A 54,604-nucleotide genomic window follows, 5' to 3' on the forward strand; every position below is an offset into this window, starting at 1 on the left:
TCGAGCTCGCGGCCGCCGAGGTCGTGCGCGAGGAGCTCGGCGACGACGCCGCGATCTCGCTCAGCCACGAGATCGGTCGCATCGGTCTGCTCGAGCGCGAGAACGCGACCGTCATCAACGCGGCGCTCCGCGAGCTCGCAGTCGAGATCGTCGACGGGCTCAGCGCAGCCGTGCGAGCGCAGGGCATCGCCGCGCCGATCTTCCTGAGTCAGAACGACGGCACGCTCATGGACGAGGAGTTCGTGCGCCGCTATCCCGTCGCGACGTTCGCCTCGGGTCCGACCAACTCGATGCGAGGCGCCGCGGCGACGAGCGGCCTCACCGATTGCGCGGTCATCGACGTGGGCGGCACGACCGCCGACATCGGCCTGCTCGTCAAGGGCTTCCCGCGCGAGACGTCGACCGAGGTCACCGTCGCCGGCGTGCGCACGAACTTCCGGATGCCGGACGTGCTGTCGCTCGGCATCGGCGGCGGGAGCCACGTGCACGAGGAGTCCCGCGAGGTCGGCCCCACCTCCGTCGGGTACCGCCTGACGAGTGAGGCGCTCGTGTTCGGCGGATCCACGCTCACGGCGACCGACATCGCCGTCGCCGCGGGCCGCGTCGAGATCGGTGATGTCGACCGCGTGCGCCACATCGAGCGCTCCTTCGCGCTCGCGGTCATCGACCGCATCGCGGAGCGCGTCGCCGAGGCGGTCGACCGGATGCGCACGTCGTCCGAGCCGATCCCCGTGGTCGCCGTCGGCGGCGGCTCGATCCTGCTACCGGACGTGCTGCCGATCTTCGGAGCGGTGCAGCGCCCCGACAACTACGCGGTCGCGAACGCGATCGGCGCGTCGATCGCGCAGGTGGGCGGTGAGATCGACAAGGTGGTCGCCGTCGACCCCGGTCGGCGCGATGCGATCCTCGACGACGTGCGGCAGGAGGCCGTCGACAAGGCGATCGCCGCGGGCGCGACGCCGCAGAGCGTGCAGATCGTCGACTTCGACGAGGTGCCGCTGCCCTACCTCCCCGGCAACGCCACCCGCGTGCGCGCCAAGGCGGTCGGCGACCTGGACATGGGCCGATGAGCTGGCACATCACCGCCGACTCCATCCCGGGACTCGCGCTCGGTGCCGCGGTCCTCGGCACGGGCGGTGGAGGCGACCCCTACGTCGGCGCCCTGCTCGCGCGGCAGGCGATCGGCGACGGCAGCGTCGAGGTCGTGCCGCTCGCGTCGCTGCCCGACGACGCCGTCGTCGTGAACGCGGCGATGATGGGCGCCCCGACCGTCATGGTCGAGAAGCTGCCGAACGTCGACGAGGTCGTCGCTGCGATCGAGGCGCTCGCGGCGCAGCTCGACCGACGGCCGACGCACATCGCCTGCGCCGAGGTCGGCGGTGTCAACTCGACCATCCCCGTCGCCGCCGCGGCGATGCTCGGCCTCCCGCTGCTCGACGGCGACGGCATGGGCCGCGCGTTCCCCGAGCTGCAGATGGTGCTGCCGACCCTCTACGGCATCACCGCCTCGCCGCTCGGGATCGCCGACGACAAGGGCAACACGGGCGTGCTCTCGACGGTCGACAACCTGTGGACCGAGCGCATCGCACGCGTCGCGGCGGTCGAGATGGGCTGCTCGGTGATGATCTCGGGCTTCGCGATGAGTGGGGCCCAAGCGCGCGAGTCGCTCGTGGCGGGCTCGCTCTCGCTGTGCGTCGAGCTCGGCGACGCGATCGAGCGCGCCCGCAGCGCGAACGTCGACCCGGTCGCGGCCGTCGTCGACCGGCTCGGCGGCCGCGAGCTCTTCGCGGGCAAGGTCGTCGACGTCGCGCGCGCCACCACGACCGGCTTCGCGCGCGGCAGCGCGCGCATCACGGGCGACGCGGGCGCGCTCACGCTCTCCTTCCAGAACGAGCACCTCGTCGCCACGCTCGATGACGAGGTGCTCGTCACGACGCCAGACCTCATCGTCGTGCTCGAGCACGACTCCGGGTCCCCGATCACGACCGAGGGGCTGCGCTACGGCCAGCGCGTGCGCGTCGTGGCCGCGCCGGCCGACGAGCGCTGGCACTCCGAGGGCGGCATCGCGCTCGCCGGTCCCGCGTACTTCGGCTACGACTGCCCGCCGACTCGGTTCGACGGCTCGATCCAGGAGGTGGCCGCATGAGCTTCGAGCTCCGCGCGACCGATCTCGGCGACCTCGCCCGAGGCGCGACCCTGCTCGGCACGGGCGGCGGGGGTGACCCGTACATCGGCCGCCGGCTCGTCGAGCAGGTGCTCGGCGACCGCGCGATCACGGTGCTGGATCCCGAGGACCTCGCCGACGACTGCTTCGTCATCCCGACGGCGCAGATGGGCGCGCCGACCGTCATGGTGGAGAAGATCCCGGCCGGCACCGAGCCGACCCTCGCGCTGCGCATCCTGGAGGAGCACCTCGGCAGGACGGCGGATGCGACGATGCCGATCGAGTGCGGCGGGATCAACTCGATGATCCCGCTCGTCGTGGCCGCCGAGACCGGTCTGCCGGTCGTCGACGCCGACGGCATGGGGCGGGCCTTCCCGGAGCTGTCGATGGAGACGTTCGCCGTCTACGGTGTGCACGGGTCCCCTCTCGCCCTCGCGGGCGAGCGAGGCGAGCGGGTCATCATCGACACCGGCGACGACGATCAGCAGATGGAGTGGCTCGCGCGCGCGATCACGATCCGCCTCGGCGGGGTCGGCCACATCGCCGAATACGCGATGTCGGGGGCCGATGTGCGCCGCACCGCGATTCCGCGCACGCTCTCGATGGCACTCGCCCTCGGGCGCGCGATCCGCGAGGCGCGCGAGGAGCACCGCTCGCCGTTCGATGCGATCGCCGCGTGCCTCGCGACCACGCTCTACAGCCATGTCCGGGAGCTCTTCCACGGCAAGGTCGCCGATGTCGAACGTCGAACGACCGACGGCTTCGCGAAGGGCCGCGCGCGCATCGACCCGATCGACGGCGGTGGCGAGGCACTCGAGGTGCAGTTCCAGAACGAGAACCTCATCGCCAAGCGCGGCGGTGAGACGGTCGCGATCGTGCCCGACCTCATCTGCGTGCTGGATGCGGACAGCGCCGAGCCCATCACGACGGAGGGACTCCGCTACGGCCAGCGCGTGCGCGTGATCGGCATCTCGACGCCCGACATGATGCGCACGCCGGGGGCGCTCGCCGCGTTCGGTCCCGCGGCCTTCGGGCTCGACGAGCCGTTCGTGCCCGTGGAGGTGCAGCCCGCCACCGCGAGGGCGTGACTGCTGCGCCGTAGGCTGGACGCATGGGGTGGACGCTGGAGCGCGACGACCTCGCGGCGCTCGGCATCGGCGCATCGCTCCTGGGCGGCGGGGGCGGCGGCACCCCGCGGCTGATGGCGCTCAGCGCCGGCAGCGCGGTGAGCTGGCCGCTCTCGGTGCACGACGTGCACGACCTCGACCCCTCGACGCCGTGCGTCGCCGTCGGCGTCGGGGGCTCGACCATGGTCTTCGGCGAGCGGCTGCCCGGCAGCGACCTGTTCGCCGATGCGATCGAGACGATCGACCGGTGGACGGGCACCCGAGCGGCGGCGGTGTGCGTCACGGAGGCGGGCGGCATGAATGCGCTCGCGCCGCTGCAGGTCGCGGGCGACCTCGCGCTCGTCGACGCCGACCTCATGGGGCGGGCGCTCCCTGACCTCGACCAGTTCTCGATCCTCGTCGACGACCTCCCCGGCATCGCGATCGCGATCTCGGCCTGGCGGCGCGGCTCGCTGCTCCTGACCGACGCGCGCCCCGCCGACGTCGAGCACGTGCTGCGCGCCGCATTCCAAGCGGCAGGCGGATGGGCCGGGATCGTCATCGGCGGATTCACCGTCGGGGACCTCGAGGAGCACGCGATCCATGGCACGCTCGCTCGCGCCCGGGCGCTCGGCGAGGCGTGGGGATCGCACGACGCGATCGCTGCGCGCGTCGCCGCGATCGGCGCTCGTGCCCTCGCTCTCGGGCGAGTCGCGCACGTCGGGCCAGACCCGGCGGACGTCCGCGTGCGCGTCATCGACATCGCGGCCGACGACGGCGCCGCGGTGCGGCTCGTCGCCCGTTCAGAGGTCGTGGCGTGCCTCGTCGACGGCGCCGTGGTCGCGCGCTCGCCAGACATCGTCGACGTCGTCGATCCGCAGTCCGGCGCGATCCTGCAGGTCGAGGAGATCGCCGCGGGCCGCAGCGTCGCGGTGCTCGGCCTCGAAGCGCCCGCCTGGTGGTCGACTCGGCCGGAACGGCTCGAGCGGGTGCTGCCCTCGCACTACGGCCTCGACGGGCTCGACGAGGTCGCGGCATGAGTGCCCTGCACCTCGACGCGCTCCTCGAGCAGCCCGGTCACGGCGGCATCGAGGTCCTCGTCCGTGCGGCCGACGCCTGGGACCGCGTCGAGGTGGAGCCGGACGAGTCGACGCTCGAGCGAGCATCCGCGACGACCTTCGCGATCATCGTGACGGCGAGCGCGACGCGCGCGTGGCAGCTCGACGCGCTCGTGCGGCGCGTGCGCGACCTCGGCATCACCGGTCTCGCGCTGCCGGGCGGCACCGCCGTCTCGGCCGGCACCGCCAGCCTCGCCGCTCGCGTCGGGCTCACGCTCGTCCGCGCAGCGCGGCCCACCTCGCTCGCGAGGACGTGCTGGGAGCTCACGACGAGCGCCGACGCCCTGGCGCTCTCGCTCGTGCGACGCGTGGCCCAGACGATCCAGTACGCAGCGCGCGACTTGCCCGACCAGCTCCGGCACCTCGCCGCGGGCATCGGCCACGGCGTCGCGCTCGTCGCTCCGCACGGCATCGTGCAGCAAGCGGGTCCGGAGCTCGATCCGAGCGTCCTGGCGCACATCGACTTCGACCGCTGGGTCGATCGGCTCGAGCATCCCGCGGGCACCGTGGCATCGGTCCGTGTCGACAGCAAGGGCTCCGACCGGCTGCGCCTGGCCTTCCACGGTCGCGCGCTGAGCCTGCGGCAGCTCGCGGCGCTCGCCTCTGCCGCCGAGATCGCGATGCCCGCAGTCGCGGCCCGCATCCTCATCGACGAGGTCGAGGAGCGCGACGACGCCTCGCGCTCGTCGTCGCTCCTGAGCGAGCTCCTGGATCCGTCTGCGAGCCACGACCCCGAGCTCGACCGCCGCGTCGCCGAGCGCGGGTGGACGACCGAGGGCTGGCACGTCGGCTTCGCCGTGCAGGGACGTGGTCGTGTCGAGCCGCTCGAGGTGCTGCGCCTCCTCCGCCCGAGCCTCGCGGCGCTGCGGGTGCGCGCGCACTCGACGATCCGCGGTGCTGGGGCCGTCGGGTGGCTGAGCTTCTCGAGCGCGCCTTCGCGCGCTGAGCTCAGCGCCGCCATCGCCGCGCTGCGCGAGCGGCACGGCGCGTGGCTGCTGCAGCTGCCGGTCGCGACGGGCGTCGGCACGCTGCAGCGCGGCGTCGCCGGCTTCGCGCAGACCATCCACGAGGCGATGGACGCCGCGCGACTTGCGGCCGACCGCTCCGCCGCCGACTGGTTCCTGCACGTCGATCGGCTCGGGATCGACCAGCTGCTCCTGGCGTGGACGGGCAGCGACGCCTTCCTCCCGGCGGCGCGAGGACTGCTCGAGCCGCTGCGCGTCGACGACCGCCGCACGCTCGCCGCCTATCTCGACCACGAGTCGTCGCTCGCGGCGACCGCGAGCGCCCTCGGCATCCACCGCAACACCGTCGCCCAGCGGATCGCGCGCGTCGGGCAGGAGCTCGGGATGGATCTCGCCGACCCGGAGGTGCGCCTTGCCCTGCAGCTCGCGGTGCGCGCGGCGCCGGCGCGCTGACTCGGCTGCGTGGCGGAGGCCGGTCGCGATACCCCGTGGGGGTATACTGGCGACAGTCGAAAGGGGACGCCGTGCTGGGAGGACTCACTCGCATCGCCGCGCCGGCTGCGGCCGTCGCCGCGCTCGGGATCGAGGGCGACGACCCGCGGGTCGTCGAGGTGGCTGAGGGGATCCGGGCGGCGCAGGCTCCCGAGATCGAGCAGCTCGACGCGATGCTCGACGCATGGGGTCAGGATCGCGGGAGCGCGGACGTCGGTCGCGGTTCGCATGGCGGCACGGGCGAGGGGATGATGTCGCCCGCGGACCTCGAGGCGCTCGAGTGCGCCGAGGGCGCCGAGCTCGTCCGCCTCGCGGAGGCCATCGTGCGCGACCAGCGGGCGGAGATCGACGCCATGCGCGCGCCGCTGGACCGGCTCTGACGTGCGCTCGCGACGATCGCTCCCCGCGCTCACCGCGCTGGCCGCCGTCGGCATCGCCGTGCTCGCCGGTTGCGCAGCGGTGCCCGCTCCGCAGGGCGCGCCGGCGAGCTCGGCGACCGACGACGTCCTGGCCGACCATGGCTTGGCCGGTCTCACCGCGGTCGAGGTCATCGACGTGCTCGACCGCGTGGCGGTCTCGGAGCGCTCGACGAGCCTCATCGCGTCGGTGCGGCCGGATGCGCTCGTGCTGGAGGACGAGCGTGGTGAGACGTCGCTGCCGCTGCCCGACGACCTCGCCTACGTCTCGATCGCGCCCTACGTCGAGCAGACCCACGAGTGTCACTTCCACAGCCTCACGACGTGCCAGGGTGAGCTCTCGCGCGAGCCGGTGCGCGTGACGATCACGGACGCATCCGGCGCGGTGATCGTGGACGAGAGCACCGAGACGTTCGACAACGGCTTCGTGGGCTACTGGTTGCCCCGCGACGTCCGCGGCTCGATCGAGATCGAGCACGCGGGCATGACGGGTGTCGCGACGCTCTCGACGTCCGCGGACGCGCCGACCTGCATCACGAGGCTCGCGCTGCGCTGAGGCGCGCCGCTCTGCGCGTCGGCGCTCAGCCGCTCTTGCGGCGGTGGACGCGCTTCTGCACCGCGGGGCCCGAGTGGGCGCCCTGCACCCCGCCCTGCGGCGCCATGCCCTGGCCGTGGTGGCCGAGCTTCTTCTTGTCGAGCGCCTCGCGGAACTTGCGGCGCTGCGCCTCCTCGGCGCTCTCGACGCCCTCGGGGGTGTCCTGCGGCGTCTCTGCCTCTGCCGGTTCGTTCTCGCTCATGACCCCACCTTGCCGCCTGCCGGTGACGATGTCGAGTCCGGCCGCCCGGTCGGGCCTCCGCGCAGCAGGCTCGGCACGCGCGAGGGGCGGGATGCGTCGGGGGCGAGGGCGCCGATCGTACGCACGAGCGTCGTGAGCCACGCGAACGCGATGCCGACCGCGACCGCCTCGAGGCCGGCGGCGGAGTAGACGGCGAGCGGGCGCCACAGCAGGAGGGCGACGACGATCGCGGCGGCCGCCCCGACGGTCGTGAGCACGAGCGCTCGCGGCGGCCGGGGCATGACGAGCATGGCAGCGATCGCCGAGGCGACGAAGAGGCCGAGGGTGCCGAACGCGGCGATGTTGTGCAGCAGCGGCGCTACGGGGACGGGGAAGAGACCGACGCCCGCGAGCGCGATCCCGGTGAGCGCGAACAGCGCCACGACGAGCGCGATGCCGCGCAGGGCCGGATCGCCGAGCCAGCGGTGCAGGTCGCGGCCGAGGTACGAGCCGATCGTCGCCACGAGCAGTCCAGCGACGACGACCGTGCCGTTGAAGGCCCAGGAGCCGGCACCGCTGCCGGCACCGAGGTCGGAGAAGTGCCGCTCCCACCAGCGGGGGTCGGCGGCGGTGAGCATCGCGAAGACCGTGCCGATCGTGAGGAAGCCGAACAGCAGCGTCGCGAGGTCGCGCGTCGTGAGCTCGACCCCCGCCCGGAAGGCAAGCCAGCCGCCCGCGGCGCTCGCGATCCCCGTGAGGAGCGCGCCGCCGATCGCAGGCGCCTCGAGACCCTGGAGCCCGCGGGCGAGGATCTCGGCGCCCGTGAGCGTGCCGAGGTAGGCGACGGCCGCGAGGCCGACGGCGAGCGCGACCGTCGAGACGCGCGAGACCGCGCGCTGCCACGGCGGCATCGGGCCCGCCTCGTCGCGGCGGTGCAGGAGGGTGCTGAGCGCGAAGGCTCCTGCAGTGACGAGCGCGACGATGCCCGCGGCGGGCAGGGCGACGGAGCCCTCGCCCGCGATGGGCTTCGGCTCGCCCCACAGGGCCACGAGCGCGAAGAGCGCGCCGGCGGCGAACGAGCCCCATGCCGCGGCGATCGCGCGCGCCTCGCGACGCAGCTCGACGCTCGTGACGGCCTCCACGCATCCGATCGAACCATGCCGCGCCCACCCGGAGCCGAGCGCGCGTCCTCACTGCGCCGCGAACGACGAACGGCCCGCCTGGCGAGCTGCCGGCGGGCCGTTCGGAGAGGTGCGTCAGCGTCGCGTGTCGCCCTCGCGGTCGATGTCGACCTCCTCGCGCGCGACGTCGGCCTGCACGGTCTCGCTGTCGACGACCGTGCGGCGGTCGACGCCGATGCGCTCCGCGTCGACGACCCGCTTGTCGACGACCGGCCGCTCCTCGGTGAGCGTGACCTCGATCTCGTCGTCGCCGAGGTCGCCGCGGGTGCCGGTGCTCGTGCCGTCGAGCGGCTCGCGGACGATCTCGACCTCTTCGCGCTCGACCGGGACGGTGACCGTCTCGTGGTCGGTCACGACGTGCTTGCGGATGCGCAGGCGGCCGGACTCGACGCGCTCGGTGCCGACGTGCAGCTCCTCCTCGCGACGGACGATCGACTCGTGGTCGCTGTCGACCGCGTCGGTGCCCGTGCCCATCGAGCCGGTGCCCGCCGAGCCCGTGCCCACGGAGTCGGTGCCCGTGGTGCCGGTGCCGCCCTGGTAGTCGTAGTAGCGGAAGAGCTCTGCCTCCTCCGCCTCGCTCACGTGCGCGTCTGCGTCGATGTTGGGAGCGTCCTTGATCTTGTCCTTCGTGTGCGGCACGTGGATCTCGCCGTCTCGGACGGTCGCGTCGCGGAGCGGCACGAAGCTCTCGCGCGTGCCGAACCAGCCGGTGCTCACCGTCGCGAACGCAGGCTGGCCCGTCGCGTCGTCGAGGTAGACGCTCGACACGGTGCCGACCTTGTCGCCCGTCGAGTCGTAGACGGTGCCGCCCTGCACCTGGTCGATGGAGAGATTGCCGTTGCTCATGGTCGTGCCTCATTCCTGTTCGGGGTCTGTGGTCTGCTTCCACCATGGGGGTCGCGCCTGGAGGTGCGGTCACCGGCGGCTGTGCGTCCGCGATGTACCCCACCGGAATGTGCCTGCTAAGCGCGCGGGGCCACCGCGCTCGTTGTTTCGAATCGAATCCGATTGATTATCGAGAGATGCGCTGTCATGCTCGACGCATGCTCCGCTCCCGATGGATCGTCCTCCTCCTCCGCGTGGCGCTCGCGGCCGCCGCCGCCTGGCTGCTCGTGATCATGCTGCTGTCGCTGCCCGGCGAACTGGCCGACGAGGCGCCGTGGTTCCGCGTGGGCGCGCAGGCCGTGCTCTCGCTCGTGATCATCGCGGTGCTCGCGGTGATCGTCTGCATCTGGCGGCTGCTCACGCTCGTGCAGCGCGACCGCATCTTCAGCCCCGAGGCGCGCCGCTGGGTCGACGCGATCGTGTGGGCGCTCGCGATCGGCTGGGCGCTCTTCGCCGCCGGCGCGCTCACGGTCGCGGCCGTGGTCTTCTTCACCCCCGAGCTCCGCGACCCGGGCATCCCGATGGCGCTCTTCGGGCCGGTCGTGCTCTCGCTCCTGCCGCTGCTGCTCATGCTCGTCATGCGCGGCCTGCTGCAGCAGGCGAGCGGCTACCGCGCCGAGCTCGACGAGGTGATCTGATGCCGATCGTCGTGCGGATCGACGTCGAGCTCGCCAAGCGCAAGCTGAGCGTGGGCGAGTTCGCCGAGCGCGTCGGGCTGAGCCCCGCGAACGTCGCGGTGCTGAAGAACGGCCGTGCGAAGGCGGTGCGGTTCTCGACGCTCGACGCGATGTGCCGCGTGCTCGGCTGCCAGCCGGGCGACCTGCTCGAGTGGGTCGACGACGACGGGGCGGATGCGTCGACCTGAGCCGCGCGGGCGGCTCACGATCGCTCGGTCGAACCGGGCGGCTGCCGTCGCACGGCAACCCGCTCGCGCGCGCGACGGCGGCTCAGCAGCGGCTCGAGCTCGGCGAGCTCAGCCGCTGTCGCCACGCAGAAGGAGCCGGTGGGCGCTGTCTCGACGGCGCGGCGCTCCTGCCCTCGCGTCGCCGCGAGCGACACCGCGATCGAGATGCCGATGATGAGCGCGACGACGGTGAGGGAGACGAGCGTGGGGATGTGCAGCACGTCGAGCAGCGCCATCTTCCCGCCCACCCAGATCAGCACGAGCGAGAGTCCGACCTTGAGGTAGACGAAGCGGTGGATGAGATCGGCGAGCAGGAAGTACATCGCTCGCAGCCCGAGGATCGCGAACGCGTTCGCGGTGAAGACGAGGAACGGCTCGGAGGTGACCGCGAAGATCGCCGGGATCGAGTCGACCGCGAAGACGATGTCCGTCATCTCGACCAGCACGAGCACCGCGAGCAGCGGCGTCGCCACCACGACTCCCGCCTTCCGCGCGAGGAAGCGCTGCCCGTGGTACGCATCCGTCATCGGCACGACGCGCCGGAAGAGCCTGAGCACTCGCGAGCGCTCGGGGTGCACGTGCTCGTTGCGAGTGCGCAGCATCTGGATGCCCGTGACGATGAGGAATGCGGCGAAGACGTAGAGGATCCAGGCGAAGCTCTCGATGAGAGTAGCCCCGACCGCGATGAAGATGCCGCGGAAGACGAGCGCGCCGAGCACACCGAGGAACAGCACTCGGTGCTGGAGCTCTCGCGGCACCGAGAACGCGGCGAAGATGATCGCCCAGACGAAGACGTTGTCGACCGCGAGCGACTTCTCGATCAGGTAGCCGGCGAAGTACTGCTGGCCGAGCTCGGCGCCCCACAGGTTCCAGACGACGATCCCGAAGCTGATGCCCGAGAGCGCCCAGACGATCGACCAGGCGAGCGCCTCGCGCACGCTGATGACGTGTGCCCGCCGATGTGCGAAGAGATCGATCGCGAGCATGACGACGATCGCCGCGAGCACGGCGAGCCAGGCATAGAAAGGTACATCCATCGTGTCCTCCAGTTGACGGTGCAACTGGAGGTCTCGTCCGAGGCCCGAAGGCCTCCGAGCGCCGGAGCCCGATGGCGAGCACGAAGTGACGACGCGTGGCCGGGGGACTACTCCTCTCCGCAAGTCTCGGACATGCGCAGACGCTGCGGCGGGAACCGATCGAGGCGCTCTCCTTGCCAGGCCACAGCGGATGCCGCGGTTCGCCGCACGGATGGCCCTCAGCCGAGCATCGCTAGCCTCGAGCATGCGCAATCCCATCCCGGAGCTGCTCGACGAGATGCTGCGCGAGTGCGCCGACGACGACGGCGGGGAGCTGCACGACGAGATCCCCGAGCTCGCGGAGGCGGACCCCGACCGCTTCGCGATCGCGCTCTGCACGGCCGACGGCACCGTCTACGCGACGGGCGACGCCGAGCACCGCTTCACGATCCAGTCGATCTCGAAGCCGCTGGTCTACGCGCTCGCGCTCGCCGACCGCGGGCTCGAGAAGGTGCTCGAGCACGTCGGCGTCGAGCCCTCGGGCGACGCCTTCCATGAGATCTCGCTCGAGCCCAGCGGCCGGCCGCGCAACCCCATGATCAACGTCGGCGCCGTCACGACGCACTCCCTCGTCGGCGACCCCGCGTGGAGCCTGGCCGAGCGCGACGAGCGCGTCCGGGTGGGGCTCTCGGCCTTCGCCGGCCGCGAGCTCGAGATCGACGAGGCGGTGTTCGAGTCGGAGCGCTCGGTCGCGAGCCACACGCTCGCGCTCGCCTACCTGTCGCACTCGCAGGGCAAGCTCGACGGCGAGCCGCACGACGCCGTCGACGGCTACATCCGCCAGTGCTCTATGCTCGTCGACGTGCGCGACCTCGCGGTGATGGCGATGACGCTCGCGAACGGCGGCAGGAATCCGATCACCGGCGAGCAGGTCGTGCCCGTCTGGGCGTGCACCCAAGCACTGAGCGTCATGGCGACGTGCGGCATGTACGACGCCGCGGGGGACTGGATGAGCCGGGTCGGCATCCCGGCGAAGAGCGGCGTCGCGGGCGGCGTGCTCGGGACGCTCCCCGGCCAGATCGGCGCCGGCGCGTTCTCGCCGCGGCTCGACGACGTCGGCACGAGCGTGCGTGGCGCGCGAGCCTTCGCGCGCATGTCGACCGAGCTCGGCCTCCACCTCATGCACGCGCCCGAGCTCGCCACGCACGTGCTCTACGGCGTCGTCGAGCCCGACACCGACGGCGACGGCCTGCGCGAGGTGCAGCTGCAGGGCACGATGCAGTTCGCCGCGGCCGAGGCGGCCCTGCGCGAGCTTGAGGCGCTGCCCGAGGAGGACGCTCCGCTCGTGCTCGACCTCTCCCGCGTCGTCTCGGCGAGCGCGATCGGCCGGCGGCTGCTCAGCGAGGCGGTCGAGCGGATGCGCGCCGACGGCCGGGAGGTGCGGGTCACCGACCCCGACGGGGTGCTCGGCGCATGACGAGCAGCTGCTCCGCTCCTGAGCGCAGCGGAGCGCGACCGGTGGACGGCTAGCCTCGTCGCATGCACACGCCTGTGACGGACTTCCTCGAGCAGGTGCGACTCTCGTGCGCGGACAGCGACGAGGGCGAGCTCGCGCACTACATCCCCCAGCTCGCCGAGGCAGATCCCGCCCCGTTCGGCGCCGCGCTCTGCATGCTCGACGGCACGGTCTACGGGGTCGGCGACGCGGAGCATCGCTTCACGATCCAGTCGATCTCGAAGCCCTTCGTGTATGCGCTCGCGCTCGCCGACCGCGGTCTCGACGAGGTGCTCGAGCACGTCGGGGTGGAGCCGTCCGGGGATGCGTTCAGCGAGATCTCGCTCGAACCGAACGGCCGCCCTCGCAACCCGATGATCAACATCGGCGCGATCACGACACACGCGCTCGCGGGCGCGCGGGACGCGGGCGGGGATGAGAGCACCGCGCGTGTGATCGAGGGACTCTCGGCCTTCGCCGGTCGGGCGCTCGAGGTCGACGAGGTCGTCTACGAGTCCGAGCGATCGACCGCCGACCGCAACATGGCGCTCGCCTACCTCGTGCGCGCGCAGGGCAAGCTGCAGGACGAGCCGCGGCTCGCGGTCGACGGCTACAGCCGCCAGTGCTCGGTGCTCGTCGATGTGCGCGATCTCGCGGTCATGGCCATGACGCTTGCCGCCGGGGGCCGCAATCCGCTCACGGGCGAGCGGGTGGTGCCCAGGTGGGTGTGCAGGCAAGTGCTGAGCGTGATGGCGACCTGCGGCATGTACGACGCGGCGGGGGATTGGATGAGCACGGTCGGCATCCCGGCGAAGAGCGGTGTCTCGGGCGGCATCATCGGAGCACTGCCGGGGCAGGTCGGCATCGGCACGTTCTCGCCGAGGCTCGACCGCTCGGGCAACAGCGTACGAGGCGTGCGGATGTGCGAACAGCTCTCGGCCGAGATGGGACTGCATCTCATGGAGACGCCCGAGGTCGCCTCGCACGTGGTGCACGGCGTCATCCAGCCGGAAGCAGGGCACGGCTCCCACGAGGTGCAGCTGCAGGGTGTCATGCACTTCGCGGCGGCCGAGGCCGCGCTGCGAGCACTTGCGCGATTGCCCGACGATGGCGCGCCGGTGGTGCTGGAGCTGTCGCGAGTGCCGTCGGCGAACGACATCGGAAGACGGATGCTGCGCGAGGGCATGCGACGCATGGGCGCAGACGGGCGCGCCGTGAGCGTCGTGGATCCGGACGGCGTGCTGGAAGGCTGACCGCCGCCGTGACCCCAGATCGCGGCGATGCGGCCGGTCACCCCGTACGGTGACCGGCCGCATCCCTTCGCGTCAGCGCAGGGTCAGAAGTCCCAGTCCTCGTCCTCGGTCGCCTCGGCCTTGCCGATGACGTAGGAGGAGCCGGAGCCCGAGAAGAAGTCGTGGTTCTCATCGGCGTTCGGCGACAGCGACGACAGGATCGCCGGGTTGACGTCGGTGACGGTCGATGGGAACAGCGGCTCGAAGCCCAGGTTCATCAGCGCCTTGTTGGCGTTGTAGTGGAGGAACTTCTTGACGTCCTCGGTGAGGCCCACGGGGTCGTAGAGCTCGGCCGAGTACTTCGACTCGTTCTCGTAGAGCTCGTAGAGCAGCGAGTACGTGTAGTCCTTGATCTCGGCCTGCTTCTCAGGGCTGAGCTTCTCGTAGCCCTTCTGGAACTTGTAGCCGATGTAGTAGCCGTGCACGGCCTCGTCGCGGATGATGAGGCGGATCATGTCGGCCGTGTTCGTGAGCTTCGCGCGGCTCGACCAGTACATCGGCAGGTAGAAGCCCGAGTAGAACATGAACGACTCGAGCAGCGTCGAGGCGACCTTGCGCTTGAGCGGGTCGTCGCCCTCGTAGTAGCCGATGATGATCTCGGCCTTGCGCTGCAGGTACGGGTTCTCCGTCGACCAGCGGAAGGCGTCGTCGATCTCCTTCGTCGACGCGAGCGTCGAGAAGATCGACGAGTACGACTTCGCGTGCACGCTCTCCATGAAGGCGATGTTCGTGAGCACCGCCTCCTCGTGCGGCGTCACCGCATCCGGGATGAGCGAGACGGCGCCGACGGTGCCCTGGATGGTGTCGAGCAGCGTGAGGCCGGTGAAGACGCGCATCGTGAGCAGCTTCTCGTCCTCGGTGAGGGTCGCCCACGACTGGATGTCGTTCGACAGCGGCACCTTCTCGGGCAGCCAGAAGTTGTTCACGAGGCGGTTCCAGACCTCGAGGTCCTTGTCGTCCTCGATGCGGTTCCAGTTGATCGCCTGCACCAGGTGGTTGTGGCGGTGCTGGCGCTTCTGGGCCTCGGTCTGGGCGGGGCCGTCGAGCGCCTCCTGGATCTCGGCGTGGTCGGCCTCGATCGCCGCGCCGGCCTCCTCCGCGAGGGTCGGCGCATCGATGGCGTCGTCGAAGACCGATGCCGGCGTCTCTTGGGTGTCCATGTCCTGTTCCTTCATCGTTGTCGCGCTAAAAGTGAGGAAATCACAGCATGCAGCTGACGCAGCCATCCACTTCCGTACCCTCGAGCGCCAGCTGGCGGAGTCGCACGTAGTAGATCGTCTTGATGCCCTTGCGCCACGCGGAGATCTGCGCGCGGTTGATGTCGCGGGTCGTCGCCGTGTCCTTGAAGAACAGCGTGAGCGAGAGGCCCTGGTCGACGTGCTGCGTCGCCGCGGCGTAGGTGTCGATGATCTTGTCGGGACCGATCTCGTAGGCGTCCTGGAAGTACTCGAGGTTGTCGTTCGTCATGAACGGCGCCGGGTAGTAGACGCGCCCGAGCTTGCCCTCCTTGCGGATCTCGATCTTCGCCGCGATCGGGTGGATCGACGACGTCGAGTTGTTGATGTACGAGATCGAGCCGGTCGGCGGCACCGCCTGCAGGTTCTGGTTGTAGATGCCGTGCTCCTGCACGAGCGCCTTGAGCTCACGCCAGTCGTCCTGCGTGGGGATGTGGATCTCCGACGCGTCGAAGAGCTCCTGCACGCGGGCTGTGGCCGGCTTCCACTCCTGCTCGGTGTACTTGTCGAAGAACTCGCCGGTCGCGTACTTCGAGCGCTCGAAGCCCTCGAAGGTGCGGCCCTTCTCCTGCGCGATGCGGTTGGAGGCCCGCAGCGCGTGGAACAGCACCGTGTAGAAGTAGATGTTCGTGAAGTCGATGCCCTCCTCCGAGCCGTAGAAGATCCGCTCGCGGCCGAGGTAGCCGTGCAGGTTCATCTGGCCGAGGCCGATCGCGTGGCTCATGTCGTTGCCGCGCGCGATCGACGGCACGGAGCCGATGTTCGACTGGTCGGAGACCGCGGTGAGCGCCCGGATGGCCGTCTCGACGGTCTTGCCGAAGTCGGGCGAGTCCATCGACAGCGCGATGTTCATCGAGCCGAGGTTGCAGGAGATGTCCTTGCCGACCGAGACGTAGTCGAGGTCGTCGTCGTAGGTCGACGGGGTGTTGACCTGCAGGATCTCGCTGCAGAGGTTCGACATGTTGATGCGGCCGTCGATCGGGTTCGCCCGGTTCACCGTGTCCTCGAACATGATGTACGGGTAGCCCGACTCGAACTGGATCTCGGCGAGCGTCTGGAAGAACTCGCGCGCGTTGATCTTCGTCTTCGTGATGCGGGCGTCATCGACCATCTCGTGGTACTTCTCGGTCACCGAGATGTCGCTGAAGGGCACGCCGTAGACGCGCTCGACGTCGTACGGCGAGAACAGGTACATGTCCTCGCCCTTCTTCGCGAGCTCGAACGTGATGTCGGGCACCACGACGCCGAGCGAGAGCGTCTTGATGCGGATCTTCTCGTCGGCGTTCTCGCGCTTCGTGTCGAGGAAGCGCATGATGTCGGGGTGGTGCGCCTGGAGGTACACCGCGCCCGCGCCCTGGCGCGCACCGAGCTGGTTCGCGTACGAGAAGCTGTCTTCGAAGAGCTTCATCACGGGGATGACGCCCGAGGACTGGTTCTGGATCTGCTTGATCGGGGCGCCGTACTCGCGGATGTTCGTGAGGTTGAACGCCACGCCGCCGCCGCGCTTCGAGAGCTGCAGGGCGGAGTTGATCGAGCGGCCGATCGACTCCATGTTGTCCTCGATGCGCAGCAGGAAGCACGACACGAGCTCGCCGCGCTGCTTCTTGCCCGCGTTGAGGAAGGTCGGGGTGGCCGGCTGGAAGCGGCCGTTGACGACCTCGTCGACGATGTGCTCCGCGAGCGTCTCGTCGCCCGAGGCGAGCGCGAGCGCGACGTTCACGACGCGGTCCTCGTAGCGCTCGAGGTAGCGCTTCCCGTCGAACGTCTTGAGCGTGTACGACGTGTAGTACTTGAAGGCGCCGAGGAACGTCGGGAAGCGGAACTTGTAGCCGTAGGCCCGCTTCATGAGCGACTTGATGAACTCGAAGGAGTACTGGTCGAGCACGTCCTTCTCGTAGTAGTCGTTCTCGACGAGGTAGTCGAGCTTCTCCTTGAGCGAGTGGAAGAAGACGGTGTTCTGGTTGACGTGCTGCAGGAAGTACTGGTTCGCGGCCTCGCGGTCCTTCTCGAACTGGATCTTGCCGTCCGGTCCGTAGAGGTTGAGCATCGCGTTGAGCGCGTGGTAGTCCATCGCCGACGTCTTGCCCGTCGTCATCTCGGGCGTCACTGTCGCCATAGTCCATCCAATCCGTCGTTGACGACGCGCACGTCGTCGGGGGTTCCGAAGAGTTCGAAGCGGTAGAGGTGCGGCACGTCGCACTTGCGGGCGATGATGTCGCCCGCAAGCCCGTAGCCCGCACCGAAGTTGGTGTTGCCGGCGCTGATGACGCCTCGCAGGTGCTTGCGGTTCTGCTCGTCGTTGAGGAACCGGATCACCTGCTTCGGCACCGCGCCCTTGCCGTCGCCGCCGCCGTAGGTCGGCACGATGAGCACGAACGGCTCTCGCTGCTCGAGCGGCGGGTCGGAGGCGTAGAGGGGGATGCGCGCGGCCGGTCGGCCGAGCTTCTCCACGAAGCGGGCGGTGTTGCCCGACACGCTCGAGAAGTAGACGACCTGGTTCACGGCCCCCTCCTGCCGGCGGCGCGGCTCAAGCCGCGATGATCGCCTTGATGCGGTCGGGCTGGAAGCCCGACCAGTGCTGCTCGTCGGCGATCACGACGGGAGCCTGCATGTAGCCGAGCTCCTTGACCGTCTGCAGCGCCTTGTCGTCGGCGGTCACGTCGAAGATCTCGTACTCGATGCCCTGGGCGTCGAGCGCGCGGGTGGTCATCGTGCACTGCACGCAGGCGGGCTTCGAATAGACGGTGACGGTCATGGCCGCTCTCCTCGGGATGGTTCCGGTGCTGGGGTCTCGTGGTCCGGCCGTGGCCGGGCTCCCACTATATGTGGGGTCTGACGGCGATCAAGGACACAAGATGGTGTGTTTCTCCACACCTGAGTCAACAAGAACTCCACAGGTGTCATTCCCGCCGCGGAACGACGCGGAAAAGCCTGTGGACAGTCGTCGCTGACACCTGTGGGGAGTCGGTCGGAAGATCTCGGCGACACGCCGAGCGAGACTTACAACGGTGTCGTTCGGGGTCGTCATCGGTCACCTCCGGGGGCTCGAGGAGCACGCTACGCCGGACCACCCACATGCCCAGGCGGCGCTCACGAGGCGCCCAGCCGCCCCCCGTAGCGTTGCCTGCATACCGATGGAGAAGGAGGCAGCATGGCTGACATCACCGGCAAGAAGGTCGCGTTCGTGCTCACGGACGGCTTCGAGGACTCCGAGCTCACGAGCCCCTGGGAGGCGGTGCAGAGCGCCGGCGGCGAGCCGACGCTCGTCTCGCCGAAGGAGGGCTCGATCGAGGGCAAGAACGGGCACGAGCAGGCGGTGGATGCGTCACCCGGGTCGGTGAGCGCATCCGACTTCGACGCCCTCGTGCTCCCGGGCGGCGTGGTGAACGCCGACCACCTGCGCATGGACGAGGCCTCCGTCGCGCTCGTCAAGGGCTTCGCCGACGCGGGCAAGCCCATCGGCGTCATCTGCCACGGCGCGTGGATCCTCATCGAGGCGGGCGCCGTCGACGGCCGCCGGATCACGAGCTACCCGAGCCTCAAGACCGACCTGCGCAACGCCGGCGCCGACTGGGTCGACGAGGAGGTCGTCACCGACAAGGGCCTCGTCTCGAGCCGCACGCCCGACGACCTGCCCGCGTTCAACGCGAAGATCGTCGAGGAGTTCGCCGAGGGCACGCACGACCGCTGATCCGAGCGGTGAGGAGCCGGCTGCCCGCTGCGGCAGTCGGCTCCTGCCATCGGGGGAGGGTCAGCCCTCCTGCCACCCGAGCTCTCGCGCCACGGCGACGAGCGAGCCGAGCAGGTGGGCGTTGTAGTCGAGGCCGAGCTGGCTCGGGAGCGCGAAGAGCACCGTGTCGGCCGCTTGCACCGCCTCGTCGGCGAGCAGCCGGCGGGCGACGTGCTCCGGCTCGCCCGCATAGGTCGGGCCGCCGCGCACCGCACCGCCCTCCAGTCGCCCGATGCCGTCGCGCTGCTCGTCGGCGAGCCCGAAGTAGCGGCGGTCGTCGTCGGAGAAGAAGGGGAAGGCGCTGCGGGTCACCGCCGTGCGCGGTGGCACCTCGTGCCCCGCCTCGGCGTAGCCCGCGAGGTAGTCGCGCACCTGATCGGCCTGCTGCACGTGGAAGGGCCGGCCGTCGTCCTGCGTCAGCAGCGTCGACGAGAGCAGGTGGTAGCCGTGCTCTGCGGCCCACAGCCCGGAGGCGTGGTTGCCAGCGCCCCACCACAGCCGGTCGGCGAGCTCGGGCGAGCGCGGCTCGACGGGCAGGTCGGGGCCCTGGCCGAGCTGCGCCGCGCGCTCCGAGCGAGCCTGCGGCTCGCCGCGCAGCGCCCGGCGGAAGTGCGCGGCGCGCTCACGGGCGACGTCCGACCAGCGCTCGCCGGGCTCGAGGCCGAGCCCGAAGCGCTCCTGCCCGTCGATCGCCGGCTCGGGGGAGCCGCGCGAGATGCCGAGCTGCAGCCGGCCGCCCGAGAGCAGGTCCGCGGCGCTCGCGAGCTCGGTCATCGCGAGCGGCTGCTCGTAGCGCAGGTCGACGACGCCCGTGCCGAGCTCGAGCCTCGACGTGCGGGCGGCCATCGCCGCGAGTAGGGGATACGGAGTCGCGAGCGACTCGTCGAAGTGGTGCACCCGCACCCAGGCGCCGTCCATGCCGGCCTCCTCGGCCGCGACGGCCAGCTCGACGTGCATGCGGAGCGAGTCGCCGGCGCTCGGCACGCGCGAGCCGACGACGCTCCGGTAGTGCCCGAACGAGAGGAAGCCGATCCGCTTGCGCATGCCCGGGAGAACCGCAGCGCGGGCAGGCGCATTCCGTGCCCGCGGCCGTCGCGCTACCGGCCGGAGCCGCCCTGCCCCGGCCGCTCGGTGCCCGCCGCCTCCGCCGCCTCGCGCAGCCGCGCGACGTAGTCGGCCCACCAGTGCTCGTCGACGTCGGGCAGGTTCGAGACGCCGGGTCGCAGCCCCGCGGCGCCGTCGATCGTCTCGCGGAGGATGTCGGCGTGCCCCGCGTGCCGCGCGACCTCGGCGATCATGTGCACGATGAGCCGGTGCAGCGTCGTGTCCGCCCGGTCGCCCCACCACGGCACGTGCGCGGGGGCGTCGAGCGGCAGCGCCTCGAACGTCGCGCTCGCGTGGGCCCACGCTCGATCCCAGAGCTCGAGGACCGACTCCGCGGTCTCATCCGGGCCGGCCCACATGTCGGCGTTCGGCTCGGCATCGTCGGCGTTCCACGGCAGCGGCTCGGGGAAGGGCCGCCCGACGCACGTCCCGAAGTAGCCGGCCGCGACGGTCGCGACGTGCTTCGCGAGGCCGAGCAGGTTGGTGCCCGTCGGTGTCATCGGCATCCGCAGCTCCCGCTCGCCGAGCCCCTCGAGCTTCCAGCGCAGCGCATCGCGCTGCGCGTCGAGGTACCGCACGAGGGTCGCTTCGCGTCTTCGCTCATGCAGACACCATGCCAGCCCCTGCGCACGTCGCGCTCGTGACGTCGGATGACGCTCGAGGTGACAATGGCACGTTATGGGCGCTATAACTGAACCTGCGCTCGCGCTTCGTGCCGCGCATCCCCTCACCGCACCCCCTCACCGCACCCCTAGGAGCACCGTGCCCACCACTGCCGCGACTGCGCCCTCACGCGCTCGCCGGATCCTCGGATCCTTCGGCTTCCAGATCTCCGCCGCGCTCGTGCTCGGCGTCGTGCTCGGCCTCGTCGCGCTGCAGCTCGGCCCCGGCGTCGACGGCGCCGACAACCCGCTCGCCGAGACGCTCGGGACGATCGGCTCGAGCTACGTCGCGCTGCTGAAGACCGCCGTCGTCCCGCTCATCCTCACCGCGATCATCGCCTCGATCGCTCGCCTCGGCCGCGTGCAGAACGCGGCGCGCCTCGCGGGTCAGACGCTCGTGTGGTTCGCGATCACCGCCGCGATCGCCGTCACGATCGGCATCGCCCTCGGCGTGACCCTGCAGCCCGGCGCCCGCGTCGACGGCTCGGGCCTCGAGGCGGGCGAGCCGAGCCGCGTCGGCGGCTGGTGGGACTTCCTCACGGGCCTCGTGCCGCAGAACTTCCTCGGCCTCACGGTCTCGACGCGCGAGTCGGCCGAGGGCGTCATCAGCTCGACGGTCGGCTTCAACGTGCTGCAGGTCATCGTCGTGGCGACGGTCGTCGGCATCGCCGCGCTCAAGCTCGGCAAGAAGGCGCAGCCGTTCCTCGACTTCACCGAGTCGACGCTGAAGGTGATCCAGAAGGCACTGTGGTGGATCATCCGCATCGCCCCGATCGGCACGGTCGGCCTGCTCGGCAACGCCGTCGTGCAGTACGGCTGGGAGAAGCTCGGCACGCTCGCGTGGTTCGTCGGTGCCATCTACCTCGGCCTCGCGCTCGTGCTGTTCGTCGTCTACCCGGTGCTGATCAAGGCGCACGGACTGTCGATCCGCCAGTACTTCTCGGGCGTGTGGCCCGCGGTGCAGCTCGGGTTCGTGAGCCGCTCGTCGATGGGCACGCTGCCGCTCACGCAGCGCGTCACCGAGCGCAACCTCGGCGTGCCGCGCGAGTACGCGTCGTTCGCCGTGCCGTTCGGCTCGACGACGAAGATGGACGGCTGCGCCGCGATCTACCCCGCGATCGCCGCGATCTTCGTCGCCCAGTTCTTCGGCATCGAGCTCTCGCTCATCCAGTACGTGCTCATCGCGGTCGTCTCGATCGTCGGCTCCGCCGCGACCGCCGGCACGACCGGGGCGACCGTCATGCTGACGCTCACCCTCTCGACGCTCGGCCTCCCGCTCGAGGGCGTCGGCCTGCTGCTCGCGGTCGACCCGATCGTCGACATGGGCCGCACCGCGGTCAACGTCGCCGGTCAGGCGCTCGTGCCGACGATCGTCGCCAAGCGCGAGGGCATCCTCGACCGGGCCATCTACGACGGTCCCCGCGGCGACGGCCCGTTCGTCGACGACTCGGACGAGGCGGACGCGTCGGATGCGTCGGATGCGTCGACGAGCGCGGGCGCGGAGCCCGACGAGCGTCGGGAGCCCGTGCCGGCGCGCTGAGCCCGCGCAGGATCCGAGAAGCGAGCCGCGGTGCGCGCGGGCATGATGGTGCGCATCGCGGCTCGCGCGATCGACGACGATCGGAGGATCCCCATGGCCAAGACCGAGGCGAAGGCCGACGACGGCACCCTCTCGAAGGAGGAGCGCGACGCGCTCAAGGCGCGCACCGCGGAGCTGCGCCGCCAGTCGAAGGGCGGCAACAAGAAGGAGCGCGACCGGCAGGACGTGCTCGACGCGATCGAGGGGCTCCCCGAGCCCGACAAGTCGCTCGCGCAGATGGTGCACGAGGTCGTCTCCGAGACGGCCCCCGACCTCGACCCGAAGACCTGGTACGGCTTCCCCTCCTACGCGCGCGACGGGAAGGTGCTCGTGTTCTTCCAGCAGGCGTCGAAGTTCGCCGAGCGCTACTCGACGCTCGGCTTCCAGACCATCGCGAACCTCGACGACGGCGACATGTGGGCGACGTCCTACGCCGTGGTCGCCGACACCCCCGCGGTGCGGCAGCAGATCGCCGAGCTCGTCGCGAAGGCGGTGAGCTGACCGCAGCAACGTGCCGGCCGAGGCATCGCGCCGCGCTGACGACGCAGCGCTCCTCGGCGCGCTGCCCGACCTCGGCGTAGGACCGACGTCGGTGGTCGCGGCCATCGAGGAAGAGCGAGAGGCTCGATGACCGTCCTGGATGCCTCGGCCGCGGTCTCGGCGCCACTGGACGACGGAGCCGCGAGGTCGCTGCTCGGCACGGAGGCATCGCACGCCCCTCATCTGATCGACCTCGAGGTGGCGAGCGTGCTGCGGCGCACCGTCGCATCGCTGCCGACGACGGATGGGCGGCGATCGACGCCTGGCGCCGCATCGGCATCACGCGGTACGCGGTGACCGGGCTCCTGCCGCGCATCTGGAAGCTGCGCGACAATCTGTCTGCGTACGACGCCGGCTACGTCGCGTTGGCCGAGTCTCTCGACTGCCCACTCGCGACCATGGATGCGCGCATCAGCCGGTCGCCAGGACTGCGGTGCCCGACGGACGGGATCGCGATGATCAGCACCAGCTTGGCCAGGATGTACAGCTCCGTGCCCGCCGGGCCCGGCAGCGCCACGACGACGACGACGAAAGCAAGATGCCTCGGCATGGCGACCAGCACCACCGCGGGGCTCGCGATGGCGACGAGGCCGAGCGACAGCAGCGCCTGGGCGAGCAGTGGGGACGACGCGGCAGGATTGGCGCGCAAGCGCCGAGCGGGCGGCGACTCGATGGAGGGTATCTAGCTCAGCGGCGAGCCGACGATCTCGAACTGCGATCCGCCCATCTCGCCAGAGAGCAGCGGCAAGGCTTCCGCGATCGCATCACGCACCGACGGCAGCTCCAACGACGCACGATGGGGTTCGGCCGAGGTCCATCGCTCGATCACGAACACCGTGTCGGGCGCGTCATCCGAGACGCCCACGCAGTATTGCAAGCAGCCGATCGCGGCCATCTCGTCGCTCCGCCGAGTCAGGAGAGCCCCGAGCGTGCGATGCGCCCGCAGGCTCGAAAAGGTCAAGCAGATCGCCGAGCTCGTCGCGAAGGCAGTCAGCGGAGTAGGCCCTCGCGCCGAAGCACGGGCCACCTCAGGGGAAAGGACGAACGCGACCTTCTTGCCGGTGATGTCAGCCATGGTGTTCCCGCTGCAGGTGAAGTCCGGCGCCGACGGAGCCCGCCGCGGCCTGATCCCGGCCGAGCGTCACTCGACCGCGTCGCGGTGCTCTTGCACCTCTCGGTAGTAGTCGGCCAGCTCGAGCCGCGATGCGGCCGCCGCATCGACGACGACCGTCACCCGCGGGTGCAGTTGCAGCGCGGTGCACGGCCAGCGCGCCGAGATGGCGCCCTCGACCAGTTCCCGCACCGCGATCGCCTTCTTCTCGCCGGTCGCGATGACGATCGCGTGGCGTGACTCGAGGATCGTGCCGAGGCCTTGCGTGATGCAGTGCCGGGGCACGGCCTCAACGTCGCCGTCGAAGAAGCACGCGTTGTCCCGCCGCGTCTGCATCGTCAGCGTCTTGACCCGTGTGCGCGATGCGAGCGACGACGACGGTTCGTTGAACGCGATGTGGCCGGCGGTGCCGACCCCGAGGATCTGCAGGTCGACGCCGCCCGCCTCGGCGATCGTTTGCTCGTACGCGAGGCACGCCGCGGCCAGGTCGACCGCGGTCCCGTCCGGCCCTTGCACGGCATCCGGCGCGAAATCGGCGCGCGAGACGAGCTCTGCGTCGATGACGGCCCGGTACGACCGAGGATCGTCGGCAGGCAACCCGACGTACTCGTCGAGCATGAAGCCGCGAGCTCGCGCGAACGACAGCTCGCCCGCCTCGACCCGCCGCACGAGCTCGTCGTAGACGCTCAGCGGGCTCGACCCCGTCGCGAGGCCCAGCACCGCCTCCGGCTGCCGTGCGAGGAGCGCGTGCACCTCGTCGGCGACGAGCGCGCCCACCGCTCCGGCTTCAGCGATCACGATCTCCATCGGTCTCCTCGGGACGTCGGACTCTGAGGCCTACAGCATGCCGGGTCCCCTTCGGGAGCGCCATGTCGTGGGCCGTGCAATGCTGTCGGAGCGTCACCCACGCTCCGGCAGCGGCGGCGCGGACCGACGGAGGCGGCGCATGCAGACGATCATCCACTCCGCACGACTGCGCGGGGCGGGCGCTCCAGTCGCCTCGGGCGAGGTCGGATGGGTGCTCGTGCGCGACGGCGCGATCGCGGCAGCCGGGACGGGCTCCGGCTGGCGCGAGTTCGCAGCACCGGAGACCGAGGCCGTCGACGCGCGCGATCTGGCCGGCCCCGATCCGCTTCTCACGCCCGGGCTCGTCGATATCCACGACCACGGCGCTGCGGGGCGCTTGCACGCAGACGGCGCCGCCGCGAGCGCCGACATCGCGGCGTTCCACGCCGCCGCCGGGACGACGCGGATCGTCGCATCCCTCGTGAGCGCCGACCTCGACCGGCTCGCGCTGCAGCTCGACGAGATCCGCGCGGCGCAGCGGTTCGTGCCAGGACTCCTTGGCGCGCACCTCGAGGGCCCCTTCCTGGCGCCCACGCGTGGCGGGGCGCACGACCGCTCCTCGCTGCAGCGACCTACCGGCGCCGCCGTCGAGCGGCTCTTGAAGCCCGGCGGGGTCGTGCAGGTGACCCTCGCGCCCGAGCTGCCCGGCGGCCTCGAGGCAATTTCGCAGATCGTCGCCCTAGGCGCCGTCGCGGCGGTTGGCCACAGCGACGCCGATTTCGACACGGCGCGCGCGGCGTTCGACGCCGGCGCGACGCTCGTCACGCACGCCTTCAACGCCATGCCGCCGCTCCACCACCGCCAGCCCGGGCTGCTCGGCGCAGCCCTCGACGACCCGCGCGTGACGCTCGAGGCGATCCCCGATCGCGTGCACCTGCATCCGACAGTGCTGTCGCTGCTGTTCCGCGCGGCGCCCGGCCGCGTCGCGCTCGTCACCGACGCGACCGCCGCCGCGGGCGTCGGCGACGGGCCGACGTCGCTCGGCGGGCTACCGGTCGACGTGCGCGACGGGGTCGCGACGCTCGCCAACGGCACGATCGCCGGTTCGTCCATCACCCTGTCGGAGGGGATCCGGCGTGCCGTCGCCGCCGGCATCCCATTCCACGACGCCGTCGTGGCGGCGAGCGCCACCCCGGCCCGCGCGCTCGGCCGGGAGCGCATGGGAACGCTCGAGCCCGGCGCTCTCGGCGACCTCGTGCTGTGGGACGCCTCGCTCGATGTGCGGGCGGTGTGGCAGGACGGGCGCCGCCTCGAGCGACCCTAGGTGTACCCGGCCATGACCTTGGTGGCAGGGACGGTGGCGTGAGGAGGACCCCCGCGGGTTGAGTGGAGTTGTTGACGCTTCACCGACCAACGGAGGTCCTCGTGTCTCACGCTAACGCCGCGCTCACGCCCAGAGCGAGAGAGCTCGTCGTCGATCGCTTCCTGGCCGGCTGGCCCAAGGCGCACATCGCGAAGGCGATGGGCTGCTCCCGCAAGTGCGTCGCGCACTGGATCGACGTGTTCCACCAGGAGGGTCTTGCGGGGCTGCAGGATCGGTCCTCCCGGCCGCGCTCGTCGCCGTCGCGCACGCCGGAGGAGACGGAGCTCGAGATCGTCCGGTTGCGGGTCGAGGAGCGCTTAGGACGGGACCGCATCGCGGAACGCGTCGCGGTGTCGCCGCGGACGGTCTCGCGGGTGCTCGCCCGGCGCGGGGCGCCGGCCCTATCGCAGCTCGACCCGATCACGGGAGAGGTGATCCGTTCCTCGAAGCAGACCGCGGTCCGCTACGAGCGGGCCAGGCCTGGCGAGTTGGTCCACATGGACGTCAAGAAGCTCGGCCGCATCCCGAAGGGCGGCGGCTGGCGCGGCGACGGCGGCACGAGAGTGAACCACCTCGGGCGGCCCGACCAGCGCACCAGGATCGGCTACGACTACGTCCACTCGCTCGTCGACGACCACTCCCGGGCCGCGTACTCCGAGGTGCCGCCGGATGAGAAGGGAGCCACCTGCGCCGGGTTCCTGCGCCGCGCCGCCGCGTTCTTCGCCACGATCGGCATCGACAGGGTCGAGACGATCATGACGGCGGCGGTGCCGCTCGAGCACGTGATCGCGAGCCGAGCACCGTGCTCAGCACCGATGCGCTGCGCGAACTCCACCTCGAGCGCTCGAGCCTCGTTGCCCTAGACGCTCGACAGCCTCCCGGAGCGCAGCACCCGCAGGGCCGCCTCTTCCTCCTCGGCACCGATGCGTCGGCCGGCGGGCTCGAGGGCCGATGGCAGCGGCCGCCGCCGCACCGGGGTGCCGCCGTCGATCGCGAGCCCGTCCACCACCGTCTCGATGCTCGTGCGCTCAGCGGAACCAGCGATCGCGGTGCTCCTCGACGAACTCGTCGTCGGAGAGCCACCGGTAGCGCTCGTGCACGGCGTCGATGCGCTTCGCCTGCCCGGGCGAGAGCACCTCCCGGTCGCTCAGGCAACGGATGCTCGGCAGCAGGCCCTGTCGCCAGAGCACGTACCCGACGCCCGAGATGCAGCCGCGGAACGCGTTGTCGGCGTCGAAGACGGCCTGGTTGAGCTCGGTCAGCTGCGGACCGAGCGCCAGCGCCGCGCGCAGCGCCTCGTCGTCGCCCTCGCGGGCCGCGCGCACGAGCGCCATCGACTCGACCGCCCGGCGCGTGCCGACCGCCCACTGCCCGAGCAGGCCGCCGTCGATCCAGCGCGTGCCGCCCTCGGAGGCGAACGGCGTCAGCAGGTCGTTCACGATGCTGTCGTCGTTGCCGGTGTAGAGGGAGATGCGATCCGCCCTCGGTGACTCGAGCACCGCCGTCACGACGTCGAGCGTGCGATAGCGGTCGAACGGCGCGATCTTGACCGCGACGACGCCCTCGATCTCGGCGAACCGCCGCCAGAAACCGGCTGACAGGCGCTGGCCGCCCACGGCCTCCTGCAGGTAGAAGCCGATGACCGGCAGCACCTCGGCCACGGCGCGGGCGCGCTCGAGCATCTCCTCCTCGGTCGCGGCCCAGCCCATCGGCGGCGACAGCAGCGCCAGCTCATAGCCGAATCCGCGCGCCGTCTCGGCTTCGGCGACGGCTTGGGCCGTCGGCCCGGCGATGCCCGCGATCCTCAGCAGATCACGATCGTCGTCGCGCATAGCGCCTGCGACGGTCTCGAGCACCGGCTCGAGCAGGCGCGTCTGTCGATCACGAATCTCGAACTGCGTCGCGTGCACCGCCACGGCGATGCCGCCGGCGCCGGCGTCGGCGTAGTAGCGCGCGAGCGCCGCCTGGTAGCGCTCGTCGTAGCTGCGGTCATCGCGCAGCGCGAGCGGCATCGCAGGCACGACGAGGCCGTGCCGCAGGATCTCGTGGAGCGCTTCCGCCGTGCGCGGCTCCTGCGCCTGGATCGTCAAAACCGTCCGTCCCTTCGCTGGAACTTCGTGGGCTTGTCCCACAGCGCGCCGCCGGCCGAGATCCACTCGGCCTGCCAGCGCACGAGCTCGCCCACCGTGGCATCGGGATAGCCGAACAGCTCGTGGCACAGGCGCGCATCCGACAGCAGTGCCGAATCGGCCTCCTCGCCCACGAACCGGGCCTCCACGCCGAGCAGCTCGGCGAGCTCGAGCGCGGTCGTGCGCACCGAGAGGGTCTCCGGGCCGGTGAGGTTGAGCGCGAACGGCTCGGCGGCGGCGAGCGAGAGCGATCGCAGCACCACCTCGTTGGCGTACCGCTGCCAGACGACATTGACGAAGCCGGTCGTGAGATCGACCGGCTCGCCGGCCGCGATCAGCCTGCCGATGTCGGCGAGCACGCCGTAGCGCGGCTCGATCGCGTAGTTGAGGCGCACGAGCGCGACGGCCGTGCCGTGCGCAGCGGCGATGCCCTCGAACACGCGCTCGCGGCCCAGGCAGCTCATCGCGTACTCGCCGACGGGGGCGAGCGGCGAGCGCTCGGTCGGCGGGGGAGTGCGCTGGTCGGTGAGCGGGTACACGTTGCCCGTCGAGAGCGCGGCGATCCGGGCGCCGCGGTAGCGCATCCCGACGGCCTGGGGCATGGCCGCGTTCGTCGTCCACGCCCGGTGCTCCTGCCCCGTCACGCCGAACTTCGCGCCGACCATGAACACGACGCTGCCCGCGTCAGGCAGGGCGGCCAGCGCATCCGTGTCCGAGAGGTCGGCGACCACCGTGGCGACGCCCGCGTCGTCGAGCTTCCGCCGCACGTCGGCGTCGCTCCAGCGCGAGACCGCCTGCACCGCGACGTCGTCGCGACCAGCGGCATCGAGCGCTCGGCGCGCCATGCGCGAGAGCGTCGGTCCCATCTTGCCGCCCGCACCGAGGATGACGAGATCGCCCTCCATCGACGAGAGGTCGGCCACGAGCGCGTCGCTCGGCGCGGAGAGTCGGGTCTCGAGGTCGTTCTCGTCGCCGAGGTCTGGGGTCGTGACGATGCTCATGGCACTCCAGTTCGCCGCCACGCCGATCGCGGTGGATGCTTCGATGGTTACGGCCCTGGCCGATATTGTCAAGGCCGAAGCGCATCGCGCCCCAACCGACGACGGAGGTCGACATGCGAGCCCTGCTGCTCGGCGGTGCCGGCGTCGTCGGCTCGATGCTCGCCGACGCCTGGCGGCACCGGCACGAGGTCGCCGTGGCCGACCTGCCGAAGGCGCTCGAGCGGTGGTCGCGCAGCGACGCCGGCCTCGAGCGTCGGCCGATCGACGTCACGGATCCGGAGCAGGTGCGCCACGCAGTCGAGGGGATGGATGCGGTGGTGCACCTGGCAGCGGTCGTCCCGCGAGACGCGAGCGGCGCGGCCGGTGAGGCGGGCCAGGACCCGCGCGTGATCGACGCGAGCCTTCGCGTCAACGTCGTGAGCGTCGTGCACGCGCTGCGCTCGGCGCGAGAGGCGGGTGTCGGGCGATTCGTGCACATCAGCTCGCTCTCGGTGTTCCGCGACTTCGGGCGTCTGCCGATCGCTCGGGGCGCCGAACCCGACGCCGACGCTCCCTACGGGCTCGGCAAGCGGCTCGCCGAGACGGCGTGCCGTGCGCTCGCGGGGGAGGATCTGCGCGTGACGTCGTTGCGGCTCGCCTTCCCGACGACGGCGGAGCTGTGGCCCGCGTGGCGATCACCGGGGGCGGATGCGTCGACCCCGGCACGCGTGCCCGAGCTGGCGGACGGCACAAGGTTCGGCGCGCTGCATCCCGACGACCTGGTACGGGCGCTCGACGCTGCGCTCGAGCGCCCCGGGCCGCCGTTCGCAGCATTGGCGGTCACCGGCGACACCCGCGGCGTGAGCATCGATGACGACCTCGCCGAGCGCCTGCTGAGGTGGCGGCCAGAGCGTCGCGAGCCGTGGCTCCCGGGAGGTGAGCGAGCCGTGGCGCCGCGCCGGCGGGAGAGCGGCGCTTAGTGCTGAGCCGCCTGGGAGGCCCCGATGAGCGCGGCGAGGATCGCACGCGTCTCGGCCCACGGCACGGGTGACGGCGCGCCGTCCTCGACCATCGCGAGGAACCGCTCGACGGTACGGCGGTAGCCGAGCGGATCGTCGCCCGCGGTGTCGAGCCGCACCTCGTGGGTGCCGTGCTCGGTGTGCAAGCGCAGTGCGTAGCCCTCCTCGGCTGCGACGCCCAGCACATCCACCGTGCCGAGCGTGCCGTTCGACCAGCGCAGCGCGATGCTCGCGAGGTCGCCGCTGCGGAGTCCTCGGTAGCGCCGGCGGGAGACGATGCACGAGCCGAGCGCGACATCGGGCCCGAGCACGCTCACGAGCAGCTCGACGCCGTGGATGCCCATCGTCACGACGAGGCCGCCGCCGACGGCGGGGTCGTCCTGCCACGGTGTCGAGCCGTGCTCCCACCGCCCGACGTCGTGGCGCACGAGCACGTGCGCCGCCAGCACGTCGGCGGGATCGATCGTCTCGCGCAGCCGCCGCACCGGCTCCGCGAAGCGCAGCACCGAGGTCGTCATGAGCCGCTCGGGCGCGCGTGACCAGATCGCCTCGAGCGCCGCGAGCTGCTCGCGCGTCGCTGCGGCCGGCTTGTTGACGAACACCGGCACGCCGAGCTCCGCGACCTCGGCGAGCAGCCCGGCGATCCGGTCGGAGCGCGCGCTCAGCACGACTCCCTCGGCATCGGCGACCGCGGCAGCGAGGCTGTCGCACAGCGGCACGTCCGGCACCGCCTCGGCGAACGCCGTCCGGCGGTGCTCGTCGTCGTCCCAAGCGCGGAGGGATGCCTGGGGTCGGAGACGTGCGATCGTCGTCGCGTCCGAGAGCGGGTGGCTCGTAGCGAGGCCGACGAAGGCGATCGTGGGGCTCGCGCTCGACGTGTCGACCATGCGCACGAGTCAAGCACAGGCGTCATGCCGGGGTTGGTCCGCGCGCTTCGCGCACCCCCGGTGGGAGGATGATTCCATGCCGTCGACCCCGCTCGCCATGCCGGCGGATGCCCTCGTGGCCGCCGCGCTCACACCCATCACGACGAGCGGCGATCGCGACGAGCGGGTGACGGCCGGTTACCTCGAGAGCTTGCTCGCCGACGGTGCCCGCGGACTCGCGGTCGCGGTGCACACCGGGCGCGGCGCGGGCATGCCGATGGATGCGCGCGCTGGGCTCATCCGACGGGCAGCAACGCTGTCGCCCATCGTGGTCACCGGCATCTGGGCGGGCGACGACGTCGAGCGCGCTGCGGGTGCCGCTGCTGCCGCCGGGGCGACCGCGCTGCTCATGGAGGCCGCGCATCCGCACGACGCCGCCCGGGAAGTCGAGCGCCTCGATGTCGCGAGCGCTGCGAGCGGCTTGCCGCTCATCGCGTTCGACCTGTACGCGCGGCCATACGGCCGCCATGTGCGGCAGGCGGTGCTCGCCCACGCGGGAGTGCACGCATACAAGCCCGCCCTGCTGCACGACGCGATCGCCTGCCAGGAGGGCATCGACGACGCCGTCGCGGCGGCCGTGATCGTGCTGACGGGCGAGGATCGCATGTTCGTGCCTTCCCTCCTGTGGGGCGCGACCGGCGCGCTCGTGGGCATCGCGGCGGCCGCAACTCCCGTCACGGCGCGTGCGCTCGCGGCGGTGAGCGCTGGCGCCGACGACGTGGCGGCAGCGAGCCGTGCCCTCGACGCACTCGCGCGCGTCACCTTCCGGCCGCCCTTCGACGGATACGTGCAGCGGATGGCCTGGGTCGCGGCCGACGAGGGGCGCATCCCCTGGGCGTACGCGATCGACCCGGCACGGCCGAGCGGCCTGCGCGACGGCGAGCGCGACCACGTGCTCGCCGTGGCGCGCGCGCTGCGCGGGCGGGTGGATATATAGGTCGGGGCCGAATCGCTCGGGAACCCTATGCTGAACCCATCGGCGTGAAGACCAAGGGGGATCGCGATGGACACGGTCGTCGGCGTCGTCGGACCGCGCGATCTGGTCGACCACGTCGCCGCGGTCTGCGGCTCGCAGCCGGGCGCGCGCATCGAGCGCTTCACCTACGCCCACGAGTCGGAAGCGCCGGGGATCGTGCAGGAGAGAGCCGGCGGGGTGGATGCCTGGCTCTTCACCGGCGTCATCCCGTACGCGCTCGCGACTCCCGGGCTCACCCGGCCGGCCGGCTACGTCGACTACACGGGGGCGACGCTGCTGCAGGCGCTCGTGCGCCTGCTGCGCGACGGCCACGAGGTCACGCGACTGAGCATCGACACGCTCGACGCGACGCAGGTGCGCTCGGTGCTCGAGGAGAGCGACGTACCCACCGAGGGCGTGCACACGCTGCCGTTCCGCGCGGGCGAGCACTCCGACGCGGCGGTCGGCTTCCACCAGCGCCACGCGGGTGAGGGCACCGTCGCGATCACGTGCGTCTCGTCCGTGCACCAGCGTCTGCAGGCGGACGGCATTGCGGTGCTGCGGCTCGTCCCCTCGCGCGACGCGATCCTCACAGCGCTGCACCAGCTGCTGCTGGTGACGACCAACCAGATCAACGAGGAGTCACAGGTCGCGCTCGGCCTGCTCGAGTCGGATGCGCCCTTCGACGAGCTCACGAAGGAGGGCAGGACCGCCGCGATGGCGTTCGCGGGCACGATCGCCGACGCGGGCGACGGGAGCCTGCTGCTCGTGTCGACCTACGGTCGCCTGTCGGAGGTGACGGGCGGCCTCTCGTCGGCGCCGTTCCTGCGCCGGCTCGGCGTGAGCCTCGGCTCGGTGCGCGTCGGGTTCGGTGTCGGGCGCAGCGCGGCGGAGGCGGAGACGCTTGCGCGGCGCGCGCTGAGCCGCGCGCGCAGCCACGGCCGCATCGCCGCCGTCGCGTCCTTCCGCGGTGACATCGACATCCTGCTCGATGCCGAGAGCGCCGGTGCGCACGTCGACGCGCTCGATCAGGCGAGCATCGGTGTCGTGGCGGCGCGCGTCGGCCTCTCGGTGCCGACCCTCGAGCGGCTGCACGAGCTCTCGATCCTGGCGGGTGGCGAGCCCGTGACGACACGCGACATCGCTGATCGCCTGGGCATCCAGCAGCGCACGGCACGCCGCATCGCGCAGCGGCTCGAGCTCGCGGGCGTCGCGCAACGCGACGGGAGCCGCCAGCCGACGGGCTCCGGCAGGCCGCTCACGCTCTACCGACTGCACCTCTGAGCGCTGCTGGGTCTTGGCCGCTCGGCTGGCGGCTGCTCAGCTGAGCTGTCGGCGTGCGCGCGCATCGCCGAGCACTCGCTCGAAGGCCGTCGCGGCGCTCGCCGCGTCCGTCTCGCCCCCCATCAGCATGTGCTGGCGCAGCCAGACCACGCGTCCGGCTCGCGCATCGAGACCGGGCGTGGGAACAACGCGCGACTGGCTCGCCACCGCATCGATCGTGGCCAGCGACGGGTAGCCAAGGTCGACCGGCACGCCCTCGGCCGCCAACGCCTCCGCGACCCAGCGTCGCTCGATGTCGGCACCCAGGTCGACCATGAGCAGGTGGCGGGAGTTGCGGGTAGTGCCTTCGGGATCGGGCACGATCGTCGCACCCGAGTCCCGTTCCGCGAGCCGCTCGCGGAACGCATCCACGAACCGCTCGCGCATCGCGATCTCGTCGTCGAGCCGCTCGAGCCACGGCAGCAGCAGTGCCGCCTGCAGCTCGGTCATGCGCAGGTTCCAACCCACTCGCGCATGGTGGTACCACGCGCCGTCGCGCTCGCGCCCGACGTTGCAGAGCGACCAGATGCGGTCGGAGAGCTCGGGATCGTCGGCGACGATCAGCCCGCCCTCCCCGGCCGTCATCGCCTTGCTCGACTGGAAGCTGAAGGTGCCGGCGTCGCCGAGCGCGCCGACCGGCTGATCCCGCCAGTGCGCCCCGTGGGCCTGTGCGGAGTCCTCGACGACGAAGAGGTCATGGCGCGATGCGACGCGCAGCAGCTCGTCCATCGGCGCGGGGCTGCCCGCCAGGTGCACGACCATCACCGCGCGGGTGCGCGGCCCGATCGCTGCCTCGAGCGTCTCGGCGCTCAGATGCAGGTGCTCGGGGTCGACGTCGGCGATCACGGGTGTGGCTCCCGCGAGCAGCACCGAGGTCGCGCAGGCGATGAACGTGTAGGAGGGAACGACCACCTCGTCGCCGGGCCCGATCCCCGCCGCGCGAAGGGCCACGAACAGGGCGATCGTGCCGTTCGTCATGGCGATGCCGTGCTCGGCTCCATGCCGTGCGGCGAAGCGATCGGCGAGCCGCTGGCACAGCGGGCCCGACGTCGAGCCCCACGCTCCGGACTCGACGACCTCCAGCAAGAGCGCGCGCTGCTCGGCGCTCGCCGCGGGCGGCCAGCTCGGCCAGCTGCCGGGGTGCGAGGGAGCGCCCCCGTCGATCGCAAGCATGCTCATCGTCCTCCCTCTCCCGCGGTCGATGCGGTGTCGTGCTCGAGCAGGCGGTCCCCGAGGATCCGCCGCGCGTTGCCCCCGAGCAGCAGTGCTCGCTCGTCCGGCGTCAGGCGGGCGCCGAGCGCCTTGCCGAGCCCGACCCGGGGATCGAGGAAGCACGCATCCGTGCCGAAGACGACCTTCTGCGCACCCGCGAGCTCGACGATGCGCTCGAGCCAGCGATCGGTGAGCCGCGATCCGCAGGTCTCCAGGTGCAGTCGGTCGTGCTCGCGGGCGAGGGCGGCCGCGCGATCGAAGCCGTCGACCCAGAGGCCCGAGTGCCCCATGAGCACATCGACGTCGGGATGGTGCGCCGCCGCGCGCGCGACGGCCTCGGGATCCGACCATGCCGACCTCGTCTGCCCGTGGGTGAGCACAGGTGCAGCGTGCTCGGCGGCGAGACGCAGGAACGGCTCGTAGCCAGGTCCGTCGATCGGATGCTCGTGGACGTCGGGGTGGAGCTTGAGGCCCCACACGCCCGGCAGCTCCAGCTGCTCGTCGAGCAGCGCGATCTCGTGCGGCCGGTGCGGGTGCGCGACGAGCCAGACACCGAGTCGCGCGGGATGCGCGCTCGCGGCGACCAGTGCCATCCGGTTGCCGACCGCGGTGTCGTGGCCGACCGCTGCCAGGTGCGAGACGCCGACCGCGTCGATGCCGATGCGGGTGTTGGTCGCCACGAGCCACTCGGCGGAGGGCTCGGCGATGAAGAAGTCGCCCCAGGTGCCGAGGTGGCCGTGCATGTCGACGACGCTCATCCGGGATCCCCCACGAGCTCGAGCCAGGTGCCGCTCGCGATGCGCTCGACGTCGCGGGCCGGCAGCTCGAGGTGGTCGAGCTGGAATCGGGGACCGGCCGCATCCCACGCCGGGGCGCCGGTGCCGAACGCCAGCCTGTGCGCGCCCACGGCCCTCGCGAGCCACTCGAGCGCGCCCGCGCCGACGAGCGTGCCGGTCTCGACACGCAGCCGAGGCGCGTGCTCGAGCAGCTCGACGATCCTGCGCAGCTCTCGGTAGCCGGGGGAGAGCACGAGCACCGACAGCTGCGGCAGCCGCGACGCGAGCGCCGCGACGGCCCCGAGCCCGCACTCCGATGCATCGAGCGCGATCGGCACGCCGCGCGTCGCGAGCGCCTCCCACCAGGCGAGCGCGGTCGGCCCGAGCATCTCGAAGCGGTGACGCTCTGGGCACACGCGCACCATCGGCGCGACGACGTCATCCGGTGACGCCGGCCAGCCGGCACCGGCGAGCGCAGGGATGATCACGGGCACCGGGGTGAGTCGCCCATCTGCTGCCCTCAGCTCGTCGTCGAAGGTGCGCCGGCGCGCGAGCTCGAACTCGTCCGCCGCCCGCGGGTCTGCATGCAGCATCCAGCTCGGCGTGACCCCCGCCGACGCGATCGAGAGCCGGTCGAGGTCGTCCAGCAGCTCCTCGGCGCTGCCGCTCTCGAGCCCCGTGGGGCGCGCGCCGAGCACGCGGTGCGCGTCGATGACCCGCACGTCAGCCCTTGATCCCGCTGGCGACGATGCTGTTGACCAGGTAGCGCTGGAGGAGCGCGAAGATGAGCAGGCATGGGATGACGCTGATCGCGGCCGCCGCCATCAGGTCGGCGAGCACGACATTCTCAGAGCTGAGCGTCGCGAGGCCGACGGTGAGCGTGCGCATCTCGTCGGACTGAGCGATGATCAGCGGCCAGAGGAAGTCGTTCCAGTGCCACAGGAACACGAAGATGCCGAGGGTCGCGAGCACCGGCTTGGTGAGCGGCAGGACGATGCGCCAGAAGGTGGTCCACTCGCCCGCGCCGTCGATGCGCGCAGCGTCGAACAGCTCGTCCGGGAGCTCGCGGATGAACTGGCGCATCAGGAAGACCGCTTGCGAGTTCGCGAGCGTCGGCACGATGAGGCCCCAGAAGGTGTCGATGCCATCGAGCGACGCGACCAGCACGAACATAGGGATGATGGTCGCCTGCACTGGAACCATGAGCGTCGCGAGGAACGACCACATGAGCGCGTCGCGCCCTGGGAACCGCTTCTTCGCGAGCGCATAGCCGGCCATCGATGCCGTCAGCAGGATCACGACGACGGAGACGACCGAGTAGACGAGCGAGTTGATCGTCCATCGGACGAAGCTCTGCGCGCCCAGCACGCCGGCCATGTTGTCGAGCGTCAGGGACTCGGGCCACTGGAACGGGATCGTCGGCTCGCCCGCCGGGCTGAGCGCGAGGATGAAGACGGCGACGAACGGGCCGACGGTGAAGATCGAGGCCAGCGCGAGCAGCACCGTGATCCACACCTGGCCGCGCGTGCGCGGGCGGCGCCGTCGTGCCCTCGACGCGGGTGCGGTGGAGGTCGGCGGCTCGAGGGGCGCACCCGGGGCGACGGTCGGCGCGATGGTCAAGAGGTCTCCCGATCGAGGAATCGCCGCTGGATGAGCGAGATGACGAAGACGATGACGAACAGCGCCACCCCGACAGTGGCCGCGTAGCCGAAGTCGAAGAATCGGAAGCCCTGGTCGTAGAGCATGAACACGAGCGAGTAGCTCGCGCGAGCCGGCCCGCCGCCGGTCATGACGTAGATGGTGTCGAACACCTGGAAGGCGGCGATCGTCTCGATGACGACGACGAAGAACACCACCGGGCGCAGCAGCGGCAAAGTGATGCGGAAGAAGCGCTGCACCGGCCCCGCCCCGTCGATCATCGCGGCTTCCGTGAGCTCCTCCGGGATGTTCTTGAGCCCCGCGAGCAGGATGAGCATCGAGTAGCCGAAGCCGCGCCAGGCGGCGACGACGCTGAGCGAGCCGAGCACCATCAGCTGATCGCCCGAGAGGAAGGGGATCGGATCCTGCTCGAACGACTGCAGGATGCCGTTGATGAGTCCGTCGGACTGGTACACCCAGACCCAGATGATGCCGGCCAGCACGAACGAGGTCACGTACGGCAGGAACAGGGCACCGCGGAAGAACCCCTTGGCCCAGATGACGTGATGCAGCAGCAGCGCGGTCAGCATGGAGACGATGAACACCATCGGCACGTAGATCGCGGCGTAGAGCAGGGTCGTGGTCAGGCTCTGGTGGAAGATGGGGTCGCTCAGCAGGCGCTGGTAGTTCTCGACGCCGACGAGGTCGAACTCGCCGCTGAGGCGATAGTCGGTGAAGCTCATCCCCGCGGCGCCGAGTGACGGCACGAAGCGGAAGATCACGAACAGCACGAGCATCGGCAGCACGAAGAGGACGCCGACGATCGGTTCGCGCAAGCGCGCGTGCAGCGGCATCCTGCGTCGGGCCGGATGCGTCGGGCTGCCCGATGCGGTCTCCGGCGCCTCGGACCCGTGCCTGGTGAGCGTCATGGGAGTCCTTCAAAGGTGAGCCGATGGCCGGCCGGATCAGCCGGCCGGCCATCGGGGAAGTCGGTCAGGGGGCGCGCTCGATGACCTGCCGTGCCTCGGCGGCGGCGGCGGCGAGCGCCTCCTGTGCCGTGACCTGGCCCTGCAGGGCAGCCTGGAGGTGCGGGCTCAGCGCGGCCATGACCTGGCGGGCGTTCGGCACCACCTCGCCAGGGCGAGCGTGCTCGAGTGCCGCCACGAACTGCGCGACGTCCTCGTCGTCGCTCGACACCTCGGCGTCGACGAGCACCGGGTAGGTGCCCGACGCCTGGTGCAGCGCGCTCGAGACCTCTGCCGATCCGATGTACTGCGCGACCGTGCCCGCAGCTTCGGGGTTCTCGCTGATCGAGGTCAGCGCGAGCACGCCCGGAGTGCCGAACGTCGCTTGCTCCTCGCCGGTGAGCGGTTCGCCGACCGCGACCGTCTCCTCGCCGAGCGCGGTCTGCATCTGGCGGACCTCGGCAAGCGTGACGGCGTAGCCCATGGCCGCACCGCCGGTGCCGAGCGGGCCGCCCTCGATCGCGTTCGCCTTCGTCGCGGCGTCGGCCGGCAGTCCGCCAGCCTCCTGCAGGTCCATCAGGAACTGCAGGGCGGCGACGCCCTCCTGGCTGTCGAACGCCACATCGGTGCCGTCCTCGGTGAAGACGGTACCGCCGGCCTGCCACAGCAGCGGGTAGAAGCTGAGGTTCAGCGTCATGTTCGGCGATCCCGAGTAGTCCATCACCGCGACGCCCTGCTCGGCGAGCACCGGCGCTGCCGCGAGCACGTCGTCCCACGTCGTCGGCAGCTCGATGCCCGCCTGCTCGAACAGCTCGGTGTTGTAGGCCGTGGTCGTCGAGGTCTGGTAGATCGGATAGCCGTAGACGCTGCCGTCGTAGGTGACGGCGTCGATCGTCTGGGGGTAGAAGGCATCGGGTTCGATCGCGTCGTCCAGGGGCTGCAGGCCGCCGGTCCCGTAGTAGTTGAGCGTCTGATCGGCGGTGAGCAGCACGAGGTCGGGCCCACGGCCGGAGGCGAGTGCCGTCGCGATCTTCTCGTCGCGGTTGTCCCACGGCTGCAGCTCGATCTCGAGGTCGATGGTGTCGTTCTCAGCCTCGAAGTCCTCCTCGACTCCGCTCCAGTACTCCTGGCTGGCCGTCTCGTCGGGGATGACGGGATACATCCACACCGTGACGGTCGACCGCTCGCCGCTCGCGCCTTCGCTGGCGCCGCCGCCGGTGCCGCCTCCGCCCGAGCAGGCGGTCAGCGCGAGGAGCGCGACGGTCGCTGCGGCCGGAAGAGCGATTCTCTTGTCCACATGGCCCTCCGAATGTTTCAACGGGAACGTCCGATTTCGGACTACGCCGAAACTATCCGGCGCGCCTGCCGCTGTCAATGCTCCATCCCGCCGAGCGCCAACGGCAGCGCCGTCGCGGCGCAGAGGACGGTGTCCAGCGAACGATGACGTCCGAAGCAGCGCACGTCATCACCCGCCTCACCGCTGCAGCGACAGGCAGGTCGGCTGTCGTCGCCGGGGTCACGTGTGTGAGCGGCAACGCCGGCACTCGGAGCGATGACGGCCTCACGAACCGCTTCCTCCGACCGGTAGGCGGCCGGTGCGCCGTGCTGGTCGCGCCGTATCGCAGACGACCGTCGGTGTCGTCGACGCTCGAAGTGGCACGATCGTCCCGTCCACCGGCACGGTGGTCGGCTGGGCGGGCACGCCGCTCCACATGGCGTTCGACGAGCCTGCCTCGTCGTGGGCGTCTCGCACCAGGGTGAAGACGCCGACCGCGCAGACGCGCCGCGTCGGCGCACCCTTCTTCGGCGGGGATCCGAATGCGGTGCCGCGCCACTGCCTCACGCAGCGCCTCGGCGCGATCCTCGAGTCGCGGCGTGCGATTGTCATCGCCACGGGCGCGGCGGAGGCCGCTGCCGCTAGGCAGATGGTCGAGGGCGCGATCTCAGCGCGCTGGCCGTGGACCGCGCTCCAGCTGCACGCGCTGGCGACGGTGCTCATCGATGAGTCGGTGGCTGCGGACTTCGCGCTCGCCGACGACTACCACGAGGCCTCACTGCACCAGGATGCCGTCGACGGAGTGTCGGCGGCCCGCCACGCGCGCACGGACGACGTCGTCGGCGGTTGCGGACGGCGGACCGAAATGCTGCGGATGCGGAGCACTCTCCCCGGCGGTGACGCTGATCGCTCAGGATCACCGCCAGGGAGCGGTGCAGCGCTCGTTGGGAACCAGGTGGCCGGTCAGCCTGCGGCGCACTGGCCGGTCAGCCTGCGGCGCACTGGCCGGTCAGCCTGCGGCGCACTGGCCGGTCAGCCTGCCTCGCACCCGGTTGTCGGCGAGCTGGGGCACCGAGGCGTTCCCGGAGCAGGCGATGCTGCCGCGCACGTCGTTGCCCTGCACCACGGCGGCTGACCCGCTGCCCCGGTCGAGCCAGAGCGTGCCGCGGATCTCGTTGCCCGAGAGCCTGGTGGCGCCGGCGGTCCTCGACAGCGATACCTCCCCGCGAACCGAGGTGCCGGTGATCGACACCAGGTCGGCTCCGGTCGCCTGGATCCCGCCGCGCACCTCGCTGTCGGTCACGACCACCGAGGCGCCCGTCGACACGGAGATGCCGCCGCGCACATCCGCGTCCGCCACGCACGTGACGCCGCTTCGCAGGGTCAGGATGCCACGCTGGTCGCCGGTCACGGTGCGGTCGCAGACGAGGTCGGTGACCTCGTAGTCGGTGCGCACGATGCTGCCGGTCAGCGGTCTCACGACCTCGAGCGCAGCACTGCCGACGGGCGCGTCGAGCGGCACGGGCATGCTCGCCCTGGCGACACCCGAGGCGTCGGCCCGCAGCTCCCCCAGCGGTGTCGCGTCGGGCCTGCTCCACAGCTCGACCGGCTCGTCAGCGCCGAGTCCGGAGATCTCGACGGTCAGCTGCCCGCCCCGCACGGCATCCGAGACCGCGACGTCGACCGCCGGTCTGGCGTCCGGCTGCCACGCCCATGCCTGCGTGTCGCGGGCGACGTAGGCGAAGCCGTCCGACGCCATGAGCGAGAGCCCCCACGGCCGGAAGACGCGGGCGCGTTCGAGCGTGTCAGGGTCGATGCGCCAGATGGAGCCCTGTGCGCCCACGTAGACCTGGTCGTCGTATGGATCGACCCAGAGGTTGGATGCGACCCAGATGTACTCGACGGAGTCCCAGTCGTACGGTGCGTAGCGCTCGCTCGCCGTGACCGCCTGCGCCTCCACGTCCACGCGGAAGACCATCGTGGGGCTGGCGATCCACAGCTGGCCCGCCTTGTCGAAGGCGAGCTGGCCAAAGGCGTGCTCGCCGGCCTGCGGCTCGATCATCCACAGCATCGCGCGCTGCTCGATGTCGTAGGCGAACAGCACCGCGTCGCGGTCGGTCGGCCGAGGCGCGCCGGAGCCGCCGAAGACCGAGGTCGTGCCATAGAGCACGCCGTCCCGGTAGGCGAGGCCGACGACGGAGTGCCCTCCGGCGACCTCCTCCGTCCAGTGCTCGCCGGTGGTGGTGTCGAGCAGCGCGAGCAGGCCGCCGGTGGCGCCGTTCTGCGGCACCGTCCCGATGGCGAGATGGCGCCCGGCCGACTCCATGGCCCACGGGCGCGACTGCCCCTGGTCGTACAGCGCGAGCTCGACGGACGGGTTGACGCCCTGCTGCACGGGCTGGCTCGGGTCGTAGCGCTGGATCTCGGCTCGCGGATAGGTGCCGAGGTACACGGCGCCATCGTGCGTCGCCAGACTCTCGGCCTGCGGTGACTCCGCGATCCGATGCATGGTGTCGGTCGCGGGATCGTAGGCGGCCAGATCGCCGCCGAGGTACGAGCTGAAGTAGATCCGCCCGTCGGGCCCCTCGGTCATCGAACGCGTGTTCGCGGCCGCGCCGGCGACATCGGCGCCCAGCCGAGCCGAGCGGCCGGTGGCGGGCGAGTACAGCACGTAGCCCCCCTGGTAGTCGGAGCCGACGAGGGTCTCGCCCGGCCAGTCAGACTCGCCGAGCTCGAGGAATCCGAATGCCCGCATGTCTCCGATGCCCGTGAACCCCGTCGCCTCCCAGGTGCGTGACGCCAGGTCGTAGCGGTGCAGCGTGCGGTCCTTGACGAAGTACACGCTGGTACCGTCAGCGGCCACCTCCGACATGCGCAGCCCGTGCACGCCGGGGATCGTCTCGACATAGGTGCCCGCGGCGATGTCGTAGACGTGAAGCGGCTGCGGGCTGCCGCTCGTCGAGACGCGCACGAACAGCAGCCCGGCCCGCAGATCCAGGTCGTAGACCGACTGCTGGCCAGCGACGTCAGGCAGCGGCAGCTCGGTGCGCTCGCCGGTCGCGATGTCGATCGCGTGCAACGACGGGGCGGGCGACGTGCCGACGTAGATCGTGCCGTTGCCGGCGGCGACGGCACGCACGAGCACGGGTACCTGCGCGCTGCCGAAGGCCCCGTAGTCGCGTGTCACCCCGGTACGGGGGTCGTAGCTGAAGATGTGTCCGCCGATCTGCCCGGTGCCGCCGTAGATCACGCCGTCCTCGTCATGGGTGATCGACCAGATGAAGTTCTCGCCCGGCACCATGACGCCCAGGTCCTCGACGCTGTTCGTCGCGAGCACATAGCGGAAGAGGCGGCCGCTGCCATACGTGCCGATGGCGATGTCGCCGTTCGGCAGGGCGTCGACCGCCCATGCGCCGCTGGCGTTGGGCAGGGGGAACCGCTCGATCGATTCGCCGGTGCGGACGTCTGTGATGCTGAGCACCGCCTCGTTGCCCGAGGAGACCCAGTAGAGGCGGGGCTCGCCGTCCGGCCCCGGCGCCGTGGTCGAGCCCGGCGCGACCACCGCGTTGAGCGGGATGGGCGGAAGCGGGTCGACCACCTGCGCGGCCTGTGCGGCTGCGGGCTGCGCGACGAGCAGGAGGGACGCGGCCATCGCGAGTGCGAGGACGATCGCTCGCCCCTTCGCCATGACGGTGGATGTGGTGTGCTGCATGGCCCAGGACCTTTCGTGGGAGAGCGTTGCGTGCACAGTAACGGTCCGGGCCGAAAACCGAAAGAGTTCATCGTGTCGGGGTCGCTCATGCGCCGCCGCTTGCGCGATCGCAGCCCGGCCCGGTATGGAGCGTGGCGGACGCTCGGCACCACAGGTGGCCTGTGTCCCGCACGGGTGATGGTCGGGCGCGCGACAGGGTCGCGGCGGCGGGGGATCCGATGGCAGACGACGACACGCTCTTGAAGGCGGAACAGGATGCGCTCGAGCGGCGCACGCAGGAGCTGCGGGAGCAGGGCAAGCGCAGGGCGCACCGAAGGAGAACGAGCGGCGCGGTGATCGTCGCGTTGGCCGAAGCCGCCGTTCAGGCGATCGCCATGCGCGAACGGGAATGCGCATCGCCCAGCAGCGTTGTCTAAACTTGAGTCGGGCACACTCAAGTCCGACACGACGACTTCAGGGAGACGCACATGGCCGCGATCTACGGGCCGACCTACGGGTTCGGCGGCGACGGGTCCTTCGATGACTTCATCGCGCGGATCCTGCAAGGACAGCGCGTCCCGGCGCAGCGCTCGATCGACCTCTCGCGCCTCGTCTCGCGGCGCATGAGCTCGGTCATGGCGAGCGCCGTCGAGTACGCGCGCGAGCACCGCCACGCCGAGGTCGATGCGCTGCACCTGCTGCACGCGCTCCTCGAGCTGCCGCAGGTCGGCGCGACCGTCGCGGGCGTCGGCGTCGACACGGATGCGCTGCGCACGACGGTCGAGGAGCGGATGCCGGCCGACGGGGATCGTGAGACGCCCACTCCGCCGTCGCTCACCGCATCCGCCCAACGCGCACTGCGCGACGCCTACCAGATCGCGCGCGCCAACGGCTCGAGCTACATCGACCCCGAGCACCTCTTCTTCGCCTTCATCGTCGCGGGCGACAGCGCCGTCGGCGCGCTCCTGCAGGAGGCGGGCATCACGCCCGATGCGCTGCAGCGCGCCGCCGCGCAGGCGCAGCGCGACGCGATCGAGGCGCAGCAGGCGCGGCCGTCGAAGGCGGTCGACCCGAGCTCGACCACGCCGACGCTCGACGAGTTCGGCACCGACCTCACGGAGCGCGCCCGCGCGGGCGAGCTCGACCCCGTGATCGGTCGCGCCGACGAGATCGAGCAGACGATCGAGATCCTCTCGCGCCGCACGAAGAACAACCCCGTGCTCATCGGCGAGGCGGGCGTCGGCAAGACGGCGATCGTCGAGGGGCTCGCGCGCGCGATCGTCGAGGGCGAGACCGAGGCCGGCACCGTGCCGAAGTCGCTGCTCGGCAAGCGCGTCGTCGCGCTCGACATGACCGCGATGGTCGCCGGCACGCGCTACCGCGGCGACTTCGAGGAGCGCATCACGAAGGCGATGGAGGAGATCAGCGCGCACAAGGACGAGCTCATCGTCTTCATCGACGAGCTGCACTCGATCCTCGGCGCGGGCGGCGGCGGTGAGGGCGGCATGGACGCCGCGAACATCCTGAAGCCCCGCCTCGCGCGCGGCGAGCTGCACATGATCGGCGCGACGACCCTCGCGGAGTTCCGCCGCATCGAGAAGGACGCGGCGCTCACCCGCCGCTTCCAGCCCGTGCTCGTCGCCGAGCCGAGCGTCGAGGACGCCGTGCGGATCCTCGAGGGGCTCGCGCCCGCCTACGCGGAGCACCACCGCGTGACGTACACACCCGAGGCGATCCGCGCCGCGGTCGAGCTCTCGCACCGCTACATCAGCGACCGCTTCCTGCCCGACAAGGCGATCGACCTCATCGACCAGGCGGGCGCGCGGCTGCGGCTGCGGCTCGGCACGAAGGTCGACGTGGATGCGCTCGTCAAGGAGCGCGAGCACCTCGAGGACGAGAAGCGGCAGGCCGTCGAGGCCGAGGAGTTCGAGGAGGCGACCCGCATCCGCGACCGCATCGCGGCGATCCAGGCCGCGATCGACTCCGGCTCGGGCGAGGACGGCACGGTCGACGAGGAGGAGATCGCCGAGGTCGTCGCGCGAGCGACGGGCATCCCCGCGTCGCGGCTCACCGAGGGCGACCGCGAGCGGCTCGCCCGCCTCGAGCAGGAGCTGCACGAGCGGGTCGTCGGGCAGACGGATGCGGTGAGCGCGATCGCGAAGGCCGTCCGCCGGTCGCGCTCGGGGCTCGGCGACGCGTCGCGGCCCATCGGCTCGTTCCTCTTCCTCGGCCCCACGGGCGTCGGCAAGACCGAGCTCGCGAAGGCGCTCGCGTCGAGCCTGTTCGGCTCGGAGGGCGCGCTCGTGCGCTTCGACATGTCGGAGTTCGGCGAGCGGCACACGGTCGCGCGCCTCATCGGCGCCCCTCCCGGGTACGTCGGCTACGACGAGGCGGGCCAGCTCACCGAGAAGGTGCGGCGCCAGCCCTACTCGGTCGTGCTGCTCGACGAGATCGAGAAGGCGCATCCGGATGTCTTCAACCTGCTGCTGCAGGTGCTCGAGGACGGCCGGCTCACCGACGGCCAGGGTCGCACGGTCGACTTCCGCAACACGGTCGTCATCATGACCTCCAACCTCGGCAGCGAGTTCCTCGCGTCGAAGGCCGGCCCGATCGGCTTCCAGGCCGGCGACGGCACGGGTTCGAGCGACGAGCTGCGCGCGAAGGTCATGGGCAAGCTGCGCGAGCAGATGCGGCCGGAGCTCATCAACCGCATCGACGAGATCGTGCTGTTCCAGAAGCTCGAGCCGGAGGAGCTGCGGCAGATCGTGACGCTGCTGCTCGATCGCGTGCGCGAGCGGCTCGCGGCGCAGGAGCTCGAGCTCGAGGTGACGGATGCGGCCCTCGGCTGGCTCGCGGAGCACGGGTACGAGCCCGAGTTCGGTGCGCGGCCGCTGCGCCGGCTCATCCAGCGCGAGGTCGAGGACCGCGTCGCCGACCTCATCGTCGGCGGCCTCGAGCGCGGCACGGTGCGGGTCGATGTCGAGGGCGACGGACTGGCGGTGACCGCGGACTGACCCGCACCGCGGGCCGCAGGGGGCTTGCCACCGGCGTGTCCCCCCGCCATGCTCTCCTGACACGAAGGAGGCGCCATGGCCGCTCTCTCCGCCCGGCTCGCCGCGGTGCTCGACGCGCTGCCGCTGCGCCCCGGCATGCGCGTGCTCGAGCTCGGCTGCGGCCCCGGCGCGCTCGCGCGCGCGATCGCGGAGCGCGTCGGGCCCGAGGGCTTCGTGCTCGGCGTCGACCGCTCGATGATGGCGGTGCAGGCGGCCGAGCGGCAGTCCGACGCCGGCAACCTCAAGTTCCGGGTCGTGAACGCGGAGGGCTTCCACCTCAAGGCGGGGGAGGAGCCGTTCGATCTCGTCGTCGCGATCCGCGTCGGCGCGCTCGACGGGCGCCACCCCGAGCTCGAAGCCGCGGCGCTGGAGCGGCTCCGCGCGGCGACGGTGCCCGGCGCATCCCTCTTCATCGACCGCGGCGACCCGCTCGAGGAGATCGGGCTCCACAGCGAGCCCGCTCCGGCCGCGTGAGGCTTCGCGGCCGAGGTATCGTCGAGCCGAATCCGTCGGCGGGCCTCGGGAGCGCAGCATGAGCGATCGTGTCGCGGTGATCGGCGCGGGCGTCATCGGCCTCTCGATCGCCCACCAGCTCGCGGCCGAGGGACGCGACGTGACGGTGCTCGCCGATGCCGACCCGCTCGAGACGACCTCCGCGGTCGCCGGCGCCGTCTGGTTCCCCTACGCGGCAGAGCGCTCGGCGACGGTCGACGCGATGCTCGCCGTTACCCTCGAGCGCTTCCTCGCGATCGCTGCCGATCACCCGGCGGCGGGCATCGACCTCCGCTCCGGCGTCATCGTCGAGCGCTCGCCCGAGAGCGACCGCTCCTGGACCGCCTGGGTCGACGCGACCGAGGTCGACGCATCCGAGCTTCCCGTGTTCCGGCTGCCCGATGGCGTGACGAGCCTCCGCACCACCGTCCCGCTCGCGACGATGTCGCTCTACCTGCCGTGGCTGCGCGAGCGCTGCGTCGGGCTCGGCGTGCGGTTCGAGCGGCGCGCGATCGACGACGTGGATGCGCTCGCGCGCGCCTTCGACGTCGCCGTCGTCGCCGCGGGGGTGCGGTCGGGCTCGCTGCTCGGCGACGATGCGAGCGTCGTGCCGATCCGCGGGCAGGTCGTGCGGGTCGAGAACCCCGGGGTGACGGAGTTCGTGATCGACGACGAGGACCCCGCGGGGCTCACGTACGTGCTGCCGCGCCGCGACTGCCTCGTGCTCGGCGGCACGCACGAGGCCGGGGCGACGTCGCTCGAGCCCGACCCCGCGACGGAGGCGGCGATCCTCGAGCGCTGCGCGCGGCTCGTGCCCGCCGTCGCGGGGCAGCGGATCGTGTCGCGCGGCGTCGGCCTGAGGCCGGGCCGGGAGCGGCTCCGCATCGAGGATGTGCGCGGCCGCGCGCTGCGCACCATCGCGGCCTACGGCCACGGCGGCTCAGGCATGACGCTCTCGTGGGGTACCGCTGAGCGCGTCGCGGCGCTGCTCGCGTGAGCGCAGTTCGGCTCAGGGCTGCGGCGGTCTGCGCTATCCCTGCGCCGGCGGCGGGCCGTAGCCCCGATCCGGCTGCTGATGTCCGTACTGAGCCTGTCCGTACAGCTACTGTCCGTACAGCTGCTGTCCGTTCGGCTGCCCGGGCTGGGCGTAGCCGTGCCCGTACATCGCCCGGTAGACCGGGTCGTACTGCACGCCCGCCGGGTTGGACGGCAGGATGCACATGATGAGCGGCACGATGCCGAAGCCGACGATGCTCAGCAGCGCGAACGCGCCGTGGAAGTTCGCGTCCTGCAGCCGCCGCCACATGGCCGCGTAGGTCGGCAGCAGCAGCGCAAGCCCGACGACGAGCAGGAGGGCGAGCCAGCCGAGCATCGCGCCGAGCGGTCCCGCGACCTGGTCCGCGCTCGCGGTCACGCCGCGCTCCTGCAGCTCGATCGTGCGGACGATGAGCTGCACGTACGCGATCCAGAAGGGGATCTGCGCGACGAGCGAGACGAGGCCCGTGAACAGCATCGCCCACCAGAACTCGCTGCGGCTCGCACGGCCCGAGAAGTGCACGTAGCCCTGGAAGAAGCGCTTGAGCGCCTGGCCGAAGGAGGCGCCGTGCAGCGGCTGGCCGACCGGCGGGAGGCCCGCGGTGCGCGTGGTGGTGCTCGTCACGCAGCCATCATGGCGCACGAGGGCTGCCGTCGCGCCTACGGCGTGAGCCCTTGCCCGAGCACGGCCGCGGCGAGCGAGCGGTCGCCGCGCAGGCCGATGCCCGGTGCGTCGAGCGGGAGGCGGCCCCACGCGAGCAGCGCGAGCGACTTCGACGACCCGGCGATCGTGACCGCCTCGGCGCCCTCGGGCGCTCCCGCGAGCGCGAGGGATGCCCCCGCGCCCTCGGGTCGGAAGGCGATCGCCGCCGAGGGCGGCGCGACGCGCTCGAGGCGCACCTGCCGGGGATGCATGACGGTCACGACCTCGTGCAGGCAGTCGAGCCAGCGCTCCGGCGGCGCCGCGACGTCCTCGCCGATCGCGGCGCGCAGGTCCCAGAGGTGCACGAGCGTCTCGTGCGCCTGCCGGCGGTGCCAGAACCGCACGGTGCTGCCGGGCTGCGGCCCGGTGCGCTCGTCGCGCGGCCCCCCGTCGTCGAGGAGCGTCCACGCCGGCGCGGCGGGGTCGAGGTCGGCAAGCGTCTCGCGCAGCTCCGCCGCGCACTCGGCGTAGAGCGCGGGCGCGTCGAAGGGGCCGCGGCCGAGCGGGGTCTCCTGCTGTCGCCGCGCCTGGCCCGCGGCCCAGTGGTGGATGCGCGCGAGGTGGACGACGAGCTTCTCCACCGTCCACCGGCCGAGCCACGGCACCGGCGTCGCGGGATCCGCGCGCCGCGCCGTCTCGAGGAACTGCCCCTGCAGGTCGGCGAGGGCGCTCACGTGGTCCATGGCCGCACGCTACGCCACCCAGCGCGCCTCGAGCGGCGAGAACGCTCAGTCGCGACCGGTGAACGTCGGGGTGCGCTTCTGCTGGAACGCCGCGAAGCCCTCGCGGTAATCGGCCGTCTGCGAGAGCGCCGCTTGCGCCGCGCTCTCGCCGCCCATCGACTGCCAGAGGCCCAGCCGCTCGTCGCGGAGGCCCCGGATGAGCTCCTTCGAGGCGATGTAGGCGAGCGTCGGTCCCTGCGCGGCGTGCGCGGCCGCCGCGCGCGTCGCCTCGAGCACGGCGTCGTCGGGGAAGACCTGCGAGAAGAGGCCCGCGGCGACCGCCTCGGTGCCGGTCATGAGCCGGCCGGAGTAGATGAGGTCGAGCGTGCGGTGCGCGCCGAGCCGCTCGAAGAGCAGCGCGTGCCCGCCCGAGTCGAGCGTCGCGCCGAGCGCCGCGAAAGGGCTGCCGACCTTCGTCGACTCGGCGACGTAGACGACGTCGGTCGCGACGAGGAGGCCGAGGCCGACGCCGAGCGCGGCGCCGTGCGCGGCCGCGAACGTGGGCGCGGGGAACGCCGACATCCGCTGCAGCAGCGGCTGCACCTGCCGGTGCAGGAACCCTTCGACGTCGTCGGTGCGCGGGTCGACGCCCGAGATGTCGCGGCCGGCGCAGAAGACCTTCCCCTCGCCGCGGAGGACGAGCGCTCGCACGCCCGCGCGCTCGGCCTCGGCGTACGCATCCGAGAGCTCCGAGAGCGCGGATGGGTCGAGGGCGTTGCGCTTCGCGGGCGCGTTCAGCACGACCTCGGCGATGTCGTCGGCGATGGTCAGCTCGATCATGTGGCGATCCTCCCCGGTCACACGTCGTAGTCGACCACGACGCGGGCGGTATCCGGCTGCGGGTGCGACTGGCACGTGAGCACGTAGCCGCGCTCGAGCTCGTCCGGCTCGAGCGCGTAGTTCTCCGTCATCTGCACGCTGCCCGAGACGACCTTCGCGCGGCACGTGCCGCACACGCCGCCCGCGCACGCGAACGGCACGTCGGGTCGCACGCGCAGCGCCGCGTTGAGGATCGACTCGCGCGCGGCGATCGGGCTCTCCACTTGCGTCGACTGCCCGTCGAGCGTGAAGTCGAGCGTCCACGTCTGCTCGCCTGCCTCGACCTGCACGGGCCGGCCGCGGTCGCCGCCGGCGTCGTCCGGGCGACCGGTCGTGAAGAGCTCGAAGCGCACGTGCGCCGCATCGACCCCCTTCGCCTCGAGCACGTCGCGGCACAGCTGCACGAGCTCGAACGGCCCGCACAGGAACCACTCGTCGACGCTCTCGGGTCGGATGAGGTCGGTGAGGATGCGCTCGAGCCGCTCCTGGTCGATGCGGCCCGACATGAGCGGCGCCGCGCGCTGCTCGCGCGAGAGCACGTGGTGCAGCGCGAGCCGAGCGGGATAGCGATCCTTGAGGTCGGCGAGCTCCTCGATGAACATGACGTCGAGCGTCGACCGGTTCGAGAAGACGAGCGAGAACGTCGACGTCTCGGAGCGCGCGAGCACCTCGTGGGCGAGGGCCATCATCGGCGTGATGCCCGAGCCGGCCGCGATGCCGACGACGTGCGCGCCGTCGACGCGCTCGAGCGCCGAGGTGAACGTGCCCTGCGGCACCATGACGTCGACGCGATCGCCCGGGCGCAGCTCGCTGTTGGCCCAGGTCGAGAAGCGGCCGCCCAGGTCGCGCTTGATCGCCACCGCGATCGAGCCGGGGGTCGGCGGGCGGCAGATCGAGTACGAGCGGCGCAGCTCCTGCCCGTCGATCGTCTTGCGCAGCGCGAGGTGCTGGCCGGCGACGTAGCCGAAGTCGTCGTGCAGCGCGTCGGGCACCGCGAACGTCACCTCGACCGAGTCGGCGGTGAGCGGTCGCACCTCGGCGACCTCGAGCTCGTGGAAGCGGGCGCGCTTGCGCGAGGTCGACGAGCCCAGCCCCGTCGAGCCCAGGTTGATCGCCGCCACGTCAGTGCACCTTGAAGTGGTCGAAGGGCTCGAGGCACGCGAGGCACTCGAAGTGGCTCTTGCACGCGGTCGAGCCGAAGCGCGATACCTCGCGCGTGCGCAAGCTGCGGCAGCGCGGGCACTGCACCCCGAGCGAGAGCGGGATCGGGCCGGAGCGCTCGCCCGCGCGGTGCGTCGGCGGCGCGATGCCGTACTCCTCGAGCTTCGCCTTGCCGGCCTCGCTCATCCAGTCGGTGGTCCAGGCGGGGGAGAGCGTGAAGTCGACCCGCACGTCGCCGAAGCCCTCCGCGGTGAGCGAGAGCAGCACGTCGTCGCGCATCTGGTCGATCGCGGGGCAGCCGGAGTAGGTGGGCGTGAGGGTGACGACGATCGTGCCGCGCTCGAGTCGCACGTCGCGCAGCACGCCGAGGTCGTCGATCGTGAGCACGGGCACCTCGGGGTCGACGACGGCGGCCGCGACCTCGCGTGCGCGCTGGAGCTGAGGGCGGAGACCCTTTCGGGTCTCCGCCGCGACGCCAGCGCCGGGGCCCGTCTCGGGCCCCGGGTTCGGCTGCGTCGGCGGAAGCTTCGGAGCAGCCACGATCACCACGTCGCTCCCGGGTGGCGGCGGGCGAGCACCTGCATCTCGGCGAGGATCGGGCCGAGGTGCGTCGAGTGGTTGCCGAAGCGGCCGCCGCCCGAGGAGTGCCCGATCTTCGGGTTGACGTAGTCGCTCTCGGCGATCTCGGCTTCGGCGAGCACGGCGCTCCACACCTCGTCGAAGCCCGCGCGCAGGCTCGAGGGCAGCGGGGCGACGTCGCCGAGCCGCTCGTGCAGCTCGTCGTCGCGGAAGAGCTCATCGATGTAGGGCCACGTGTCGGTGAGCGCGACGAGCATCCGCGCGCGCGACTCCTCCGTGCCGCCCGCGAGCCGCAGCGTCCACTGCACCGCGTGGTCGCGGTGGTAGGCGACCTCCTTGACCGACTTCGCCGCGATCGCCGCGAGCGACGCGTCCGTCGACGCCGAGAGCGCGGTGTAGAGCTCCTGCATGTAGATCGCGGCGATGAGGCCGCGCGCGATCGTGTGGGCGAAGTCGCCGTTCGGCTGCTCGAAGAGCCACGCGCAGCGGAACTCGTGCTCGTCGCGCCAGTAGGCGAGGTCGTCCTCGGAGCGACCGGTCGCGGTGCCGGCGTAGTGCAGGAGGCTGCGGGCGTGGCCGAGCAGGTCGAGCGCGATGTTGCCGAGCGCCATGTCCTCCTCGAGCTCGGGGGCGCGCGAGATCCACCAGCCGAGGCGCTGGGAGAGGATGAGCGCGTCGTCGCCGAGCCGCATCGCGTACTCCGCGACGTCCGGGCTCGCCTGCGTGGACGCATCCGCCCCCGTCAGCTCGGCCGTGAGGTCGACGTCGTCGACGGAGACGTGCACGTCGGCCGCCTCGGCCTCGTGCAGGGCCGCGATCGACGCGGCATCGCGGCGCGTCGCCGGTGCGGCTTCGGGCGCCTTCGCGGATTCGGCGAGCTCCGCGTCGTTCAGCTGGGCGTTCACAGGTGCGGCACCTCCGCGCTCTTCTCGTAGTACTTCGCGTGGCGGTAGTTCTTGCCGGCGGGGCTCTCGAAGAACGCGCCCTTCATGTCGGGGTCGCTCGTCGTGATCGCGCTCGAGCGCACGACCCACACCGAGACGCCCTCGTTGCGGCGGGTGTAGAGGTCGCGCGCGTTGCGCAGCGCCATGTCGTCGTCGGGCGCGTGCAGCGAGCCGACGTGCACGTGGCTCAGGCCTCGGTTGGCGCGCACGAACACCTCGTACAGCGGCCAGCCCTCGCCTGCCACATCTCCGGGGGTGGACATCGTCGTCTCCTCGTTGCTCTCTCCATCGAACTTCCCCGAAGTCCGGGATTCCTCGGTCGAAGTCCCCGGTTCGGGGAAGTTCGACGCTTGGGTCGGGTCGGGTCGGGTCGGGTCAGGCGGCCTGGCGCTCGCGCGCGGCCTGCTTCTCGGCGTAGGCCGCGGCGGCCTCGCGCACCCACGCGCCCTCCTCGTGGGCGTCGCGGCGGTGCTGGATGCGCTGCGCGTTCGCCGGGCCGCGGCCCGCGAGCACCTCGTTGAACTCGGTCCAGTCGATCTCGGACATGTCCCACTGGCCCGACTCCTCGTTCCAGCGCAGGTTCGGGTCGGGCAGCGTGAGCCCGAGCACCTCGGCCTGCGGCACGAGCATGCCGACGAAGCGCTGGCGCAGCTCGTCGTTCGAGAAGCGCTTGATCTTCCACGCCATCGACTGCGCCGAGTTGGGCGACTCGTCGTCGGGCGGGCCGAACATCATGAGCGACGGCCAGTACCAGCGGTTCACGGCGTCCTGCGCCATCTGGTGCTGCTCGGGCGTGCCCTGGCTCAGCTCGAGCAGGATCTCGAAGCCCTGCCGCTGGTGGAACGACTCCTCCTTGCAGATGCGCACCATCGCGCGGCCGTAGGGGCCGTAGGAGGCGCGGCACAGCGGCACCTGGTTGCAGATCGCGGCGCCGTCGACGAGCCAGCCGATCGCGCCCATGTCGGCCCACGTCGGCGTCGGGTAGTTGAAGATCGAGGAGTAGCGGGCGCGCGAGGTGATGAGCTGCTCGGTCATCTCGTCTCGGCTGATGCCGAGCGTCTGCGCGGCGGAGTAGAGGTAGAGCCCGTGCCCGGCCTCGTCCTGCACCTTCGCCATCAGGATGGCCTTGCGCTTGAGGCTCGGCGCGCGCGAGATCCAGTTGCCCTCGGGCTGCATGCCGATGATCTCGGAGTGCGCGTGCTGCGATATCTGGCGGATGAGCGTCTTGCGGTACGCCTCGGGCATCCAGTCGCGCGGCTCGATGCGCTGATCGGCCTCGATGATCGCGTCGAAGCGAGCCTGCAGCTCGGCGACGTCGTCGCCGTCGGGGTGCAGGGCGGATGCGTCGGGTGCGGTGAGCGTCATCGTCGACTCCGTCTCGTCAGTGCTTGATCCCGGCCGGTCGGATCCGAATTAATGACCGAACGTTCAGTAAGTATAGACTCGGGTGCGGCGGACCTGCAACGGTGCGCCCGACAGTGCCGGACGACGCAACGGAGCGCGCATGCTGGAGACGCGGAACCCCGAGATCACGCGGGACGAGACGTGGCTCGCCACGATCATGGCCGAGACCGATCGCGCCAAGGAGGCGTTCGGCATCGAGATCGTCGAGCTCGAGCGCGGCCGCGCGGTGCTGACGATGGAGGTCACCGACGCGATGGTGAACGGCTTCGGCATCACCCACGGCGGGCTCGTCTTCACGCTCGCCGACACCGCCTTCGCCTACGCGTGCAACGAGGACGCGACGGTCACGGTCGCCTCGGGCGCCGACATCACGTTCGCGAAGGCGACGCACGCGGGCCAGACTCTCACCGCGACCGCCGAGCGCCGCTGGCGCTCCGGCCGCAACGGCCTCTACGACGTCTCGATCGTCGACGAGACCGGCGAGACGGTCGCGGAGTTCCGCGGCCGATCGTTCGGCACCTCCCGACCGCACGAGAACAGGAGCAACGATGCTCAGCCAGACCACCGCATCCGCCGACCTCCGCGACGCGGGCGAGCGCCTCTCGCTCGACGAGCTGCGTGCCCTGCAGCTCGAGCGGCTGCAGCACACCGTGCGCCATGCGTACGCGAACGTGCCGACGTACCGGCGGAAGCTCGATGCGGCCGGCGTGACGCCCGACGACATCCGCTCGCTCGACGACCTCCAGCGGCTGCCCTTCACGACGAAGGAGGACCTGCGCGAGTCCTACCCGTTCGGCATGTTCGCGGTGCCGATGGAGCGCGTCGCACGCATCCACGCATCCTCCGGCACGACCGGCCGGCCGACCGTGGTCGGCTACACCA

General features: G+C 71.5%; 56 protein-coding genes and 2 pseudogenes (2 of these 58 running past the window's edge). 25 read left to right on the plus strand and 33 right to left on the minus strand.

The window, feature by feature from the left end; translation table 11 throughout:
- From JSQ78_RS09500 to JSQ78_RS09530, 7 genes are all read left to right on the plus strand, one after another.
- On the plus strand, nt 1–1,070 hold the 3' portion of the coding sequence (locus tag JSQ78_RS09500) for a hydantoinase/oxoprolinase N-terminal domain-containing protein (RefSeq protein ID WP_211447212.1). 478 nt of this gene lie to the left of the window's left edge; only the last 1,070 of its 1,548 coding nucleotides appear in the window; its start codon lies beyond the left edge, outside the window; it ends in the stop codon at nt 1,068–1,070.
- On the plus strand, nt 1,067–2,146 hold the full coding sequence (locus JSQ78_RS09505; RefSeq protein WP_211447213.1) for an S-methyl thiohydantoin desulfurase family protein: 1,080 nt from the start codon (nt 1,067–1,069) through the stop codon (nt 2,144–2,146). Before JSQ78_RS09500 ends, JSQ78_RS09505 begins: the two co-directional genes overlap by 4 nt.
- Entirely contained in the window at nt 2,143–3,252 is a 1,110-nt protein-coding gene (locus JSQ78_RS09510; RefSeq protein ID WP_211447215.1) for an S-methyl thiohydantoin desulfurase family protein, read from the plus strand. The genes JSQ78_RS09505 and JSQ78_RS09510 overlap by 4 nt, the downstream gene beginning before the upstream one ends.
- A gap of 23 nt (nt 3,253–3,275) precedes the next feature.
- Nucleotides 3,276–4,310: a DUF917 domain-containing protein gene (locus JSQ78_RS09515; protein ID WP_211447217.1), complete on the plus strand. Its 1,035-nt coding sequence runs from the start codon at nt 3,276–3,278 to the stop codon at nt 4,308–4,310.
- The gene (locus JSQ78_RS09520; RefSeq protein WP_211447218.1) at nt 4,307–5,806 is read left to right on the plus strand and encodes a PucR family transcriptional regulator; all 1,500 of its coding nucleotides are present in this window, start codon (nt 4,307–4,309) and stop codon (nt 5,804–5,806) included. Before JSQ78_RS09515 ends, JSQ78_RS09520 begins: the two co-directional genes overlap by 4 nt.
- Nucleotides 5,807–5,877: 71 nt before the next feature.
- Nucleotides 5,878–6,225 (plus strand): DUF305 domain-containing protein, encoded by a 348-nt coding sequence (locus JSQ78_RS09525; protein ID WP_211447219.1) that lies wholly within the window; start codon nt 5,878–5,880, stop codon nt 6,223–6,225.
- Between the two features lies 1 nt (nt 6,226).
- Nucleotides 6,227–6,817 carry a CueP family metal-binding protein gene (locus JSQ78_RS09530; RefSeq protein ID WP_211447220.1) on the plus strand — a complete coding sequence of 197 codons (591 nt, stop codon included), beginning with the start codon at nt 6,227–6,229 and terminating at the stop codon, nt 6,815–6,817.
- A 25-nt stretch (nt 6,818–6,842) separates the two neighbouring features.
- Here the strand turns inward: JSQ78_RS09530 and JSQ78_RS09535 are convergent, their stop codons facing one another.
- From JSQ78_RS09535 to JSQ78_RS09545, 3 genes are all read right to left on the minus strand, one after another.
- Nucleotides 6,843–7,058, minus strand: a complete 216-nt coding sequence (locus tag JSQ78_RS09535; RefSeq protein WP_211447221.1) for a DUF5302 domain-containing protein — start codon at nt 7,056–7,058, stop codon at nt 6,843–6,845.
- Nucleotides 7,055–8,179: a DUF998 domain-containing protein gene (locus JSQ78_RS09540; RefSeq protein WP_249295605.1), complete on the minus strand. Its 1,125-nt coding sequence runs from the start codon at nt 8,177–8,179 to the stop codon at nt 7,055–7,057. The genes JSQ78_RS09535 and JSQ78_RS09540 overlap by 4 nt, the downstream gene beginning before the upstream one ends.
- 114 nt (nt 8,180–8,293) lie before the next feature.
- Nucleotides 8,294–9,064 carry a DUF2382 domain-containing protein gene (locus tag JSQ78_RS09545; protein WP_211447222.1) on the minus strand — a complete coding sequence of 257 codons (771 nt, stop codon included), beginning with the start codon at nt 9,062–9,064 and terminating at the stop codon, nt 8,294–8,296.
- Nucleotides 9,065–9,261: 197 nt separating this feature from the next.
- On the opposite strand from JSQ78_RS09545, the gene JSQ78_RS09550 reads away from it, so the two are divergent.
- Together JSQ78_RS09550 and JSQ78_RS09555 are read left to right on the plus strand one after the other, a co-directional pair.
- Nucleotides 9,262–9,741 (plus strand): DUF2975 domain-containing protein, encoded by a 480-nt coding sequence (locus JSQ78_RS09550; RefSeq protein ID WP_211447223.1) that lies wholly within the window; start codon nt 9,262–9,264, stop codon nt 9,739–9,741.
- Entirely contained in the window at nt 9,741–9,968 is a 228-nt protein-coding gene (locus tag JSQ78_RS09555) for a helix-turn-helix domain-containing protein (protein WP_026372900.1), read from the plus strand. The genes JSQ78_RS09550 and JSQ78_RS09555 overlap by 1 nt, the downstream gene beginning before the upstream one ends.
- Nucleotides 9,969–9,982: 14 nt before the next feature.
- Here the strand turns inward: JSQ78_RS09555 and JSQ78_RS09560 are convergent, their stop codons facing one another.
- The gene (locus tag JSQ78_RS09560; protein WP_211447224.1) at nt 9,983–11,044 is read right to left on the minus strand and encodes a TerC family protein; all 1,062 of its coding nucleotides are present in this window, start codon (nt 11,042–11,044) and stop codon (nt 9,983–9,985) included.
- A gap of 244 nt (nt 11,045–11,288) precedes the next feature.
- Here JSQ78_RS09560 and glsA point away from each other — a divergent pair, with 244 nt between their 5' ends.
- Nucleotides 11,289–12,500, plus strand: coding sequence for a glutaminase A (gene glsA / locus JSQ78_RS09565; RefSeq protein ID WP_211447225.1), 1,212 nt, complete (start codon nt 11,289–11,291; stop codon nt 12,498–12,500).
- 62 nt (nt 12,501–12,562) lie between these two features.
- Entirely contained in the window at nt 12,563–13,771 is a 1,209-nt protein-coding gene (locus JSQ78_RS09570; RefSeq protein ID WP_211447226.1) for a glutaminase, read from the plus strand.
- Nucleotides 13,772–13,854: 83 nt separating this feature from the next.
- Here the strand turns inward: JSQ78_RS09570 and nrdF are convergent, their stop codons facing one another.
- Genes nrdF through nrdH form a run of 4 tightly spaced genes read right to left on the minus strand, consistent with a single transcriptional unit; the run spans nt 13,855 to nt 17,800 of the window.
- On the minus strand, nt 13,855–14,970 hold the full coding sequence (nrdF, locus tag JSQ78_RS09575; protein ID WP_211447227.1) for a class 1b ribonucleoside-diphosphate reductase subunit beta: 1,116 nt from the start codon (nt 14,968–14,970) through the stop codon (nt 13,855–13,857).
- Between the two features lie 40 nt (nt 14,971–15,010).
- On the minus strand, nt 15,011–17,161 hold the full coding sequence (gene nrdE, locus JSQ78_RS09580) for a class 1b ribonucleoside-diphosphate reductase subunit alpha (protein ID WP_211447228.1): 2,151 nt from the start codon (nt 17,159–17,161) through the stop codon (nt 15,011–15,013).
- Nucleotides 17,149–17,547 (minus strand): class Ib ribonucleoside-diphosphate reductase assembly flavoprotein NrdI, encoded by a 399-nt coding sequence (gene nrdI / locus JSQ78_RS09585; protein WP_211447230.1) that lies wholly within the window; start codon nt 17,545–17,547, stop codon nt 17,149–17,151. The genes nrdE and nrdI overlap by 13 nt, the downstream gene beginning before the upstream one ends.
- Nucleotides 17,548–17,572: 25 nt before the next feature.
- The gene (gene nrdH / locus JSQ78_RS09590) at nt 17,573–17,800 is read right to left on the minus strand and encodes a glutaredoxin-like protein NrdH (protein WP_021009527.1); all 228 of its coding nucleotides are present in this window, start codon (nt 17,798–17,800) and stop codon (nt 17,573–17,575) included.
- A gap of 396 nt (nt 17,801–18,196) precedes the next feature.
- Between nrdH and JSQ78_RS09595 the strand changes: the two genes are divergently transcribed.
- Entirely contained in the window at nt 18,197–18,736 is a 540-nt protein-coding gene (locus tag JSQ78_RS09595) for a type 1 glutamine amidotransferase domain-containing protein (RefSeq protein ID WP_211447232.1), read from the plus strand.
- 60 nt (nt 18,737–18,796) lie between these two features.
- On the opposite strand, the gene JSQ78_RS09600 is transcribed toward JSQ78_RS09595, so the two are convergent.
- Together JSQ78_RS09600 and JSQ78_RS09605 are read right to left on the minus strand one after the other, a co-directional pair.
- Entirely contained in the window at nt 18,797–19,819 is a 1,023-nt protein-coding gene (locus tag JSQ78_RS09600; RefSeq protein WP_211447233.1) for an LLM class flavin-dependent oxidoreductase, read from the minus strand.
- Between the two features lie 53 nt (nt 19,820–19,872).
- Nucleotides 19,873–20,457 (minus strand): DinB family protein, encoded by a 585-nt coding sequence (locus tag JSQ78_RS09605; RefSeq protein WP_249295607.1) that lies wholly within the window; start codon nt 20,455–20,457, stop codon nt 19,873–19,875.
- Between the two features lie 265 nt (nt 20,458–20,722).
- On the opposite strand from JSQ78_RS09605, the gene JSQ78_RS09610 reads away from it, so the two are divergent.
- The 3 genes from JSQ78_RS09610 (at nt 20,723) to JSQ78_RS09620 (ending at nt 22,957) form a co-directional block, all read left to right on the plus strand.
- Nucleotides 20,723–22,081, plus strand: a complete 1,359-nt coding sequence (locus JSQ78_RS09610; RefSeq protein WP_502756147.1) for a dicarboxylate/amino acid:cation symporter — start codon at nt 20,723–20,725, stop codon at nt 22,079–22,081.
- Nucleotides 22,082–22,174: 93 nt separating this feature from the next.
- Nucleotides 22,175–22,621: an iron chaperone gene (locus JSQ78_RS09615; protein WP_211447235.1), complete on the plus strand. Its 447-nt coding sequence runs from the start codon at nt 22,175–22,177 to the stop codon at nt 22,619–22,621.
- 126 nt (nt 22,622–22,747) lie between these two features.
- Nucleotides 22,748–22,957, plus strand: a complete 210-nt coding sequence (locus JSQ78_RS09620; RefSeq protein WP_211447236.1) for a PIN domain-containing protein — start codon at nt 22,748–22,750, stop codon at nt 22,955–22,957.
- A 58-nt stretch (nt 22,958–23,015) separates the two neighbouring features.
- Here JSQ78_RS09620 and JSQ78_RS09625 read toward each other — a convergent pair whose 3' ends face one another.
- The 3 genes from JSQ78_RS09625 to nagB form a co-directional block, all read right to left on the minus strand.
- Nucleotides 23,016–23,309 carry a hypothetical protein gene (locus JSQ78_RS09625; RefSeq protein WP_211447237.1) on the minus strand — a complete coding sequence of 98 codons (294 nt, stop codon included), beginning with the start codon at nt 23,307–23,309 and terminating at the stop codon, nt 23,016–23,018.
- A 33-nt stretch (nt 23,310–23,342) separates the two neighbouring features.
- Entirely contained in the window at nt 23,343–23,735 is a 393-nt protein-coding gene (locus JSQ78_RS14080) for a putative quinol monooxygenase (RefSeq protein ID WP_211447238.1), read from the minus strand.
- Nucleotides 23,736–23,801: 66 nt separating this feature from the next.
- Entirely contained in the window at nt 23,802–24,578 is a 777-nt protein-coding gene (gene nagB, locus JSQ78_RS09635; protein ID WP_211447239.1) for a glucosamine-6-phosphate deaminase, read from the minus strand.
- A 139-nt stretch (nt 24,579–24,717) separates the two neighbouring features.
- Here nagB and JSQ78_RS09640 point away from each other — a divergent pair, with 139 nt between their 5' ends.
- Both JSQ78_RS09640 and JSQ78_RS09645 read left to right on the plus strand, forming a co-directional pair.
- Nucleotides 24,718–25,881 carry an N-acetylglucosamine-6-phosphate deacetylase gene (locus tag JSQ78_RS09640; protein WP_211447241.1) on the plus strand — a complete coding sequence of 388 codons (1,164 nt, stop codon included), beginning with the start codon at nt 24,718–24,720 and terminating at the stop codon, nt 25,879–25,881.
- Nucleotides 25,882–25,982: 101 nt separating this feature from the next.
- A pseudogene (locus tag JSQ78_RS09645) lies at nt 25,983–26,681 on the plus strand (helix-turn-helix domain-containing protein); the annotation flags it as partial.
- 98 nt (nt 26,682–26,779) lie between these two features.
- Here the strand turns inward: JSQ78_RS09645 and JSQ78_RS09650 are convergent.
- From JSQ78_RS09650 to JSQ78_RS09660, 3 genes are read right to left on the minus strand one after another with little or no spacing between them, the layout of a single operon-like run.
- Entirely contained in the window at nt 26,780–26,929 is a 150-nt protein-coding gene (locus JSQ78_RS09650) for a hypothetical protein (protein WP_211447244.1), read from the minus strand.
- Between the two features lie 19 nt (nt 26,930–26,948).
- On the minus strand, nt 26,949–28,010 hold the full coding sequence (locus JSQ78_RS09655) for a dihydrodipicolinate synthase family protein (RefSeq protein WP_249295611.1): 1,062 nt from the start codon (nt 28,008–28,010) through the stop codon (nt 26,949–26,951).
- The gene (locus JSQ78_RS09660; protein WP_211447245.1) at nt 28,007–29,050 is read right to left on the minus strand and encodes an NAD-dependent epimerase/dehydratase family protein; all 1,044 of its coding nucleotides are present in this window, start codon (nt 29,048–29,050) and stop codon (nt 28,007–28,009) included. Before JSQ78_RS09660 ends, JSQ78_RS09655 begins: the two co-directional genes overlap by 4 nt.
- A 113-nt stretch (nt 29,051–29,163) precedes the next feature.
- On the opposite strand from JSQ78_RS09660, the gene JSQ78_RS09665 reads away from it, so the two are divergent.
- Nucleotides 29,164–30,009, plus strand: a complete 846-nt coding sequence (locus tag JSQ78_RS09665) for an NAD-dependent epimerase/dehydratase family protein (RefSeq protein WP_211447246.1) — start codon at nt 29,164–29,166, stop codon at nt 30,007–30,009.
- On the opposite strand, the gene JSQ78_RS09670 is transcribed toward JSQ78_RS09665, so the two are convergent.
- On the minus strand, nt 30,006–30,935 hold the full coding sequence (locus tag JSQ78_RS09670) for a Gfo/Idh/MocA family protein (RefSeq protein ID WP_211447247.1): 930 nt from the start codon (nt 30,933–30,935) through the stop codon (nt 30,006–30,008). The genes JSQ78_RS09665 and JSQ78_RS09670 overlap by 4 nt on opposite strands.
- 76 nt (nt 30,936–31,011) lie before the next feature.
- Between JSQ78_RS09670 and JSQ78_RS09675 the strand changes: the two genes are divergently transcribed.
- Together JSQ78_RS09675 and JSQ78_RS09680 are read left to right on the plus strand one after the other, a co-directional pair.
- Entirely contained in the window at nt 31,012–31,911 is a 900-nt protein-coding gene (locus JSQ78_RS09675) for a beta/alpha barrel domain-containing protein (protein ID WP_211447248.1), read from the plus strand.
- Between the two features lie 66 nt (nt 31,912–31,977).
- Complete coding sequence (locus tag JSQ78_RS09680; protein ID WP_211447249.1) at nt 31,978–33,213, plus strand: hypothetical protein; 1,236 nt, start codon at nt 31,978–31,980, stop codon at nt 33,211–33,213.
- Nucleotides 33,214–33,249: 36 nt separating this feature from the next.
- Here the strand turns inward: JSQ78_RS09680 and JSQ78_RS09685 are convergent, their stop codons facing one another.
- The 7 genes from JSQ78_RS09685 to JSQ78_RS09715 all read right to left on the minus strand — a co-directional run bounded on the left by JSQ78_RS09685 (nt 33,250) and on the right by JSQ78_RS09715 (nt 43,227).
- Complete coding sequence (locus tag JSQ78_RS09685) at nt 33,250–34,431, minus strand: DegT/DnrJ/EryC1/StrS family aminotransferase (protein WP_211447251.1); 1,182 nt, start codon at nt 34,429–34,431, stop codon at nt 33,250–33,252.
- Nucleotides 34,428–35,222 carry an amidohydrolase family protein gene (locus tag JSQ78_RS09690; RefSeq protein WP_211447253.1) on the minus strand — a complete coding sequence of 265 codons (795 nt, stop codon included), beginning with the start codon at nt 35,220–35,222 and terminating at the stop codon, nt 34,428–34,430. Before JSQ78_RS09690 ends, JSQ78_RS09685 begins: the two co-directional genes overlap by 4 nt.
- Nucleotides 35,219–35,962, minus strand: a complete 744-nt coding sequence (locus JSQ78_RS09695) for an amidohydrolase family protein (protein WP_211447255.1) — start codon at nt 35,960–35,962, stop codon at nt 35,219–35,221. Before JSQ78_RS09695 ends, JSQ78_RS09690 begins: the two co-directional genes overlap by 4 nt.
- Before the next feature lies 1 nt (nt 35,963).
- Nucleotides 35,964–36,860, minus strand: a complete 897-nt coding sequence (locus JSQ78_RS09700; RefSeq protein ID WP_249295612.1) for a carbohydrate ABC transporter permease — start codon at nt 36,858–36,860, stop codon at nt 35,964–35,966.
- Nucleotides 36,857–37,807, minus strand: coding sequence for a carbohydrate ABC transporter permease (locus JSQ78_RS09705; RefSeq protein ID WP_211447257.1), 951 nt, complete (start codon nt 37,805–37,807; stop codon nt 36,857–36,859). The genes JSQ78_RS09700 and JSQ78_RS09705 overlap by 4 nt, the downstream gene beginning before the upstream one ends.
- 64 nt (nt 37,808–37,871) lie before the next feature.
- Entirely contained in the window at nt 37,872–39,140 is a 1,269-nt protein-coding gene (locus JSQ78_RS09710; RefSeq protein ID WP_211447259.1) for an ABC transporter substrate-binding protein, read from the minus strand.
- A 988-nt stretch (nt 39,141–40,128) separates the two neighbouring features.
- A complete protein-coding gene (locus tag JSQ78_RS09715) occupies nt 40,129–43,227 on the minus strand; it encodes a ligand-binding sensor domain-containing protein (protein ID WP_211447260.1) in 3,099 nt (1,032 codons plus the stop codon).
- Nucleotides 43,228–43,298: 71 nt separating this feature from the next.
- Between JSQ78_RS09715 and JSQ78_RS09720 the strand changes: the two genes are divergently transcribed.
- The 3 genes from JSQ78_RS09720 (at nt 43,299) to JSQ78_RS09730 (ending at nt 47,352) form a co-directional block, all read left to right on the plus strand.
- Nucleotides 43,299–45,824, plus strand: coding sequence for an ATP-dependent Clp protease ATP-binding subunit (locus JSQ78_RS09720; RefSeq protein WP_211447262.1), 2,526 nt, complete (start codon nt 43,299–43,301; stop codon nt 45,822–45,824).
- A gap of 75 nt (nt 45,825–45,899) precedes the next feature.
- Nucleotides 45,900–46,337, plus strand: a complete 438-nt coding sequence (locus JSQ78_RS09725; protein ID WP_021009520.1) for a methyltransferase domain-containing protein — start codon at nt 45,900–45,902, stop codon at nt 46,335–46,337.
- Between the two features lie 58 nt (nt 46,338–46,395).
- On the plus strand, nt 46,396–47,352 hold the full coding sequence (locus tag JSQ78_RS09730; RefSeq protein WP_211447264.1) for an FAD-dependent oxidoreductase: 957 nt from the start codon (nt 46,396–46,398) through the stop codon (nt 47,350–47,352).
- Nucleotides 47,353–47,457: 105 nt separating this feature from the next.
- Here JSQ78_RS09730 and JSQ78_RS09735 read toward each other — a convergent pair whose 3' ends face one another.
- The 9 genes from JSQ78_RS09735 to JSQ78_RS13870 all read right to left on the minus strand — a co-directional run bounded on the left by JSQ78_RS09735 (nt 47,458) and on the right by JSQ78_RS13870 (nt 54,031).
- Nucleotides 47,458–48,015, minus strand: coding sequence for a DUF805 domain-containing protein (locus JSQ78_RS09735; RefSeq protein WP_211447266.1), 558 nt, complete (start codon nt 48,013–48,015; stop codon nt 47,458–47,460).
- A 35-nt stretch (nt 48,016–48,050) separates the two neighbouring features.
- Entirely contained in the window at nt 48,051–48,776 is a 726-nt protein-coding gene (locus tag JSQ78_RS09740; RefSeq protein ID WP_211447267.1) for a maleylpyruvate isomerase family mycothiol-dependent enzyme, read from the minus strand.
- A gap of 45 nt (nt 48,777–48,821) precedes the next feature.
- Nucleotides 48,822–49,595 carry an enoyl-CoA hydratase/isomerase family protein gene (locus JSQ78_RS09745; protein ID WP_211447269.1) on the minus strand — a complete coding sequence of 258 codons (774 nt, stop codon included), beginning with the start codon at nt 49,593–49,595 and terminating at the stop codon, nt 48,822–48,824.
- Nucleotides 49,596–49,612: 17 nt separating this feature from the next.
- Nucleotides 49,613–50,755 (minus strand): 1,2-phenylacetyl-CoA epoxidase subunit PaaE, encoded by a 1,143-nt coding sequence (paaE, locus tag JSQ78_RS09750; protein ID WP_211447271.1) that lies wholly within the window; start codon nt 50,753–50,755, stop codon nt 49,613–49,615.
- Between the two features lies 1 nt (nt 50,756).
- Nucleotides 50,757–51,188: a 1,2-phenylacetyl-CoA epoxidase subunit PaaD gene (paaD, locus tag JSQ78_RS09755; protein ID WP_249296033.1), complete on the minus strand. Its 432-nt coding sequence runs from the start codon at nt 51,186–51,188 to the stop codon at nt 50,757–50,759.
- 149 nt (nt 51,189–51,337) lie between these two features.
- A complete protein-coding gene (gene paaC, locus JSQ78_RS09760) occupies nt 51,338–52,192 on the minus strand; it encodes a 1,2-phenylacetyl-CoA epoxidase subunit PaaC (RefSeq protein WP_502756148.1) in 855 nt (284 codons plus the stop codon).
- 83 nt (nt 52,193–52,275) lie between these two features.
- Nucleotides 52,276–52,581 carry a 1,2-phenylacetyl-CoA epoxidase subunit PaaB gene (paaB, locus tag JSQ78_RS09765; protein ID WP_026372880.1) on the minus strand — a complete coding sequence of 102 codons (306 nt, stop codon included), beginning with the start codon at nt 52,579–52,581 and terminating at the stop codon, nt 52,276–52,278.
- Nucleotides 52,582–52,693: 112 nt separating this feature from the next.
- Nucleotides 52,694–53,683: a 1,2-phenylacetyl-CoA epoxidase subunit PaaA gene (gene paaA / locus JSQ78_RS09770; RefSeq protein WP_211447273.1), complete on the minus strand. Its 990-nt coding sequence runs from the start codon at nt 53,681–53,683 to the stop codon at nt 52,694–52,696.
- A gap of 63 nt (nt 53,684–53,746) precedes the next feature.
- Nucleotides 53,747–54,031: a hypothetical protein gene (locus JSQ78_RS13870; RefSeq protein WP_249295613.1), complete on the minus strand. Its 285-nt coding sequence runs from the start codon at nt 54,029–54,031 to the stop codon at nt 53,747–53,749.
- On the opposite strand from JSQ78_RS13870, the pseudogene JSQ78_RS13875 reads away from it, so the two are divergent.
- A pseudogene (locus JSQ78_RS13875) lies at nt 53,958–54,176 on the plus strand (hotdog fold thioesterase); the annotation flags it as partial. The gene JSQ78_RS13870 and the pseudogene JSQ78_RS13875 sit on opposite strands and share 74 nt — an antisense overlap.
- A 94-nt stretch (nt 54,177–54,270) precedes the next feature.
- A protein-coding gene (gene paaK, locus JSQ78_RS09780; protein WP_211447274.1) for a phenylacetate--CoA ligase PaaK crosses the window boundary here: on the plus strand, nt 54,271–54,604 show its 5' end (the start). The gene runs 1,007 nt beyond the window's last position; the window shows 334 of its 1,341 coding nt (coding positions 1–334); it begins with the start codon at nt 54,271–54,273; the stop codon falls past the right edge of the window.

Origin of the sequence: Agrococcus sp. Marseille-Q4369, assembly GCF_018308945.1 — a bacterium.
Taxonomy (GTDB): Bacteria; Actinomycetota; Actinomycetes; order Actinomycetales; family Microbacteriaceae; genus Agrococcus.

What these genes read in the sequence shown, in the direction of transcription:
- JSQ78_RS09510 (WP_211447215.1), top strand. Translation starts at nt 2,143, where the DNA reads ATGAGCTTCGAGCTCCGCGCGACCGATCTCGGCGACCTCGCCCGAGGC.
- glsA (WP_211447225.1), top strand. Translation starts at nt 11,289, where the DNA reads ATGCGCAATCCCATCCCGGAGCTGCTCGACGAGATGCTGCGCGAGTGC.
- JSQ78_RS09685 (WP_211447251.1), bottom strand. Translation starts at nt 34,431, where the DNA reads ATGAGCATGCTTGCGATCGACGGGGGCGCTCCCTCGCACCCCGGCAGC.
- JSQ78_RS09535 (WP_211447221.1), bottom strand. Translation starts at nt 7,058, where the DNA reads ATGAGCGAGAACGAACCGGCAGAGGCAGAGACGCCGCAGGACACCCCC.
- JSQ78_RS09555 (WP_026372900.1), top strand. Translation starts at nt 9,741, where the DNA reads ATGCCGATCGTCGTGCGGATCGACGTCGAGCTCGCCAAGCGCAAGCTG.
- JSQ78_RS09705 (WP_211447257.1), bottom strand. Translation starts at nt 37,807, where the DNA reads ATGACGCTCACCAGGCACGGGTCCGAGGCGCCGGAGACCGCATCGGGC.
- JSQ78_RS09560 (WP_211447224.1), bottom strand. Translation starts at nt 11,044, where the DNA reads ATGGATGTACCTTTCTATGCCTGGCTCGCCGTGCTCGCGGCGATCGTC.
- paaB (WP_026372880.1), bottom strand. Translation starts at nt 52,581, where the DNA reads ATGTCCACCCCCGGAGATGTGGCAGGCGAGGGCTGGCCGCTGTACGAG.
- JSQ78_RS09660 (WP_211447245.1), bottom strand. Translation starts at nt 29,050, where the DNA reads ATGAGCATCGTCACGACCCCAGACCTCGGCGACGAGAACGACCTCGAG.
- JSQ78_RS09545 (WP_211447222.1), bottom strand. Translation starts at nt 9,064, where the DNA reads ATGAGCAACGGCAATCTCTCCATCGACCAGGTGCAGGGCGGCACCGTC.
- JSQ78_RS09550 (WP_211447223.1), top strand. Translation starts at nt 9,262, where the DNA reads ATGCTCCGCTCCCGATGGATCGTCCTCCTCCTCCGCGTGGCGCTCGCG.
- JSQ78_RS09615 (WP_211447235.1), top strand. Translation starts at nt 22,175, where the DNA reads ATGGCCAAGACCGAGGCGAAGGCCGACGACGGCACCCTCTCGAAGGAG.
- JSQ78_RS09620 (WP_211447236.1), top strand. Translation starts at nt 22,748, where the DNA reads ATGACCGTCCTGGATGCCTCGGCCGCGGTCTCGGCGCCACTGGACGAC.
- JSQ78_RS09730 (WP_211447264.1), top strand. Translation starts at nt 46,396, where the DNA reads ATGAGCGATCGTGTCGCGGTGATCGGCGCGGGCGTCATCGGCCTCTCG.
- JSQ78_RS09640 (WP_211447241.1), top strand. Translation starts at nt 24,718, where the DNA reads ATGCAGACGATCATCCACTCCGCACGACTGCGCGGGGCGGGCGCTCCA.
- JSQ78_RS09720 (WP_211447262.1), top strand. Translation starts at nt 43,299, where the DNA reads ATGGCCGCGATCTACGGGCCGACCTACGGGTTCGGCGGCGACGGGTCC.
- nrdH (WP_021009527.1), bottom strand. Translation starts at nt 17,800, where the DNA reads ATGACCGTCACCGTCTATTCGAAGCCCGCCTGCGTGCAGTGCACGATG.
- JSQ78_RS09595 (WP_211447232.1), top strand. Translation starts at nt 18,197, where the DNA reads ATGGCTGACATCACCGGCAAGAAGGTCGCGTTCGTGCTCACGGACGGC.
- JSQ78_RS09725 (WP_021009520.1), top strand. Translation starts at nt 45,900, where the DNA reads ATGGCCGCTCTCTCCGCCCGGCTCGCCGCGGTGCTCGACGCGCTGCCG.
- JSQ78_RS09570 (WP_211447226.1), top strand. Translation starts at nt 12,563, where the DNA reads ATGCACACGCCTGTGACGGACTTCCTCGAGCAGGTGCGACTCTCGTGC.
- nrdF (WP_211447227.1), bottom strand. Translation starts at nt 14,970, where the DNA reads ATGGACACCCAAGAGACGCCGGCATCGGTCTTCGACGACGCCATCGAT.
- JSQ78_RS09515 (WP_211447217.1), top strand. Translation starts at nt 3,276, where the DNA reads ATGGGGTGGACGCTGGAGCGCGACGACCTCGCGGCGCTCGGCATCGGC.
- nrdE (WP_211447228.1), bottom strand. Translation starts at nt 17,161, where the DNA reads ATGGCGACAGTGACGCCCGAGATGACGACGGGCAAGACGTCGGCGATG.
- JSQ78_RS09715 (WP_211447260.1), bottom strand. Translation starts at nt 43,227, where the DNA reads ATGCGCATTCCCGTTCGCGCATGGCGATCGCCTGAACGGCGGCTTCGG.
- JSQ78_RS09675 (WP_211447248.1), top strand. Translation starts at nt 31,012, where the DNA reads ATGCCGTCGACCCCGCTCGCCATGCCGGCGGATGCCCTCGTGGCCGCC.
- JSQ78_RS09670 (WP_211447247.1), bottom strand. Translation starts at nt 30,935, where the DNA reads ATGGTCGACACGTCGAGCGCGAGCCCCACGATCGCCTTCGTCGGCCTC.
- JSQ78_RS09745 (WP_211447269.1), bottom strand. Translation starts at nt 49,595, where the DNA reads ATGATCGAGCTGACCATCGCCGACGACATCGCCGAGGTCGTGCTGAAC.
- JSQ78_RS09680 (WP_211447249.1), top strand. Translation starts at nt 31,978, where the DNA reads ATGGACACGGTCGTCGGCGTCGTCGGACCGCGCGATCTGGTCGACCAC.
- JSQ78_RS09600 (WP_211447233.1), bottom strand. Translation starts at nt 19,819, where the DNA reads ATGCGCAAGCGGATCGGCTTCCTCTCGTTCGGGCACTACCGGAGCGTC.
- nagB (WP_211447239.1), bottom strand. Translation starts at nt 24,578, where the DNA reads ATGGAGATCGTGATCGCTGAAGCCGGAGCGGTGGGCGCGCTCGTCGCC.
- JSQ78_RS09740 (WP_211447267.1), bottom strand. Translation starts at nt 48,776, where the DNA reads ATGGACCACGTGAGCGCCCTCGCCGACCTGCAGGGGCAGTTCCTCGAG.
- JSQ78_RS09505 (WP_211447213.1), top strand. Translation starts at nt 1,067, where the DNA reads ATGAGCTGGCACATCACCGCCGACTCCATCCCGGGACTCGCGCTCGGT.
- paaA (WP_211447273.1), bottom strand. Translation starts at nt 53,683, where the DNA reads ATGACGCTCACCGCACCCGACGCATCCGCCCTGCACCCCGACGGCGAC.
- JSQ78_RS09690 (WP_211447253.1), bottom strand. Translation starts at nt 35,222, where the DNA reads ATGAGCGTCGTCGACATGCACGGCCACCTCGGCACCTGGGGCGACTTC.
- JSQ78_RS09520 (WP_211447218.1), top strand. Translation starts at nt 4,307, where the DNA reads ATGAGTGCCCTGCACCTCGACGCGCTCCTCGAGCAGCCCGGTCACGGC.
- JSQ78_RS09665 (WP_211447246.1), top strand. Translation starts at nt 29,164, where the DNA reads ATGCGAGCCCTGCTGCTCGGCGGTGCCGGCGTCGTCGGCTCGATGCTC.
- JSQ78_RS14080 (WP_211447238.1), bottom strand. Translation starts at nt 23,735, where the DNA reads ATGGCTGACATCACCGGCAAGAAGGTCGCGTTCGTCCTTTCCCCTGAG.